Origin of the sequence: Candidatus Thiothrix phosphatis, from assembly GCF_035668035.1 — a bacterium.
GTDB lineage: Bacteria > Pseudomonadota > Gammaproteobacteria > Thiotrichales > Thiotrichaceae > Thiothrix > Thiothrix phosphatis.
Genome location: NZ_JAYMYJ010000114.1, coordinates 1 through 57,671 on the forward strand (window position 1 = coordinate 1; position 57,671 = coordinate 57,671).

Sequence of the window (57,671 nt, forward strand, 5' to 3'; positions counted from 1 at the left end):
AAAACTATTGAATTTATTTGTTAATCAATAAGTTAATATTTTGGAATAATGTCTAGTATAATCGAGTTTTCCAAACGACTGGCTATTAAATTAATTGCAGATATATATAATGACTTTTCACCATCACTTAAATCTCTAAGAGACAATAAATCACTATTTATCCCATAAAATATGGCATTAAAACCATCGCCTTTCACATCTACAGATTTCAACTTTGAATTAATAATAATGCCATCAAAAGAGCTGTTAAATTTATCAATGGCATCCTGCATCCTTTCCTTTGGGGGCTTTTCACTTTCTCTTTCAAATTGCGTTACGATAATATAAATCATTTTTTCAATTCTTGAAAAAATGTCAGTATATTTACCTTCAACAACACCAATAATCCACCCAAACTTAAAATAAACAATTTTCTTTGGTGACTTTATAAATTGTTCTCTCTTTTCTTTATCAGCGAAATTAGACAGTTCTGGCAAACACCAAAACGATGTATAGCAATCTGTTCTCTTTGTTTCATAATGCAAGAGATCACCTGATTCTCTATAAATAGTAGATTTTTCCACTTCTTCATTTAAAGAAATCGAAATTCTATCTCCATCCAGAATCTTTATATCATGCCGATTAACACTAGAATTAACAGGCATAAGTTGGTTGGTCTGCACGCGCTCATCTGTACTGTTTATAAGATTTAAAATTGTGGTTTTACCACCACCATTCACTCCAGCAATGACGTTGATAACATTACCCGTTTCGGGGTCAGCGGTTTCACCGCCCGGTGGCTGAAAATGAATTTCGATGTCTTCCAATACACGGAATTTGTCGATTTTAATCTTTTCAATATACATACAATTCAGCCTTCACAGTTTGGGTTGGCGGCGGCGCGGAATCATCGCAGGTTGGGCAGGCTCATAGGCTTTCAAGCCCTGATCACCCGTCAGGATTTCCACAGCATAGCCCGCCTTATGGTAATACTCGGCAACGTCCTTGATGGTAGCGTCACCTATTGACAATTTTTGGGCTGCTTGCGCAGGCCAACTTTCGGATAAAGCACGTAAGTTGTCAGCCTGCCACAAATCGGCTTGTTCGGTAAATGCCGCCCACGGTGAACAGGCATCCGCAGCTAAACGCAAGCAATCCGCCAGCTTGGTAGCGAGGCTGAAACGATCACCCGCCACTTGTGCGATATGGTTGCCTGTTTCAATCAACGTGGCGACGGGCAACACAAAGGTGCTGTGTTTCGCCTGTTCCGCCAGTAACAATGTATCAATGCGGGCATAAGTCCAGCGGTCTTCCCGTGTCCCCGCTTCTTCTTTGCCCGGTACTTGTAACCAGCAACACAATACCGATGTATCCAGAATCAGTACCTGCCTACCCATGAGCTGACTCCAGCGACTTTTCGATCAAACCTTGCGTGGAGAGTTTGCCGACAGTGCCTTGCGCAAGTAGTTTGGGAAGTTGTTCGATGTCTTCCAGCAGGGTTAATTTGCTTGCGCCTGTTTCCGGGTCACGGTAGGCAACGGTGACGAAAGGCACCATTTCCGTCCCCATGGCATCCAGCAGTGCTGGGTTATGGGTCGTGACCAACACATCAATATTGCGTTGTTTACTAATGGTTTGCAAAGCTTCCAGCAATAGTTTGGCGCGTGAAGGATGCAAACCATTATCCACTTCATCAATCGCTAACAAACTACCTTCGGGCAAGGTCAGTAAAGCCGTCAAGATAGCGAGGAAACGCAGTGTACCATCCGACATCGCCCGTGCATCGACAGTAAATATCTCGCCAGAATCCGCCCAACGTTCATCACAATACAGCATGGCGTCTTTACCAAGTTTTCCCACCTTCTCGGCATAAACGCGGTGAATATCCCGGTCAGGTAAGCGGCTAGCGTATTGGGTCAGTGTATTTTCGATTTCTTTTTGGCGCTTGGCCGGTAATGCCGCCAACACACCTGCAATGTTACCAGCATTGCTATCTAACCTGTCTGACAGTTCAGTGTAATGCATCATTGCATCAGGTACAGGCTGCAAGATAAAAATATTTTGTAGTGATTTATTAATTTGGCTTTCAACAAGCCCAGGATTATCCCCTATGTGTTTCAAAGGAAAAAACTCATGTAACACATAATCCTTTACGGAGTAATGAACATCACATTCGTACCTGACATGATTTTCCACGGTCACGATATGAAAGCCAAAAGAGGCATTAGGCCTTTTAGCTGCCCATTCCAGCCCCCCCCTGATAGAACCGAAGGCATCCTTAGCTTTCACACCTGATGCAATCCGTTGCAGGAACTGAAGCGCATCCAGCACATTCGATTTTCCGCTGGCATTCGTACCGATGAGGATAGTCAACGGGTCGATATACAACGTTGCTTCGCCAAAACTTTTCCAGTTTTCCAGACGCAGTTCGGTAATCATTGCCCACTTCCCTCCGCTTGCAACTCGGTATATTTCTTTGCTGAACCTTTGGACAACGCCACCGGGTATTTCTGGCGGTTCTGCTCCAGCTTGCTGCGCACCGCCTGCTCCAGGTCAATGTCCAAATCCCGGCACAGATAGGTCAGGTAAACCGCCACATCAGCGATTTCATCCCGCAAACGCGGCAACACTTCCTGCGTCGCCTCGCCGCGCGGATCGTGCCACTGGAACAGCTCCAGCACTTCGCTGGCTTCCAGCGACAGGGAAATGGCGAGGTTGCGCGGGGTGTGGAACTGCTCCCAGTCGCGTTCGGCGCGAAAGCGCATCAATTCATCAATCAACTCAGCGGGCAGCATGGCATTATCCAGTTAAAACCAGAAACCATTATAATGCCTGCAACACGCACTGACAGAATAGAAGGAAACGAACCGTGCTGAAGTTTTTACCTGGCATTTTGCTGCTGCAAACCCTCACCGTGGCACTGGTGCTGCTGGCACCCGAAGACATTCAAACCTGGGGCTGGCTGCGGCTGGCAACGCCCATCATCATTATCGGCGTGGTGACAGCCGCTTGGTTTGGCGGCATCGCCGCCAACCACCACAAGGACACCATCAGCCGCCTGCAGGAAAACCACGCACGCGAACGCGAGAACCTGCGCGTCAACGCCGAGCGCGCCAAAACCCGGCTGGTCAAACAGGCGCACAAGGACACCATCCAGGAAGTCCGCCGCACCTCCACCCAGGCCAACATCAAGGTGGGGATGGCGTTTGCAGGCATGGCGGGCTTGGGCGGCATGCTGCTGCTGACACAGTTCCTGACGCTGGGGCTGCTGACGCTGGCGACCGCTGGCGGCGCAGTAGGCGGCTACATCTTGCGCATCCGCCAGGAAAAAGGCAAACCGCTGCTGCCCCGCAACGAAGCCGCCCCACCCCGGATGCTTAATTCAACGGCGGCCAAGGCCAAATAGTCAACGCCCGCTGAACAGGATGACGCCCCACTGGCTGGGGTCGTCAGGCGCACTTTTGTCTTGCGCCATCCAGGCAATCCGGCCATCACGGGTGCCGCCATCATCGTCATCATTAATGACGACATTGGCGCTGACCCGGTCGGCGATTTTCGGCTGCATCCCCAACGCCCGCCACGGAATCCAGGCTTCCAGCCAATAACCGTCGTACACCGCCCGCATGTCGAAGCGGATGCTTTGCAATGCCTCCTGTGAGAGGGGTGCGGAATGTTCCCCCAATGTGACCTGGCCACGGTCGCAGGCAAATATCAGCTGGTAATCATTCTTCCCGTCCAGATGCGGCGAACGGCTATTGTCGGTATCGATCATGAACATGACGGAATCATCATCCTGCGGATTTTCCGAATCCCAGACCCGTTTGCTGTCGTAAACCCGCACCGTCAGGAACAGGGAATCCTTGTCCCATTTGCCCTGCCACTTGCCGAACAGGTTGCGCTTGTCCCAGACCTTGCCCTCCAGCAGCAAATCCAGGGTGCGGGGATTTTCCAGGAAAAACACCCGTTCCGGGTCGGTGGCAGGCCGCCAGACGATCACCGGGTCTTCCGGATTGCGCGGGGCAGCAGCCAGCGGGTTATTGGCGGGTTTGGAGGGCGTCTGCACCACCCGCCATTGCCGTTGCTGGGCGATGTAAGCCATCACGGCGGCGTATTTGGGAGCCTGTCCGCGCGGCTGGCGGATAGACTCCTTCAGCCCCCAACAACCGAACCACTGGCAAGGGCGTGGGGCGGAAAACAGCATCAGCAACTTGCCGCCCGCCTGCCCCCAGCCATCCAGGAATTCGGTATACAGCGCGCCCATGCGCGGGTCGCGGTTGGCGGCGAACAGCAACGGGTTGGGATGCTGGTCTGGTTTGCGGGTCGCCCAATCCACCAGCCCCTGGCCACCTTCGTAACCCAGCAGATCCACGCCGAATTCCCGCGCCAGCGCCGCATGTTTGTGCACGCCCTCCAACACCTCGGGCAAGGAGCGGTAGGAATCCTGTTCCGTGGTCAGGCGAAAAATGTCGTCCACCGTTTCGGCTTCACGAAAACCCTTGATATTGCCGCCGAAATACGGCGCAATCGCCAGCGCGTCCACATCCTTGTAAGTGTCGTCGTAACTGAGCACCTTTTCCGCGAAATCCGGGCGCGTATCCCAGCCGCCCAGCACCCGCACGAAACGCTCCAGGCCGCCGAACGCCTGTTCCCAGATAGCGAAAACCTGCCGGGCGCGGATGGTGTAATACTCATAGCCGACTTCCGCGGCGTTCAACCCCAACCCCAGTTCGATCCCCTTTTTTTGCATGTATTCGCCATGCGTGAACGTGGCGTTCCAGATTTCGTTGGAATATTCCAGGTAAATGCGCAAGTCCGGGTCAAGGTGGTCACGCACGTAAGTGGCGTATTCACGCACATACTCATCATCGGCGGCGTGGGGAATATTGAACCAGACATCCTTATGCAAACGGTTGGCCAGCTCGACCATGATTTCCAGCGGCGCGCCCCGTGAGCCATAAGTCCCACCCCAAGTCGCCTTGTCCAGGTGCTGCCGGTCTGCCCAATGCGCCACCGGATTGCGGGTGATCCCGGACATGGGCATGAAACGGATCGCCCGGAAATCCTTCATGAAATCCAAATAATCGGGGTTGAACAGGATACTGGCATAGTTATCCGTAAACGGCAGGTATGCGCCATCCGCCGCTGCACAGCCGCTGGCGTCATCCACCCGTTTGAACGGATTGTGCTGGCAAACGCCGCCCGGCGGCAGGATGCGGATATTGCGTAGATAATTGTCAGGATTGCTGCGGGTAATGACCAGACTGGCGTCCAACCGGCCATTCGCCCCAGCATCCAGTTTAATCATGTCGCGCCCCGGCGAGCGGCTAACCAGCACGGCATCATTGCCATAGCGCAGTTCGCCATCGCCGTCGTACAGCACGGTATACTCGCCTGCCGGGATGGTGTCGGGCGGAAGTTCACCCAGAAAACGGGTTCCTGCCTCGCCGCCATTGAGGTTGGTTGGCCAGCCGTTGGCGTCATAGGCCACCTTGTCCGCTTTCAAGTGCAGGATATTTTCCTGAAACGGGCTGGCGGCGCGGAACAGGTCAACAAACGGGACGCTGCCGTCGTTGTAACTGATTTCATTGGTGTTGATGCCGAGCAGGGTCTCCTGCCGGGGTGCTGACGATTGTGACTGGCCGGTTGGCGGCGGCTGGAACCGTTGCGGCTTGCGCCATTCGTGGTAGAGATACAGCCCCGCTTGCAGCAGGAACAGCAACAGGGCGAGGATCAACAGAATGTTAAGGATTTTTCGCGGCATCCCTTATTCCAGATCATTTTGCGGGATCGGGCGACACCTGCCTGACTGGTGCAAAACTGCGCCGATGGATCGGCGTCGCCCCATGCTCCCGCAACGCTGCCAAATGTTTGGCGGTGCCATACCCTTTATGGCTGGCAAAACCGTACTGCGGATACAGCGCATCCAGCGCCACCAGCTCCGCATCCCGCGCCACTTTCGCCAGAATGGAGGCCGCGCTGATTTCCGCCACCGTAGCGTCCCCGCCGACAATCGCTTCCATCCGATATGACAATTGCGGGCAACGGTTGCCGTCAATCCTCACCAGGTCGGGCTGGATGCTTAAACCCTCCAGCGCCCGCTGCATGGCGAGAAACGTAGCTTGCAGGATGTTGATCCGGTCGATTTCCTCCACTTCCGCCCGCCCGAGGCTCCAGGCCAACGCTTTGGCGCGGATTTCCACCGCCAGTTGCTCACGGCGTCTGGCGGTCAGCTTTTTGGAATCATCCAGGCTGCGGATAGGTTTCATTGGGTCAAGGATGACGGCGGCCGCCACCACCGCACCCGCCAGCGGACCGCGCCCGACCTCATCCACCCCGGCGACCAGCATCAGGCTTTCCTTAACACGAACACCGATGCAGGCGGAATGTTCATCAGCACAGTCCCTACCCGCTCAATCCGGAAGCCTTCCTTCTGCAACCGTTCAAACAGGCGCACCTGCCGCACAAATGGCGTATAGCTCATCTGCACGATAGTGGAGCCGCTATTGAGCGCGCCGCGAAATTGTTCGACCAGCCGTTCGGAATAAAACGGCCCAGTCACCGGCATGCAGGACACAACTAGGCACTCCGCCAAACCACTGCTGCTGTCGTCCATCGGTAGGGTGAAAAAATCCTTGGGCAGCAGCGGGACATGCGCGCCAAAACGTTCATGGAACTGACGCACAAACGCCGGATGCTTTTCTATAAACACAAACGGGATGCTGGCCTGGATGAAATACTGCGCCACCACGCCACTGCCGGTGCCGACAAAAACACCCCGCCCGTAGTCCTGGAAAAAGCCCGCCGCTACGGTGAACATTTTCGCCCCGAACTGGTTGCTGGAACTGATCACGGAACCCGTGTGTTTAAGCTTGGTAAGATAAGCCATGGCGTTTTAGTCTTGCTCCTGCGTCTGTAACTGAAAATGCCTAAGGATAACACTGGCCGCGCAGTGGCTCGCATCCTTGCGCAGTTCCCCGTGTAATTCACGAAAGCGTTGCAATATGTACGTGCGGCGCTGTTCCGGCAGGGTAAACAATTGTTCCAGCGCCTGAGCCAGATTGTCCGGCGTAATCGCCTCCTGCAGGAATTCGGGCACGAGTGTCTCATTCGCCAGATTGTTCGGCAAGGTGACAAAGCGGACTTTCAGCAACTTAAAGGTGCGGATAATCCAAGCTGTCAACGGTGCGACCCGGTAAGCCGCCACCATCAGCCTTCCCGCCAGCATGCCTTCCAGCACCGCAGTGCCGGATGCCATCAGGATGTAATCCGCCGCTTGCATCAGCAGGCGCGACTGGCCATCCAACACAGTCAAAGGCAAATCCGGTGCCGCCTGCCGCTGGATATTCTCCAGTTCGGCGCGCAACGCCGGATTGATGGCTGGCGTGACGAACAGCAAATCCGCATGCCTCTGCCGCAATTGCCCAGCAGCCTGCAAAAAGTCGGCAGTCAGGCGGCGGATTTCCCCCTGGCGGCTGCCAGGCAAAATGGCGAGAATGCGCTTGTCCTGTGGAAGCCCAAGCTGTTCCCGCGCTGAATTCCGGCTGGCGTCGAATTTCACCTCATCCGCCAACGGATGTCCAACAAATTCGGCAGTAATCCCATGCTGACGGTAGAAAGCGACCTCAAACGGGAACAAGGTCAACATCAGGTCAATATTGCCCTGCATTTTGCGCACGCGCTTCGCCCGCCACGCCCACACGGACGGGCTGACGTAATGTGTGGTTGGAATTCCGGCGGCATGCAGTTTTGCCGCCAGCGGCAGGTTGAAATCAGGCGCATCCACGCCGATAAACAGGTCTGGCGGATCAAGCCGCCAGCGTTCAAACAAGTGTTTGCGGATGGAAAGCAGTTCCGGCAGGTGGGACAGCACCTCCACCAGCCCCATGACAGAAAGCTTGTCCATGGGAAACAGGCTGTGGCAGCCTGCGGCCTGCATCTCAGGGCCTGCGACGCCCTCAAAGCGGAGATTGGGGCATTGCGCACGCAAAGCCAGGATCAGGCGCGCCGCCAGCAAGTCCCCCGATGCTTCCCCGGCAATGATGGCAATCCGTCGCATGTGTTAACGGATTAGCCCCCGTTGGCTGTTCCGGCAAAAATCCAGCAGCAACTGAATGTCGGCATGTCCGCCATAATCGTGCTCAATTTTGGCCAGCGCTTCCTGTGTGGTCAGGTTTTGACGGTAGAGGACGCGATGGGCGTCCTTGATGCGATGGATGGCGTCCGACGCAAAGCCGCGCCTTTTCAAGCCCTCCAGATTGATGCTGTGCGGTTCGGCAGGCGCACCGGAAACCATGGCATACGGGGGCACGTCCTTGCTGATGGCGGAGCCCATGCCGGTAAAGGCGTGTTCACCGACCACGCAGAACTGATGCACCAGGGTGAAGCCCCCCAGAATGACCCAGTCGCGGATTTCCACATGCCCCGCCAGTGTTGCGCTATTGGCGAAAATGGTGTTGTTGCCGATGATGCAGTCATGGGCGATATGCACGTAGGCCATGATCCAGTTGTCATCGCCGATAACGGTTTTGCCCTTGTCCTGCACCGTTCCGCGATTAATGGTGCAGCACTCACGAATGACATTGCGGTCGCCAATGACCAGCTCGGTAGGCTCCCCCTGATATTTCTTGTCCTGCGGCGCAGCGCCAACGGAGGCGAACTGGTAAACCTGGTTGTCTTCCCCTATCCGGGTCGGCCCGTCGATGACCACATGCGGGCCAATCCGTGAGCCTTTGCCGATCGAGACGTCCGCCCCGATAATGCTGAAAGCGCCAACTTCGACCCCTTCGGCCAATTGCGCCGCAGGATGGATGACCGCCGTTGGATGGATCAGGTTATTCAAACAACATCCTCTTTTTTTGCCGCGCACATGAGTTCCGCCGACACTGCCAGCTTGCCGTCCACCCGCGCCTCAGCATTGAACACCCACATGATGCCCTTGCGCTTGATCAGCTCCACGTGCATTTCCAGTTGATCACCGGGCACCACCGCCTGCTTGAAACGGGCCTTGTCCACCGCCACCAGCAAATACAGCGTGTCCCTCTGCGGTTCTTCACCCATGGTGCGGAAACCCAGCAAACCCGTGGCCTGTGCCATTGCCTCGATGATCAGCACACCCGGCATGATCGGCTGGTTGGGAAAATGCCCGTTGAAAAACGGTTCATTGGTCGTAACATTCTTGATCGCCTTCAGATACTTGCCAGCTTCAAACTCCAGTACGCGATCCACCAACAGGAACGGGTAACGGTGTGGAAGATAGTTTTTGATGTCGTTAACGTTCATCATGCCCATAGCGGCTTAATTACTCCCTTTGTCTTGCAAAACCGCCAGTTGCCTTTCCAACTCCTGCAGGCGGCGCGCTAGTTTATCTAACTGGTTAAAACGCACGGCGTTCTTACGCCAGACAGCATTGTCCACCACGGTGGTGCCGGAAGAATATACCCCCGGTTTGGTAAGCGAATGGGAAACCAGGCTGGTGCCCGTCACCACCACATTATCAGTAATGTCCAAATGCCCAGCAATCGCCGACATGCCGCCAATTTGGCAATAACGGCCAATCCGGACGCTGCCTGCCACAGCGGTGCAAGCCGCCATCGCAGTATGTTCGCCAATTTGCACGTTATGGGCGATTTGCAGCAAATTGTCCAGCTTGACGCCATCGCCAATAATGGTTGAGCCCATTGCTGCGCGGTCAATGCAGGTGTTGGCACCAATTTCGACATCGTTGCCGACCACAACATTGCCAACTTGGGGAATCTTGAACCAAGCCTTGCCATCAGGGGCAAAACCGAAACCATCCGCACCCAGCACCGCCCCAGCATGGATAATGCAGCGCTTGCCAATTTCCGTACCAGGGTACAGCGTCACATTGGGATACAAACGGCTGTTTTCACCAATCCGGCAATCCCGGCCAATGACGCAGCCAGCCTCAATGATGACGCCGGAGGCAATCCGCGTTCCCGACTCAATCACGACCTTGGCACCAATGCTGCACAAGCCTGCCAATTCGGCATCTTCAGCAATCACAGCAGAAGGGTGGATCCCGGCATTTGGAGGCGGCGATGAATGCAGCAAGGTGACAGCTTTGGCGTAAGCAAGGTAAGGGTTCTGGTTGACCAGACAATCACCCCGATAGGTTTCCGCCAGATCGGGGGGCAGAATCAGCGCGCTGGCGTGTGAAGTTTCAAGGAAATGGCGGTATTTGGCGCTACGGACGTAACTAAGCTCACCAGCCTGCGCCTTCTCGATCGAAACCACGGCGTGCAGGCGCAATTCCGCATTGCCTTGCAGGCGGGAGCCTGTGTAATCAGCCAACGCCTGTAGGGAATGACCTTCATCCATGTTTTTATTCCTTTTTCTCGGCATCCGCAGGAACAGTGGCCGACTGCTGCTGGAATTTTGCTTCCAGATGCTGCATCACCTTCGCGGTGATGTCGATCCTGATGCTGGCAACAATATAGTTGGTTTCACGCAAGACAATGTCAATCTGCTCACGTTCACGCACTTCGCCTATCGCCTGGACAATTGTGTTTTGCAGGTCATCCAGGGCCTGGTCTCGGGCGGCGCGGACCTCCTCCCGATAATCCTCCATTTCGCGCGAATATTTGCGTTGGCGATCGCGCAATTCGCGTTCACGCTTTACCCGCTCCTCTTCCGAAACCGCATCGGACAGCGATTTCAATTCTTCTTCCAACTGCACAATGGTTTTTTCTTCGGTCTTGAGCTTTTCATCGCGTGGCACAAAATCCGCTTTCAGCTTGGCGGTGGCGGCTTTCGATTGGGGTGACTCACTCATTAAGGTAGAAAAATTAACCACCGCAATCCGCACTGGAGCCGTTGCATCATCCGCAACCGCAGGCCCCAACATGACCAGCAGCAACATGCCCATTGCAGGCCATTGGCCGTAACATCTGATCAAGCTGAAAATTCGTTTCATCATGAAGTTAGAAAGATGCCCCGATACTGAATTGCACCTTTTGCTCCTTGTCGCCGTCTTTGGAATTCAGGGGTTTGGCGTAACTGATTTCAAACGGGCCGATCGGCGATAACCAAGTGGCCCCGACGCCCGCTGAATAACGTATCTCATCCGCCTTGAAATCCCCGCTGTTCTTGAAGACGTTGCCGCCATCCACAAATGTGCTCATCTTCAGATTCTTGGCGTCGTCCATAAATGGTGCCGGGAACTGGAGTTCAGCCGTGCCGGTGACGGTGAAATCCCCTCCGATTGGGTCGTCCTTTTCATCGCGCGCGCCCAAACTGTTCTGCTCGAAACCACGCACGCTATTGATGCCGCCTGCATAGTATTTGTCAAAGAATGGCACTTCATCCAACTTGCCGGAAGCATTGCCGCCGCCTACCCTGCCCTTGACCGCAAACGTAATGTCATCGTTCACCGGCGTGTAAATGGCACCGTCATAGCTCAGTTTCTGGTATTGCAGATCGCTGCCGGGGGCGTTGGCTTGCAAAGAAACACGATGGCGCTGGCCTTCGGTTGGGAAAATGGTGCGGTTCCGGGTGTCATGCACATAACTGACGGTGACGGGAACCTGTGTGTACTGGTCGCCATTGGTGGCGACAAAATCCTTGATGCGTTGCGCCGGGTCAGAACCCATCACCACCTCACGTTTTTCCGCCCCCACACTGGCGTAAATGGAGTCGTGCTCACTGATCGGCACCGTATAGTTGACGTTGCCGCCATAACGGTTGGTGGCATAGTTGGCAATGTCTTCCTGGCTGGCATCATATTTCTTGTAATAGGTGCTGAAGCCACGGCTGACGCCATCCGGGGTGTAATAAGGGTTGGTGTAACTGATGCTGTAGTCCTTGTTCACCTTGCTGTTGTCAACATTGACATCCAGTTGCTTGCCCGTCCCCATGAAATTGTCTTGGTTCAGGTTGATGTTGAACAACACGCCCTGAGACTGGGAATAACCTGCACCAACCCGGAACTGGTTGGAGGAACGCTCCTTGACCGTCACAATCAGGTCAATTTGGTCATCGGTGCCCGCGACAGGTTCGGCTTCAATGCTGGCGTCCTCAACATAGGGCAAGCGCTCAAGCCGGGTCTTGGAACGCTCCACCTGTTCCTTGGAAAACCAGGAACTTTCCATCTGGCGCAGTTCGCGACGGTACACTTCGTCCCGGGTGCGGTTGTTGCCGCGGATATCGATCCGGCGCACGTAGGTGCGTTTGCCCTGATCCACGCCCAAGGTGATGCCAACCTGTTTGTTGGCTTCATCGAATTCCGGGGTCGCCGTGATCTTGGTAAAGGCATAACCTTGTGCCCCCAGTTTGCTGGCCAGATTTTTACGGGTTTCCTCCAGCGCCTTCTGCGAGAAGACATCGCCCTTGTGAATCTTGACCGCCTCGGCCAACTGCGGCTGCGACAAGCCAGGGTTGCCCGCCACGCTGACATTGCCGATCCGGTACTGCTCGCCCTCATGCACGCCGACCGTCAGGTAGATGTCCTTTTTATCCGGCGTCATCGAGACATCGGCAGAAGTGATTTCAAAGTTGATGTAGCCACGGTCACGGTAGAAGGAGGTCAGCGAATCCAAATCCCCAATCAGCTTTTCGCGTGAATACTTGTCGCTACTGCTGAAAAACGGGATTGAAAACCCGCCACTCGGGCCGGATTCCAGCTGTTTCAGCAAAACCGCCTCAGGGAAGGCTTGGTTGCCGACAATCCTGACTTTTTGGATCCGCGCAACATTGCCTTCGTTGATGGTGATATTGACGGCAACCCGGCTGCGCGGAAGGGTGTCAACGGTGGTTTTTATGTCAACCGCGTAATACCCCATGCCCTGATATTGTTCCTGCAACTCCTTTTGGATGGTGACCAACGCCGCCTTGTCCAGCGTATCACCCTTGCTGATATTGCTCAGCTTCAGGACTTCCAGCAATTTATCGGTCGGAATTTTATGGTTGCCCTTGATATTGATTTCACCAATGGCAGGGCGCTCAACCACCGTCACCACCAGCACATCACCACGGCGGCCAAGTTGCACATCATCAAACAATCCGGTCTGGAACAAAGCGCGGATGGCCTCAGCCGATTGCCGGTCATCAAACGGTTCGCCGACACGGGCAGGCAGGTAATTCAGCACCGTACCCGCAGCGACCCGTTCCAAGCCATTCACCTCAATATCGCGCACCACAAACGCAGCCGCCAACACAGTATGGGAAACAGCCAGCAAGCAGCCCAGAGCAGAAAGTCCAAGTATGTGTTTTTTCATAATTAATTTAATAACCGTGTGAAATCGTTATACAAGGCAAGCATCATCAATCCGGCAATGATCGCCATCCCTACGCGGAAGCCGACAGCTTCCGTTTCTGCTGAAACAGGGCTGCCTTTTATTAGTTCAATCAAGTAATACAGCAAATGCCCCCCATCCAGCATAGGGATGGGCAAAAGGTTCAACACACCGAGGCTGACGCTGACAATCGCCAGAAACCCCAGGTAATAGGTCAGGCCGATGGAGGCTGACAGACCGGCAAATTGGGCAATCGTCACCGGCCCACTGATATTTTTCAAATTAACTTCGCCGGTGAGCATACGCCCCATCAGTTTTAAAGTCACCACCGACATCTGCCAGGTTTTGGCCGCGCCACGCCAGATGGATTCCACCGGGCCAAACGACTCGATAAAATAGACTTTGTCCAGCAAGGCTTTTGGTGGGCTTTCCAACTGTGCGCCAATGGTGGCGGTTTTGGCACCTGTTTGCGGATTGATGCTTGGCGTCACGGTTGTCGCCAACTGCTGGCCAGCCCGCTCAATTTGCAGGGTGACAGGTTCTTTGGCATGGGACTGGATGTACATAATAAAATCACGGCCGCCAGCCGGTTTGACATCATTCATGCGCAGAATTTTGTCTTTCGCCTGTAACCCTGCCTGCGCCGCCGGAGTGTCCGGCAAAACCCCATGCACCACCACATCATAAGGCGGCAACCAAGGATTAATGCCGACTTTGTCCAACGTGCCGGATTCCTCCTTGAACAGGAGCACATTTTGCAAATCCAAATGACGCTGAACTTGTGCGCCATCCGGCGTGTTGACATTGAACAGCAATTGCGGGGATTTCAGGTATTCCTCCACCAGCAACATGCGCATGTCTTCCCAAGAGGGGGTTTCAACGCCATTGATGGCGGTCACCAGATCGCCAGGCTGGAAACCGGCCTGGGCAGCAGGCGAACCTTTGCTGACATCAACATAGGGGCGCATGGCGTCTTGGCCAACCATAAACACCAGCGCATAAACCACCACCGCCAGCAGAAAATTGGCGACAGGCCCAGCCACCACGATCGCCGCCCGCTTCCACAACGGTTGCCGGTTGAATGCACGCGGCAGTTCCTCAGCGGGAATGACATAGCCCTCTTCGCATTCGCGCTCGTCCAGCATCTTGACGTAACCGCCGAAAGGCAAAGCCGACAATACATATTCCACCTTGTCGGCGTCACGGGAAATGCGCCGCAACAAGGGCCTACCGAAACCGATGGAAAAACGCAGCACCTTGACGCCAAGCCTGCGGGCGACCCAGAAATGGCCGAATTCATGCACTGTCACCAGCACACCTATCGCCACCAAAAATGCAGGAATAATAATCAGCAAGTTCATGTCAGTGTATTTTCTTGTTTTTTATCCAGAATAGTGAACGCGCGCGGCTTTCCTCATCCTGAACAAGTATGTCATCAAGCGTCATTGGCGTGCCTGCCGAAGCCTGCCGCATGACCTCACGTACCAGCAAGGGAATGTCAGTAAAACCGATCTCCCTTCCCAAGAATGCTTTTACCGCCTCTTCATTGGCGGCGTTCAATGCAATCGTGGCGTAACCGCCGCGCCCATGTGCCTCGTAGGCCAATGGCAAGCATGGAAAACGCCCCACATCCGGGCGCTCGAAATCCAGGCGCGCGGTAGCGAACAAATCCAGAGGAGCCACCCCGGAAACCAACCGTTCCGGCCAGCCAAGCGCATAAGCAATCGGGGTGCGCATGTCCGGATTGCCCAATTGGGCCAATACCGAACCATCATTATAGGACACCATGGAATGGATAGTGCTTTGCGGATGCACCACCACTTCCACCCGCTCCGCTGGCAACCCAAACAACCAACAAGCTTCGATCACCTCCAACCCTTTGTTCATCAAGGTGGCGGAATCAACAGAAATTTTTTGCCCCATTGACCAATTCGGATGCGCCACCGCCTGTTCCGGGGTCACGCCCACCAGATCGCTGGCCGCCCAGCTGCGGAAAGGCCCGCCAGAAGCTGTCAGTAAAATTTTTTCCACGCCATTCTTGCCGTCTGCGGGCAGGCATTGGAAAACGGCGTTGTGTTCACTGTCAATTGGCAGCAGCTCCGCGCCATGTTCATGCACGGCATCAATGAACAATTGCCCGGACATGACCAGCGCTTCCTTGTTCGCCAGCATGACCCGCTTGCCCGCCCGCGCCGCCGCCAATGTCGGCACCAAACCAGCCGCACCGACAATCGCCGCCATGACGTAATCGGCTTCCGGACAACTGGCAACCGTTTCCAGCGCTGCCGTCCCCGCCAGCACCACAACCTCACTTCCTGCCGCCCGTAAGCGCTTCGCCAGCGTTTCTGCCGCCGCTGCGTCAACCATGACCGCATAACGTGGCTGGAACTTCAGGCACTGCGCATACAAGCGTTCGACATTATGATTGGCGGTTAGTGCGACAACATGAAAACGTTCCGGATGACGCGCCAGCACATCCAGCGTGCTGACGCCGATGCTGCCGGTCGCGCCCAAAATGGCGATGCCCTTGGAAGTCATAGATGCCCCAACCCCAGCAATCCCAGCGCAAACAGGGGCGCTGCGGCCAACAGCCCATCAACACGGTCAAGGATGCCACCATGCCCTGGCAGGATCTGGCCGCTGTCCTTGACCCCCGCCTCACGCTTCAGCAAACTTTCAAACAGGTCGCCCGCCACGGACATCAACACCACAAACATGGACAGCACGACAAACCACACCTCTTTACCTGCGGGAAGATTTAGCCAGAACAACCCCAGCACGGCCCATACCGCCGTCGCTAGCACCGCACCTGATACGCCCTCTTTGGTTTTCCCCGGACTTAAATCCGGCGCCAGCTTGTGCCTGCCGAACCTGCGCCCGGCAAAGAACGCCGCCGTGTCGGCAATGGCGACCAACATGATCAAATAAATGACGTAGGAATAGTGCATGATGTGCAATTGCATCAGGGCATACCAAGCAGGCAGCAGCACGAAAATGCCGGAAAGACGCATGGCGAGGGCGTGCTTCTTGTAAAACCCGGCATTATGCGGATAAATTTTCAGCGCAACCAACACCGCCAGCCATACGGGGACACTGACAGCCAGCACCAATACAGGCACCGGCTTAATGAACACCAATGGAATGGAAGCCAGCAAGATCATCATGGCTCCCGCCATGCGCTTTTCCGGCAGATAACAACCTGTCAGCCCGGCCCACTCCCAAGCACCCAGCCCCACGATAAAAACCAGGGAAAACAGCCCAAACAAATCGGTGGGCAGGAAGCAGATGCCAGCAAACACCAACAAGATCAGCACCAGCCCTGTAATAATCCGCTGTTTAAGCATGTTGCCCTCCCGCTATCTGTTCACCTGTCATGCCGAAACGCCGTTGCCGTTGGGCAAAATCCCTAAAGGCTTCATGCAGGCATTTTTCATCGAATTCCGGCCATAATACATCCGTGAAATACAATTCCGCATACGCCAGTTGCCACATCAGGAAATTACTGATGCGTTTTTCCCCGCCCGTGCGGATAAACAGATCTGGATCAGGCAATCCCCCCGTGACCAGCAAGCGGCCAAACGCATCCTCATCCAGCATATCCGCCGCCATGCCATCCGCCGTAACGTCCCTAATGGCTTTGCGCACTGCCTGAAGGACATCCCAGCGTCCGCCATAATTGGCGGCGATCAGCAAGGTCATGCCATTGCACGTAGCTGTCATGGCCTCAACCTGCTGGATTTTTTCCTGTAAACTGGTAGGGAACCCACTAGTGTCGCCAATAAAACGCATCCTGACATTGTGCCGAAATAAAGCGACAGATTCGCGCTCTAGCGCAGACATGAACAGCGACATCAGGCCGCTGACTTCATCCTCAGGGCGCTTCCAGTTTTCGCTGCTGAAAGCAAATAAGGTCAGGCATTCCACGCCAGCGTTACTGCACGCGCGAATCACCTTGCGGGCAGACTCCACGCCCCGGTGATGCCCCATCAGACGGGGCAGGAAACGGGCTTTCGCCCAACGTCCATTCCCGTCCATTACAATGGCGACATGCCGGGGCACAGCGTCATCTTGTGTTGTCGTTGTCATTCGAGCCCCATCCATTGCCACGGCTGCCCCCGATGGGACGCCGCAGCCATCATACTTCCATCAGTTCCTTTTCTTTCTTTTCCAGCACCCCTTCAACTTCCTTGATATAGCGGTCAGTCAGTTTCTGAATATCTTCCTCCGCACGACGCGCTTCGTCCTCGGAGATTTCCTTATCTTTCAACAAAGACTTGAAGTCGGAGTTGGCGTCACGGCGGATATTGCGGATGGCGACACGCGCGCTTTCCGCCTCACCCTTGACCACCTTGACAAAATCGCGGCGCCGCTCCTCCGTCAATGCAGGCAACGGCACCCGGAGAATGTTGCCGTCATTGGTTGGGTTCAAGCCAAGATTGGAGGTAAGAATAGCCTTTTCGATCTTGTTGAGCATTGGCTTCTCCCACGGCGTCACCTTCAAGGTGCGGGCATCTTCCACACCGACATTGGCGACCTGGCCGATAGGCGTTTCCGTACCGTAATAATCAACCGTCACTTGATCCAACAGGCTGGGATGCGCCCGTCCCGTGCGGACTTTCGCCAAATCGTGTTTCAGGGCTTCGATGCTCTTCTGCATCCGTTGATCCGCATCTTGTTTGATTTCTTCAATCATCGACTAAACCTCAACCAAAGTTCCAACAGGCTCGCCGCAGACAACCGCAGCAAGCGCCCCCGGCGCGAACATGTCAAATACACCGAGAGGAAGTTTGTTATCGCGGCACATGACCATGGCCGTCAGATCCATCACACCCAGCTGACGCTGGATCGCGTCATCGAAGGATAACCGATCGAAGCGTTTCGCCGCAGGATTTTTTTTCGGATCAGCATCATAAATGCCATCCACCTTGGTTGCCTTCAGCAACAAATCGCATTGCAATTCCACTGCGCGCAAACTCGCGGCGGTGTCAGTGGTGAAAAACGGGTTGCCTGTGCCTGCCGCACAAATAACCACATTGCCGGACTCCAGATAACGGCGGGCCTGATGGGCGGAATAACGTTCGCCGACTTGGTCAATGCCCAATGCCGTCAGCACCCGGCAGGAGCCCCCCAGTTTTTCAAGCGCGTCCTGCATTGCAAGGGAGTTCATCACGGTGGCCAGCATACCCATCTGGTCGCCGCGCACCCGATCCATGCCCTTTTCCGCCAACCCCGCGCCACGGAACAGGTTGCCGCCGCCAATGACAATGGCGACCTCCACCCCGGAACGTTGCACCTCCAGCGCCTCGCCCGCCACACGGTAAAGAATCTCAGGATCAATGCCGGAATCCTGGCTGCCCAACAAAGCTTCGCCACTCAGCTTGAGAAGGATGCGGCGGAAACGGGTTGCAGAAGGGATATTGGTTGTCATACATGCGCCTGCCAGTCAATAAAATCGATGCATTTATACAGGGGACAGAAAAAAGGGGCAACCTGTGCCCCTCTTTTTGCAAAAGACCCTAAAGCCTTATTCAATTGCCTGCCGCAGCCGCCTGTGCAGCCACTTCGTCGGCAAAGTTTTCCTGTTTCTTTTCGATGCCTTCGCCCACTTCCAGACGCACAAACTGGCTGACGGTAGCGCTTTTGGACGCCAGCAGGTCGCCAACAGTCTGATCCGGGTTCATGATAAACGGCTGGCCAACCAAGGTGATCTCACCCAGGAATTTTTTCATGCGCCCTGCCACCATCTTTTCTGCAATCTCACGCGGCTTGCCGCTTTGCATGGCGATGTCGATCTGGATCTCGCGCTCACGCTCAACCACTTCAGCCGGTACGCCGGACTCATCCACGCACACCGGACGGCTGGCGGCAATATGCATGGCCACATGCTTGCCAGTTTCACCCTCACCGCCGTTCATGCAGACGACAACGCCAATCTTGGCACCGTGCTGGTAAACAGAAATCTGCCCATCGCCCGCATCCACCAATTCAAAACGGCGCACCTGGATGTTTTCACCAATTTTTGCGATCAGAGCCGTGCGGCTTTCTTCCACTGTCTGGCCGTTCGGCAGCTTCAGCGCGGACAGGGCGGCAACGTCCGCTGGCTGATTGGCCAGGGTGGCTTCACCAACCGCATTGGCGAATTCGACAAAATTGCTGTCGTTGGCCACGAAGTCGGTTTCACTGTTGATTTCAACAATCGCAGCTTTTTGCGCATTAGCGGAAACGGCGACGACCACACGGCCTTCCGCCGCAATACGGCCAGCTTTTTTATCGGCTTTGGCGGCACCGGATTTGCGCATCAGGTCGATGGCGGCTTCCATGTCACCATTGGTTTCAGTCAGGGCTTTTTTGCATTCCATCATGCCTGCGCCTGTGCGTTCGCGCAGTTCCTTAACCATTGCAGCACTAATTGCCATTAGAATAACTCCTTGGAATCTTTACTCAGGGGCCTTGGCTTATTCGCCAGCCTCGTCAGTGGTTGACTCTTCTACAGCAGCAGCATCTTCAGCTGCTACGGCAATTTCAGCTTCTGGTGAAATCGCCGCCGCCACATGGCCTTCATTGACAGCGTCAGATGCGGCTGAAACGTACAGTTGGATGGCGCGGATGGCGTCATCGTTGCCTGGAATCACGTAATCAATGCCTTCCAGGGAGTTGTTGGTGTCAACGACGCCAATGACCGGAATGCCCAGTTTGTTTGCTTCCTGTACGGCGATTTTTTCATAGCCGACATCAATCACGAAAACCGCGTCAGGCAGGCCGCGCATATCCTTGATGCCGCCCAAGCTGCGCTCCAGCTTTTCGGTTTCGCGGGTCAGCATCAGGACTTCTTTCTTGTTGAGTTTCTGGAAAGTGCCGTCTTCAGCCATTTTTTCCAGATCCTTCAAACGGCGGATGGATTGCTTGACCGTCTTGAAGTTGGTCAGCATCCCACCCAACCAGCGATGGTTGACATAAGGCATTTTGCAGCCAGCCGCCGCATCCTGCACCGCTTCACGCGCAGAACGCTTGGTGCCGACGAACAAGATTTTGCCGCCTTTCGCCGCCAGCTTGCCAATGAAATTGGTTGCGTCATTAAACATCGGCAACGTCTGCTCGAGGTTAATGATGTGAATTTTGTTGCGCTCACCAAAAATGAACTGGCCCATTTTAGGGTTCCAGTAACGGGTTTGGTGGCCGAAATGGACGCCTGCTTCCAGCATCTGGCGCATGGTGACTTTAGGCATGGTATGCTCCTGTATCGGGTTATGCCTCCATACATCCCGCCTGCGCAACCTGTTTTTCGGTCAGGCACCCTGCGCGACGTGTCGATGTATGTGTGGATTTAAAAAATGTAAAACTATTTGCGGAAAACGCGGGCGCTTTATACCATGAAACGCTTTTGAGTGCTACCGGGAAGAGCGAATAATGGCAAAAGCAGAAAGAGACCAGAGCATAACAATCAAAACGGCGGAAGAAATCGCCAAAATGCGGGTAGCGTGCCAACTGGCGGCGGAAGTTTTGGAAATGATCGCCCCCCACGTAAAGCCGGGCGTCACCACGGGCGAACTGGATCAGATTTGCCACGATTATATTGTCAATGTGCAACAGGCCATTCCTGCGCCCTTGCATTATGGCGAGCCACCCTTTCCCAAATCCATCTGCACCTCCGTCAACCATGTCATTTGCCACGGCATTCCGGGCGACAAGAAACTCAAGGAAGGCGATGCCCTCAATATTGACATCACGGTCATCAAGGATGGCTACCACGGCGACACCAGCAAAATGTTCCATGCCGGGGAACCGACCGTGGCGGGCAAGCGCCTGAGCGCCATCACCCAGCAATGCCTGTACCTCGGCATCCTGGAAGTCCGCCCCGGCGCGCCACTGGGCAACATCGGCAAAGTCATCCAGAAATACGCCCACGCCAACCGCTACACGGTGGTGGAAGAGTTCTGCGGGCACGGCGTCGGCAGCCGTTTCCATGAACCGCCGCAAATCCTGCATTATTACAGCAAGGACAGCGACAAAATCCTGATGCAGCCGGGCATGATTTTCACCATCGAACCCATGATCAACCAAGGCAAACGCCACCTGAAAATCCTCCCGGACCAATGGACAGCCGTCACCAAGGACCACAAGCTGTCGGCGCAGTGGGAACACACCATCCTGGTGACGGATGACGGCTTTGAAATCCTTACCCTGCGCGCCGAAGAAGCAGGCTGGCGCTCCACCTTATGATACCGAACAATCCCCTGCTGGAAGTTTACAACGACCTGCTCGAGCGCAACGACTTGCAGGTTGCGGACTACTCCCAGGCCATCCGCGAGGCGCGCAAACGGCTGGGCGCGGAATTCCATGCCGGGCAGGACATCCGCACCCTGCTTTACCAACATACCCAGTTCATTGATGCCCTGTTGCAGCATTTATGGAACCTCAATGACATTTCCCGGCAACAGCGGGCGACCCTAGTCGCGGTCGGCGGCTATGGCAGGCAGGAACTGCACCCGGCCTCCGACATCGACGTGATGATCCTGCTGACCACCGCGCCCAGCGAAACCTGCCGCGAACACCTGTCCGCCTTCATCACCTTGCTGTGGGATATTGGCCTGGATGTCGGCCACAGTGTGCGCACGTTGGAAGAATGCGTGGAAACCGCCTGCGGCGACCTGACCGTCATCACCAACCTGATCGAGGCCCGCTTTCTGGGCGGGAACGAAACCCTGTTCTTCGCCCTGCGCAACGCCACCAACCCGGCCAGCATGTGGAACAGCCGCGAGTACTTCCAGGCCAAACTGGAAGAATTGCAGAAACGCCACCAAAAATACGGTGACACCTCCCATCGCGTCGAACCCAACCTGAAGGATGGGCGCGGCGGCCTGCGCGACATCCAGACCATCAGCTGGGTCACGCAACGCGAATACGGCACGTTTTCCCTACAGGAGCTGTACGAAAACCACCTGTTGGAGCACGACGAATATGAAACCCTGCGTGAAGGCCGCCTGTTCCTGTGGCGCATCCGCTTCGTCCTGCACGAACTGGCCGGGCGCAAGGAAGACCGCCTGCTGTTCGACTACCAACGCAGCCTGGCGCACACCTTCGGCTACACCGACGACACCCACAATGTGGGCGTGGAAGCCTTCATGCAGCGCTACTACCGCACCATCACCGAGTTGGAGCGCCTCACCGACATGCTGATGGGGATTTTCCGCGAGCGCATCCTGACCCTGCACCCGCCGCCGCCGGAAATGCTGGGCGAGTGGTACCAGAAACGCGGCAACCTGATTTCAGTGCTTTCGCCGGATGTATTCGTGCTGTACCCGACCGCGCTGCTGGAAATCTTCCTGCTGCTGCAAATGACGCCGGGCGTCAACGGGCTGACCTCCGGCACCATCCGCCTGATCCGCCGTAACCTGCACCGCATTGATGCCAGCTTCCGGCAGCAGGCCCGCCACCGGCAACTGTTCATGCAGATCCTGCGACAGCCCAAAGGCATCACCTTCGTCATGCGCCTGATGAACCGTTACGGCATCCTGGCGGCATACATCCCGGTCTTCGCCAATATCGTCGGGCGCATGCAATACGACCTGTTCCACATGTACACGGTGGACGAGCACACCCTGTACGTGGTGCGCAACCTGCGCCGCTACAGCACCTCCCTCGGCGCACAGGAGCTGCCGCTATGCGCCGAAGTGTTCAAGACCTTGCGCAACCCAGAATTGCTGTATCTGGCCGGGCTGTTCCACGACATCGCCAAAGGGCGGCGCGGCGACCACTCCGAACTTGGGGCTGCCGACGCCTACAGTTTCTGCCGCGAACACAGCCTCAACCTGCATGACGCTTCACTGGTCAGCTGGCTGGTGCGCAACCACCTGCTGATGAGCATGACCGCGCAGCGCAAGGACATCAGCGACCCGGATGTCATCTTCGAATTTGCCGGGCATGTGGCCTCGCAAAGCCGCCTCGACTGCCTGTTCCTGTTGACGGTGGCGGATATCCGCGGCACCAACCCCAAACTGTGGAACGGCTGGAAACAGGCGTTGCTGCACGAGCTTTACCATTCCACCCGCCGGGTCTTGCAGAACCGCACCCTGCACTCACGCGAAAGCGCCCTGCTGATCGAGGAAAAACGCCGCGCCGCGCTGGAGCAACTGGTGCAGGAAGACTTCACGGAAGCAGAATGCCTCAACCTGTGGGGGCAATTTGGAACCGATTACCACCTTCAGCACTCTGTGGAAACGGTGCTCTGGCATACCCGCCATATCCTCACCGAAGCGCCGCGCAAACCGACCCTGATCCATATCCGCCACACCGTCTCGCGCAGCAGCAATGTTCTGTTCGTCTACACCAAAGACCGGGATGACCTGTTCTCGCGGGTGGTTTCCTCCCTGGAGCAGCTCAACCTCAATGTCGTGCAAGCGCGCTTTGTCTCCACCACCACCAGCTTCAACCTGTACACCCTGCATATCCTGGGGCCGGACAACCAGCTCATCATCAGCGACATTGACCAACAGCACATCATCGACACGCTGGCGGAAAACCTCGCCAGGGAAAAGCCGCGCCACGCTGTCCACCGCACACCGCGCATCCTGCGCAATTTTGATGTGCCGACGCGTGTTTCCTTCAACCAGCAGCCAGAAAAAAACCTGACATTGCTGGAAATCAACGCCGGTGATATGCCAGGGCTACTTTCGCGGATGGGGAACGCAATGGACAAGCTCGGCATCCGCGTGCATAACGCCCGCATCAACACGTTGGGGGAACAAGCGCAGGATATTTTCTATGTCACAACGCGCGACGGCACCATGATTACCCAAGAGGCGCAACAGAAGCATATCCGGAAAGTGCTGGAGCAGACGTTGAAAGGGGGATAGAACCAAAAAAGCCAGCATCGATTGACCTATAAGAAATCATCGAAGTTGGCTCCCTTGCCCATTTGGCTTACTGGAAAATACCCATCAGCCTGCCAGCCGCACCTGCTGATAATCATCGCCCTGCATTTCGTTCAAGCGGCTCAACGCCCGCTGGAACTCAAATTTCAGCTTGTGCCCCTGATACAGGTTTTCCAACGCAATGGTGGTGGAAAAAATGAACTGGACATTGCGGTCATACAGCTCATCAATCAGATTGAGGAAGCGCCGCGCTGCCTCCTCATGCTCTTCGGTCAGCACATGCAAGCCAGACAGCATAATATAGTTAAAGCGTTCCGCCAGCTCAATGTAGTCGCGGGTGGAGCGCGCCGTTTCGCATAAGGAGCTGAAATCAAACCAGACAATATTTTCCGACAGGCGATGGGTCGGCAGGTTACGGCCCTGCACTTCGATGTCTTGGCCGACTTCCACCGCGCCAGTCGCCAGCTCCGCGAAGCACTTTTCCAGTTCGTGCTCCACCAGGATGGCATCATCGTCTTCCAGAAAGCTGTCATGGCTGATTTTCTTCAGCATGCGGTAATCGATCTTATTGTCCAGCTCGACCACATGGGTATGTCTTTTCAGCAGCGCAATAGCAGGTAGAAAACGTTCACGCTGCAAGCCGTTCAGGTACAGGTCGTCCGGAATCCGGTTGGAGGTCGTCACCAGGGTGACGCCATTTTTGAACATGGCGTCCAGCAAACCGTGCAGCAGCATGGCGTCGACAATATCCATCACATGGAATTCGTCGATACAGAGCAGGCGCACTTCCCGCCCCAGTTGCGCCGCCAGCGTATCCAGCGGGTTACGGTGATTGGCCAGCTTTTTCAGCTCTTCGTGAATGAAGAACATGAAATGGTGATAATGCATGCGCCGTTTTTCCGCCAGCGGGATGCGCGAATAGAACATGTCCATCAGCCAAGTCTTGCCGCGCCCGACGCCGCCCCACAGGTAGGCGCCGCGCACCGGCTCAATGACGTCCCGCCGTTTGGAAAAAACACCCAGCAGCCCGCGTGAAGGGGGCGCTTCACGCGGTTTGAGCAACTCATTCCAGACTTCCTGCAAAACCTTGATGCCTTCCAGTTGGGCGGGATCCTGCTTGATCTCGCCTTCCCGCACGGCATCCTGATAATGCTTCATTAACGGCATAACGTTCCCTTACCTTCACGATTCAGCAATAATACCCAGGGCCGCATTCACCAGCGCCTGCTGTTGGGCGGCGTGAACCTTGGAGCTGCCTACCGCTGGCGAAGCGGAAGCCGGGCGGCTAGCCACTTCCAGGTGCGCCATGGAACCCAGCACCGCCCGTAGCGACGGCTGGATGCTCAACCATGCGCCCTGGTTCAGCGGCTCTTCCTGGCACCAAACATGCTCCTCAGCGTTTGGATAGTGTCTAAGAATCGTGCACATATCCACTTCCGGGAACGGGTACAGCTGCTCAATCCGCACAATGGCGACATGTTCCAAAGCAGCCTTACGGCGCGCCTCCAGCAGGTCGTAATAAACCTTGCCGCTGCACATGACCAGACGGGTCACTTTTTCCGCTTCGAGTGGGTCGATTTCGCTAATGATGTTTTGGAAACCACGCTCAGTCAGATCCTCAAGGGTGTTCACCGCCATCGGGTGGCGCAGCAAGCTTTTCGGCGTCATCACGATCAGTGGCGTGCGGTAATCACGCAACATCTGACGGCGCAACATGTGGAACGCCTGGGCTGGCGTGCTGGGCACACACACCTGCATGTTGTTCTGGGCGCAAAGCTGCAAATACCGTTCCAAACGCGCGGAAGAGTGCTCCGGCCCCTGCCCTTCAAAACCGTGTGGCAGCAACATGACCAGACCGCACAAACGGCCCCATTTCTGTTCGCCTGAACTGATGAACTGGTCAATGACTACCTGCGCGCAGTTGGCGAAGTCGCCGAATTGCGCTTCCCAAATGGTCAGGGTGTTGGCTTCCGTAGTGGCATAGCCGTATTCGAACCCCAACACTGCTTCTTCGGACAGCAGTGAATCGATGACCACAAATGGCAGTTGAGCCGGGGACAGGTTTTTCAGTGGCACATAGGTTTCGCCCGTTTCCTGTTCATGGAAAACCGCATGGCGATGGAAGAAGGTGCCACGGCCGCAATCTTCACCAGACAAGCGTATTGGGAAGCCTTCTTCAACCAAGGTGGCGTAAGCCAAATTTTCGCAGAAACCCCAGTCCATCGGCTGCTCACCGGCAGCCATTCTCTTCCGGTCAGTGACGATGCGGGCGACACGGGAGTTAAGTTTGAAACCTTCCGGCACAATGGTGAGCTTTTCACCCAGACGTTGAATGGTTTCTTCATCAATAGTGGTGTCGACCGGCATATCCCAGGAACCGTCGACATAGCGTTTCCAGTTGACCGGATGCGGGTTTTGGACTTCGTCCTTGCCCAACAGGTGCGGGACAGTCGGGATGCCATCCGTCAACTGCTGGCGGCAGCGCTGCACCAGCATTTTGGCGTCTTCTTCCGTAATGATCCCTTCCGCCGCTAGCTTTTGCGCATAACGCTCGCGGGTGGTCGGCAGGGAGCGAATCTTGCGGTACATGACCGGCTGGGTTGCGGACGGCTCATCGGCCTCATTGTGGCCATGACGGCGATAGCAGACCAGATCGATGACCACGTCTTTCTTGAAGTGGTTGCGATAATCCAGCGCCAGTTGCGTCACCATCACCACGGCCTCCGGATCGTCGCCATTAACGTGGAAGACCGGGGAGTCGACCATCTTGGCGATGTCGGTGCAGTAATAGGTGGAGCGCGCATCAATCGAGGCGCTGGTGGTGAAGCCCACCTGGTTATTGATGACAATGTGCATGGTGCCGTGGGTGCGGTAACCACGGGTGTCAGCCATCTGCATCATTTCCATATTGACGCCCTGACCAGCGAAAGCGGCGTCGCCATGCAGCACCACCGGCACGATTTTTTCGTAGCCGTTTTCAGCCCAGCGGTCTTGACGGGCGCGCACGGCACCTTCCACCACCGGGCCGACAATTTCCAGATGCGACGGATTGAACGCCATCGCCACATGCACTGGGCCACCCTCCGTTTTCAGGTCGGAGGCGTAACCCATGTGGTATTTGACGTCGCCCGTGCGGCCGGTGTCGGCGTACTTGCCCTCGAACTCGCTGAACAGCATGGCGGGCGACTTGCCCAAGATGTTGACCAGCACGTTCAGACGGCCACGGTGCGCCATGCCGATAACCATTTCCACCGCACCCTTTTTACCGGCGTGCAGGATCATGGAGTTCAGCATCGGAATCAGGCTTTCACCACCTTCCAGCGAGAAACGCTTCTGCCCGACATAGTTGGTGTGCAGGTAGCGCTCCAGGCCTTCCGCCACTGTCAGGCGATCCAGGATGTCAATTTTTTCTTCCTTGTTGAAGGAAGGCGTGGCGCGGATGGACTCCAGGCGCTGCTGAATCCAACGCTTCTGTTCGGTGCTGGTGGTATGCATGTATTGCGCGCCAATAGAGCCACAGTAGGTGGCCTCCAGCAGGGAAATGATGTCACGCAGCTTCATCTGGTCAGCGGTGAACAAGGAGCCTGTATTAAACGCAACATCCAAATCTTGTTCGGTCAAGGAGTGGTATTCGAGCGTCAACTCTTTAACAAAGCGGGGGGCATTCTCGTCCAACGGGTTGGTGCGGGCATGGAAATGCCCTTGAACGCGGTAGGCGTTAATCAACTGCAACACTTTGACCTGTTTGCGCTCATGCTCCAGATCTACGGAGCCGCCTGAACTTGCCGCCACAAATGCCTGAGGCTTGGCCGCGTAAGCGCGAAAATAGTCCTTAACCTGCGAATGGCGGGCATCACGTCCATGGCCGTTGACCTGCGGCAGCTCATCGAAATACTGCTGCCAGCTTGCCGGAACGGAATCTGGTTCTTCTAGGTAACGCTCGTACATCTCCTCCAAATAGATAACGCTGTTACCGTCAAGTTGTGTGTCCGCATTCCAGGCCGCTGCCTGACCGTCTCCTTTATTCATGTCTCCAACCTGCATTGATGGTAAATATCCAATATTCAGACTTGACGCAGTGCAACAAAATAGTGCATTGTCGACACTTTGGCGTCCGGCAGTGCATTACAAGCTGTCAACTGGGTCAAACCCCGTCATTTTTTCATTATAGTGTCGACATTATAACTCCAAAGTGTCAACAATGTCAGGATGTTTTACTTGAAAAAACGCTCTTTCGCGGTATTATTGTCAACATAAACTACAAGATGTCGACAAAACGAGGAGCACCATGGCCTTTTCTAGTGCATGCAAACTACAGGATCCGGTGACGATCGCGGACAAGTTGTTCCTTGATTTACGGCGCGCCATTTTGGTGGGTGAAATTCCTGCCGGAAAAAAGATCAGCGAGCCAGAATTGGCCGCTTCCTATGGCGTCAGCAGGGGTTCCTTGCGGGAAGCTATCGGCAAACTGGAAAATTGTAATTTGGTGACGCGCAAGCCCAATATTGGGGCGCGTATTATTGGTTTCTCCACACCACAGTTGATAGAGATTTATCAGATTCGCGAGGCGATGGAAGGCATGGCTGCACGATTGGCGGCTGAAAACATGTCCGAGGAAGAAATCGACCGCCTCAATGCCATTCTGGAGCGCCACAAGCTGGAAATCGAACAACATCAAGGCTATTCCCAGGAAGATGTTGACCTTGATTTCCACTTCAGCATTATCCAGGGCAGCAAGAACATACGCCTGATCCGTATGCTGTGTCAGGACTTGTACGATTTGGTGCGGTTTTACCGCTTCCGTCTCAAGTCCGGCTTCCATCGCAGCGAACAGGCGTTTCACGAGCACAACCTGGTCGTGTCGGCCATTGAGCGGCGCGACGGGGAAATGGCGGAGACTTTGATGCGTCACCATATCCGTGCTTCGCGGGATTACGCCCGCAAGATGCTGGAGGCGACCGTGGCGCAAAATGAAGGCTGAATCGGAACCAGGAATTGTCCACCAATAGGGAGCATCCATGAAGAACGCGAGCAACCGACCACTCTCACCACATTTGCAGATATACAAACTACCGCTAACCGGCATCCTGTCGATCACGCATCGCGCCACCGGCGTTGTGTTGGCGATCGGCACCCTGCTGGTAACGTATTGGTTGGCGGCCATTGCAGGAGGCGAGGAGTCATTCAACAGCGCCAACGCCATTCTTGGCTCTTGGTTTGGCAAACTGGTGCTGTTTGGTTGGACTTGGGCGCTGTTCTATCACCTGTCTAACGGTGTCCGCCATTTGTTATGGGACATCGGCTTTGGTTTCGACATCCCAACCGCCAACCTGACCAGCAAGATTGTCGTAGGCGCTTCGTTCGTCCTGACCATCCTGTTATGGATTATTGCCTGATCCCCTGCCTGAGGAATTTGCACGACATGAGTATACTGACACCTTTCAAACGAGCCAGCGGCCTCGGCAGCACCAGTGATGGCGTCAAGCACTGGTGGATGCAGCGCATGACCGCTGTCGCACTGGTTCCCCTGTCATTATGGGTAGCCTTCGCAATTGCTTCCCATGCAGGTGAAGATTACGCCACTGTGGCCGCTTGGTTCGCACAACCCTTCACCACCACCATGCTGATCCTGTTTGTGTTCACCGCATTCCTGCATGCCAGCCAGGGGCTGACCGTGGTGATCGAGGATTACATTCATCATGACGGCGTCAAGGTTACCGCCTTGGTCGGCGTGAAGCTGGTTCTGGTATTGCTGGGAACCAGCAGCGCCCTGAGCATTTTACATACCGCATTTGCAGGCTGATTGAGGGAGCAAACAACCAATGTCCGAATATAAAATCGAACACCATACCTATGACGTGGTTGTCGTAGGCGCTGGCGGCGCGGGCTTGCGCGCCACTTTCGGCATGGCCGTCAAAGGCCTGTCCACCGCCTGCATCACCAAAGTGTTCCCTACCCGCAGCCATACGGTGGCTGCGCAAGGCGGCATGTCCGCCGCCCTTGGCAATATGGGCCCCGACAAATGGCAATGGCACATGTACGACACCGTCAAGGGTTCTGATTGGCTGGGCGACCAGGATGCGATCGAATACATGTGCCGTGAAGCGATTCCTGCGGTGATTGAGCTGGAACATCAGGGTGTGCCGTTTTCCCGCACAGACGATGGCCGCATTTACCAACGCCCATTTGGCGGCATGACCACCGAATTCGGCAAGGGCATCGCCCAGCGCACTTGCGCAGCCGCTGACCGCACGGGGCATGCGATCCTGCACACCCTGTACCAACAGTCGTTGCGTCACAATGCAGTATTTTTCATCGAACATTTCGCCACCGACCTGATCATGGATGAGGACGGCGTTTGCCGTGGCGTCATGGCGTGGGATCTGGCGAATGGCGTGCTGCGCCTGTTCCGTGCCCAGCAAGTGGTGCTGGCGACCGGCGGCTATGGGCGTGCCTATTTCTCCGCGACATCCGCCCATACCTGCACCGGCGACGGCAATGGCATGGTGGCGCGCGCAGGCCTGCCCTTGCAGGATATGGAGTTCACCCAGTTCCACCCGACCGGCATCTACGGCTCAGGCTGCCTGATCACCGAAGGGGTTCGCGGCGAAGGTGGCTACCTGACCAACTCGCAGGGCGAGCGCTTCATGGAGCGTTATGCGCCGAACGCCAAGGATCTGGCTTCGCGTGACGTGGTGAGCCGCGCCATGACGGTGGAAATCAACGAAGGCCGTGGGGTTGGCCCACAGAAAGACCATATCCACATCCATTTGGAACACTTGGGCGCGGAAGTTATCCATGAACGTCTGCCAGGCATTGCCGAAAGCGCGAAAATTTTCGCCGGTGTCGATGTCACCAAGGAACCGATTCCAGTATTGCCAACTGTCCACTACAACATGGGCGGCATCCCGACCAATTATCACGGTGAAGTTGTCACCCTGAAAAACGGCGACCCTGACAGCGTGGTTCCCGGCCTGATGGCGATTGGTGAATGCGCCTGCGTCTCCGTCCACGGAGCCAATCGCCTGGGTTCCAACTCCCTGCTCGACATCGTGGTGTTTGGCCGTGCAGCCGCCAACCGTTGCGCCGAAACCCTGACACCAAACGCCGTGCAGCGCAGCCTGCCGGAGTCCGGCGTACAAAAAGCGATGGATCGATTCAAACGCATCCATCAGGCCAACGGCGGCCAGAGCACAGCGCAAATCCGCGACGATATGCAGCGCACGATGCAGAAACACGCAGCGGTATTCCGCACTGGCGACTCCATGAAAGAAGGCGTGGAGAAAATGAACAGCATTTATGCCAGCTTCCAGGATGTCAACGTCAGCGACCGCGGTTTGGTGTGGAACTCCGATTTGATGGAAACCTTCGAACTGGCCAACCTGCTGGATTGCGCCCAGACCTCCATCAACTGTGCGCTGAACCGTGAAGAAAGCCGTGGCGCCCACGCCCGCGAAGACTTCCCTGAACGCAACGACGAAACCTGGATGAAGCACTCTGTTGCGTGGCTGGATGGAAGCGGCAAGGTCACTATCGATTACCGCCCTGTCCACACCTACACGCTGACGGATGAAGTTGAATACATCGCACCGAAGAAACGTGTTTATTAAGGAGCTCGCATAGCCATGGCTGAATTTAAGTTACCTGCCAACTCGGTCATCAAGGAAGGTAAAACCTGGCCTGCGCCTGCGGGCGCCACCCGAGTCAAGAACTTCCGAATCTACCGTTACGACCCGGACAACGGTGAAAATCCGCGCTGGGACACGTACCAGATCGACCTTGGCCAATGCGGCCCAATGGTGCTGGATGCGCTGCTGAAAATCAAAAACGAGATTGACCCATCCCTGACTTTCCGCCGCTCTTGCCGGGAAGGGATCTGTGGCTCCTGTGCCATGAACATTGGCGGCGCCAACACCTTGGCGTGCATCAAGGCGATTGAGGCATTCGATGGCGACATCCAGATCAGTCCACTGCCACATATGGCCGTGGTCAAGGATTTGGTGCCTGACCTGACCCATTTCTATGCACAGTACGCCTCCATCAAACCGTGGATGCAAACCAAGACCCCTGCCCCACCTGACCGTGAGCAACTGCAATCGCCGGAAGACCGCAAAAAACTGGACGGGCTATACGAGTGCATCCTATGCGCCAGTTGCTCCACCTCCTGCCCCAGTTATTGGTGGAACAGCGACCGTTACCTTGGCCCTGCCGTGCTGTTGCAGGCCTACCGCTGGGTGGTTGACAGCCGTGATGAGGCAACAGGCGAACGTCTCGATAACCTCGAAGACCCATTCCGCCTATACCGTTGCCACACCATCATGAACTGCACCAACACTTGCCCGAAAGGCCTGAACCCCGCCAAGGCCATTGCAGAACTGAAGAAAAAAATGATCGAAAGGCGCTAAGACCGAACAGGAAGGAGGGCATGGCACACGCCACACCCTCCTTCCTTCTTAGAAAAATGGACACACAGCACCATGAGCGAACTCTCCCGTTTAAAAATGCGTTGCAGACGCGGCATGAAGGAATTGGATGTAGTATTCCAACATTATTTGGAGGCTTACTACCCTAGCGCCAGCCAAGAAGATATCCAACGGCTGGATGAGCTGCTGGATATGCAGGATCCATTGCTGTTTGGGATGGTGTTGGGGCTTGACCCTGTGCCAGACAGATACCTCAGCCTGGTTGAAAAACTGAGACGGACGCATGACTGAGCAGATGGAGAAAGAGCGGATGGTGCGCCTGCGCTGGGCTTGCCGCCGCACCTTGCAAGTGCTGGATCGGCCATTGGGTGACTTTCTGCGTGATTGTTACCACGAGCTTAATATGGGGGAGCAGTTTGCGTTCGAACGCCTCCTGAACTCCAGGGATCAAGAAATCCTCGACTGGTTAATCGGCAACCGAGAGCCGCAGGATACTGGAATTTGCAGTATCATTGTCAAAATACGCAACCACAATGACAAGACCAGTAGAGGAGCCAACCATGCCTGACCTACACGACCTTTCCCCCAAACAGGCCTATGCTCTCTTGCAGGAAACGCCATGCAGCATCCTGATCGACATCCGTTCCTCCATGGAATTCCTGTTCGTCGGCCACCCGGTTGGAGCATCGCATATCGCCTGGATCGATGAGCCGGACTGGACTGAAAACCCTGAGTTTGTTCCCGAAACCCAGCGCTTGCTGGAAGCCCGTTTCAAGGAATGCGATCCCCGGCAAGACGCCACGGTAGTGCTGATCTGCCGTAGCGGCAAACGTTCGCGTGAAGCCGCCACCGCCCTGTTGCAAGCTGGTTTCCAGAATGTCATGCACATCGACGAAGGCTTTGAAGGCGAACGGGATGAACACCACCACCGTGGCACATTGGGCGGATGGCGTTTCCACGGCTTGCCTTGGGAACAGTGCTGAAAGCACCTTCACTAAACCAACCTATTTTTTCATTACACTGATTTAATATTTCAATTATCGGAAAGTCCACACCACCCATGCTATTTTTAGCTTGTTATGATCAGATTGTAATTCATGGTGCCCCATACTATAAAAAGTATGTTTCATGAATTACCCAACACTGACTCAAAAAAGGAGTTTCCCCTCACATGAAAACAAAATCATTATTGGTGCTGCTGCTGGCTGGCATCTGGGGTGTCGGCAGCTGGTGGTGGTATACATGCAAGGTTAAAGGTTTTTGTGGCGCAGAAACCAACTCTACGCAAGTCGCAGCTGGCGCTGTAGGTGCCGCCGCCCTTTCCAGCTCAGGAACCGTTATCGACAATAATGGCGATAATGGCGGCAAAAACTCCCTAGACCAAGCGGGGATGCCATCCTCATCTGGCATGACTGACGCTGACAAAGCCGCCGCTGAACAACAGGCCAAGGCTGACGCCGACAAGGACGCCGCTGAACAACAGGCCAAGGCTGACGCCGACAAAGCCGCCGCTGAACAACAGGCCAAAGCTGACGCCGACAAGGCTGACGCTGAACAACAGGCCAAGGCTGACGCTGACAAGGCCGCCGCTGAACAACAGGCCAAAGCTGACGCCGACAAAGCCGCCGTTGAACAACAGGCCAAAGCTGACGCCGACAAGGCTGACGCTGAACAACAGGCCAAGGCTGACGCCGACAAGGCCGCCGCTGAACAACAAGCCAAGGCTGACGCCGACAAGGCCGCCGCTGAACAACAGGCCAAGGCTGACGCCGACAAAGTCACCATTGAAACCAGCAGCAATACTGGGAATGACGGCATTGGCCCAGCGACACTGCACTTTCCGACCGGATCCAGCAACCCTGAATTGGCTGATGACACCAAGGCCTACTTTGAAAAAGCAGCCAAATTTCTCCAGGACAACAGCGGCGCTAAAATAAGCATTGTTGGGCATACCGACAACAAAGGTGATGCTGCCAAAAACAAGATATTGGGGCTGAAACGCGCCGATATACTACGTGACATGCTGGTTAAACTGGGAGCCCCAAAAGATCGGGTCAACACTTCATCCGAAGGCTCTAATAAACCCATTGCTGATAACAACACCGAAGCCGGGCGCCAGAAAAACCGCCGTGTTGAAATCACACCAACCAAGTAACTGATTGGAGTTGTATGCATGTTTAAAGACATTACAAGCCGTTCTGACATGACCAGCGCCAGTCTGGATGTCATCATTATGCTAGGAATTGCTTTTCTTCTGGGATTTCTGTTCTGTTATTTCCGCAACCGTTCCGGTCATGAGGAGTAAGCAATGAGCCAAACCAACCCTGACTACACCTTTGGCATCGCCAGTTTCGAAATCATTCTATTGCTGTTGGCCTCCTTCCTGCTGGGCATGTTGCTATGCTGGCTGTTGCGCAAGATGGGCTTGTGCTGCACAGCGCGGATGGCGAATGGCAGGGACTCTTCTCCCACCACGCTGGAAGGTGGGCGCAGACCGCGTGAATTCCCCGGCGGAAGCACTGGCGGAGGCTACACTGCGGATATCAACACCTTGTTGCGTCATCGGGAAGGCGCTGTTGAACCGCCGCCTCACCAACAACCTGCGGCTACTGGCGCTTCAGCCGAAGTTGCGGCAACCGCTGCGTCCGTCGCATCCATTGCCAGTATTGGCGGCGGACACAAGGACGACCTGAAAAAGCTGGAAGGAATTGGCCCAAAAATTGAACAAGTGCTTAACGCCGTCGGCATCCAGAACTTTGCACAATTAGCTGCAATGACGCCTGAACAGATCAAACCCATTCTGGACACCGCTGGAGGTCAGTTTAAAATGCACGACCCCAAAAGCTGGCCCTATCAGGCAGAGCTGGCCGCCAAAGGCGATTGGGAAAGACTGCGCGAATACCAGAATCTGTTGATAAGCGGCAAGGAATAATAATTCCCAACCACAAAAAAACCGGCAATTTGCCGGTTTTTTTGTGCATGCCTGACATCACTCAGGCTCAAATGCACTGCGCAGATACTGAATCATGGAAACCAGCGTCAAAAGTGTCGCGATCGCCAAGGCTGCCACGCCCAATTCCCGCATCGGCAGCACACCGAACAAATCCTGATTATAAAGTAAAAAGATCAGCGCAATGATCTGCGCCGTAGTTTTCAGCTTGCCGATAAACGCCACCGCCACCTTGGACCGCGTGCCGGATTCTGCCATCCATTCACGCAAGGCGGAAATCACAATTTCCCGGCCAATAATGATGGCGGCCGCCAGCGTCATCCAGATGCTGGTTTCGCGCTCCACCAGTAGGATCAGGGCAACCGCCACGATCAGCTTGTCGGCGACCGGATCCAGGAATGCGCCGAAACGGGATTCCTGCTGCCACAGGCGCGCCAGATAGCCATCCGCCCAATCGGTCAGCCCGGCCAACCCGAACACGGTGGCGGCCGCCAACGGTGCCCATGCCCTGTCCAGATAGAATAGGAACACCAGCAACGGAATGAATGCAATCCGTAACCATGTCAGCAATACCGGCAGGTTGAACACCATATCAACTCTCTTCCCCGTTAAAGAAATCATAAATCCTGCGCGCCAGCGTCAGGCTAACACCAGGCGCTTTGGCTAATTCTTCGGCGCTGGCGCGCTCAATAGCCTTGAGACCACCAAATTGCTTCAACAATACCTGCCTCCGTTTGGCACCCAACCCTTCGATCTGTTCCAACGGCGACTGGGTACGTGCTTTCTGACGCCGGGCGCGATGCCCGGTAATGGCGAAACGATGGGCCTCATCACGGATTTGCTGGATCAGATGCAACGCAGCGGAATATTCCGGCAGCGCCAGACGGCCAGCCCCTTGTTCAATGATGAGCGTTTCCAGGCCCGGCTTGCGGCCTTCGCCCTTGGCGACCCCCACAACCTCAACGCCTGCAACCTGCAATTCGCGCAACACATCCAGCGCCTGAGCCACCTGCCCTTTGCCACCATCAATGAAAAGAATATCAGGTAGCTTGCCATCCTGTTCAACCGCGCGCCGAAACCGGCGGGTCAGCGCCTGATGCATGGCCGCATAATCATCGCCCGGCTGGATGCCTTCGATATTATAGCGGCGGTATTCGGATTTGAGAGGCCCATTCATATCGAACACCACGCAAGACGCGACGGTCGCCTCCCCCATGATGTGGCTGATGTCGAAACATTCCATCCGGCCCGGCGGCTCATCCAGCCCCAGCGCATCCTGCAACGCAAACAGGCGTTGCTGCATCCCAGATTTGGACAGCAACTGCATCTGCAACGCCTGCTCCGCATTACGCTGCGCCAGTTCCACCCATTTGCTGCGTTCGCCACGCTGCGGCTGGCGGATCACCACCTTGCGCCCTTGTTTGAGGGTGAGCATGTCGGCCAGCACATCCGCATCATCTGGTGTTTCCGACACCAGGATTTCGCCCGGCGCGTCATGGTTGAGGTAATATTGCGCCAGAAAAGACCCCAGGATTTCCCCCGGGTTCACATCCCCATCCGGCAGGCTGGGAAAAAAATTACGGTTGCCAAGGTTATTGCCGTTGCGCACGGTGAAGACCTGCACGCTGGCGACGCCGGATTTCACCTCCACCGCCACCACATCCACATTGCCGTTACCGCCGCTGACATATTGCTGCTGGGAAATCTGCCTCAAGCTCTCGATCAGGTCGCGGAATTCAGCGGCTTTTTCGAAATTGAGCATGGCGGAGGCGGCTTCCATTTTCTGCACCAGTTCATCGATCACTTCCTGGGTGCGGCCTTGCAGGAACTGGATGGCATGGCGGACGCTTTGCGCATAATCCTCCTTGCTGACCAAACCGACGCAGGGGCCGCTGCAACGCTTGATCTGGTATTCCAGACAGGGGCGCGAACGGTTGGCGAAATAACTGTCCTCACACTGCCGCACCTTGAACAGCTTTTTCATCAGGTGCAACGTCTGCCGCACCGCGCCGACACTGGGATACGGTCCGAAATACTGCCCCGGCGGCTTGCGCGACCCGCGATAAAACTGGATGCGCGGAGACTCCTGCTGGGTGGAAATATGGATATAGGGGTAGCCTTTGCCGTCTTTCAGCAGGATGTTGTAGCGGGGGGAATGCCGCTTGATCAAGTTGCTTTCCAGCAACAAGGCTTCCGCTTCAGTATTGGTGATGGCGATCTCCACATTGCGGATCTGCCGTACCATGGCGAAGATGCGCGAGTTGGCGACCGTGCCACGAAAGTAGCTGGAAAGCCGGTTTTTCAAATCCTTGGCCTTGCCCACATACAGGACTTTGCCATCTCCGCCCAGCATGCGGTACACGCCCGGCTTGTGCGGAACTGTCTTGAGAAAATCCTTGGGGTCAAAGCTGGGTTGGTCGTCTTGCATATGCGGCTATTTTGCCACACAACATCCGTGCTTGCCTGACATGCGGAAAAAAACCGATGCCCTGCATAAAAATTATCGGCATGACTCTCGCGCCAAGCCTATAGTAAAAATAGTAAAAGATGCTGTTACTCACCATTCACACTATTGGGGCGAAAACATGAACACGGAAAAATACATCATCTTGCGTAGCCGGGAAATTTCAGCACCTAACCCTGGCAACATCGGCATGCGGGGAGCAGGCGTCACCACCTTCGGCCAGCCCAAACCGGAAATCAAACTGGAAGAAGCCGACCTTACCAAAGGCGAGCGCAATGACCTGCGCCGCGACCCGCGCACCCGCGCCATCGCCATGCCGATGCCGCTGCGGCTGATCACGCCAGTCAGCGCCAGCGCGGTTCCCGCCGACGCTACACCTGCGCCGGAAACCTGGGGGGTCAAGGCCGTGCGCGCTCCCGAATCGCCGTTCGACGGCTCCGGCGTTACCGTCGCGGTGCTGGACACCGGCATTGACCCTAACCATCCGGCCTTCGTCAACGTCAAATTGACACAACAAAACTTCACGACGGAAGACCCCAACGACCTGCATGGCCACGGCACCCACTGCGCAGGCACCATTTTCGGCGCCGACATCAACGGAACCCGCATCGGCATCGCCCGCAAAGTCGACCGCGCCCTGATCGGCAAGGTGCTGGGCGAAGGCGGCGGCAGTTCCGCCACACTGGCCAAAGCCATCCAATGGGCCTTGCAGGAAGGCGCGCATGTCATTTCCATGTCGCTGGGAATTGACTTCCCCGGCTATGTCGACTGGCTGGTGAAGCAAAATGGCATGGACATCAATCCCGCCACCTCCATGGCGCTGGAGGAATACCGCGCCAACGTCAACCTGTTTACCGAGCTGGCGGGTTATGTCAAAGCGTTCGGCGCTCTCGGGCAGGGAGCCATCATCGTCGCCGCTTCCGGCAATGAGAGCAAACGCCCCACCTACGAAATTTCCGTCGCCCCGCCCGCCGCTGGCACTGGCATTATTGCCGTCGGCGCGCTGGGCCAGTCCGACACAGGGCTGGTGGTCGCCAGCTTTTCCAATAACCAGGCGGACATCGCCGCTCCTGGCGTCGATATCCAATCAGCCGAAGCAGGCAATACCGGGCTAGTCAGCATGAGCGGCACCAGCATGGCGACCCCGCACGCCACTGGGGTCGCCGCACTGTGGGCGCAGCGCCAGTTGCAGATGACTGGGCGGGTGGAAAACCAGAGCCTGATGGCACAACTGGTCGCCAGCGGCACCTATTCCGCACTCGTGGCTGGCAGCGAGGAAGATGACGTTGGCACCGGCATCGTACAAGCGCCACTAAACTAGGCCAACAGAATGCGTAGGGGTGGACATAGTGGGCCGTGGGCTTTCATCTTGCGCTGGAATCAGGCAAACTCAAGTTGAGAGTTGTTACAGTAAGCTAGGCTTGATCACTACCGCTGCTCCCTGTCTTCGGAGAGAAGGCTGTGGAGCTTCCCCCCAATACTATTTCTAACAGGGTGACACTGCATGACTACCAAATGGGTATTCTCCTATCACGAAGGCGACGGCAAAAACAAACAATTACTGGGCGGCAAAGGTGCAAACCTGTGCGAAATCACCCAGATTGGCCTCAATGTTCCCCCTGGCTTCGTCATTACCACCGAAGCCTGCCTGAATTATCTCGACCAACCGGAAGGCAAACTGCCCGATGGCGTCATGCAACAGGTTCACGAGCAAATGGCCGCCCTGGAACAGGCCACGGGCAAGCAGTTCGGCAGCGCCAGCAACCCCCTGCTGGTGTCGGTGCGTTCCGGCTCCGCCATGTCCATGCCGGGGATGATGGACACCATCCTCAACCTTGGCCTCAATGCCCAGACACTGGAAGGGCTGGTCACCCAGACCCGCAATGAACGCTTTGGCTATGACTCCTTCCGCCGCTTCATCCAACTGTTCGGCAAAGTCGCGCTGGGCGTGCCGGATGAACTGTTCGATGCGCAGTTTGATGCCGTGAAAAAGGACGTGGGCGTGGAAGCCGACATTGGCCTGCAAGCCGCCGACCTCAAGGAAATCAGCCAGCGCTTCCTCAGCGTGGTGCGCAATTACACCGGCAAACCGTTCCCCGAAGACCCTTACGAGCAGCTGGAAATCGCCATCAAGGCGGTGTTCAACAGTTGGATGGGCAAACGCGCGGTCGACTACCGGCGCGAATTCCAGATCACCCCGGAAATGGCCAACGGCACCGCCGTCAACGTCGTCACCATGGTGTTCGGCAACATGGGCAACGACTGCGCCACTGGCGTCGGCTTCACCCGCAACCCTGGCACCGGCGAAAACCTGCTGTATGGCGAATACCTAACCAATGCGCAAGGCGAAGACGTGGTGGCGGGCATCCGCACCCCCAAGCCCTTGCAGGACATGGCGCAGGAAATGCCCACCCTGCACACCCAACTGCTGGACTTGCGCAGCCGCTTGGAGCGCCATTACCGTGAAGTCCAGGATTTCGAATTCACCATCGAAAAAGGCGTGCTCTACTGCCTGCAAACCCGCAACGGCAAGATGAACGCCAGCGCCATGGTGCGCACCTCGGTGGAAATGGTGCGCGAACACCTGATCAGCGAAGAGGAAGCCTTGCTGCGCATCAACCCGCAACATCTGGAGCAGATGCTGTACCCACGGCTTGACCCGTCCTTCAAAGGCGAACCGCTGGCCGCTGGCCTGCCAGCATCCCCTGGTGCTGCCAGTGGCCAAGCGGTGTTTGATGCAGACCGCGCCGAACAACTCGGCAAGCAAGGCATCAAAGTCATCCTGGTGCGGGAAGAGACCAAACCGGAAGACATCCACGGTTTCTTCGCCTCACAAGGCATCCTCACCAGCCGGGGCGGCAAGACCTCGCACGCCGCCGTGGTGGCGCGTGGCATGGGCAAGCCTTGTGTGGCGGGTGCGGAAGGCATCAATGTTGACGTGCAGTTACGCAAAGCCTTTGTTGGCGGCACCGTCATCAAGGAAGGCGACGTCATTACCCTCGACGGCACCCGTGGCAATATCTACCTCGGTGCCGTGCCCAAGGTGGAGGCTGATTTCTCCGATGAACTCGTCACCCTGCTGGGTTGGGCGGACAAGGCGGCGCGCCTTAAAGTCATGGCCAACGCCGATACGCCGAACGACGCCGCGCGCGCCCTCAAATACGGTGCCATGGGCATTGGCCTGTGCCGCACGGAACGCATGTTCAACGCCGTGGAGCGCCTGCCGATCGTGATCGACATGATCGTGGCCGACACCGCCGACCAGCGTCAGGCCGCGCTCGACAAACTGTTGCCAATCCAGCGTGCCGACTTCAAGGATTTGTTCAAAACCATGTCGCCGCGCCCGGTCACCGTGCGCCTGCTGGACCCGCCGATTCACGAGTTCCTGCCCTCTGAACAGCAACTGGTCGACGAACTGGAGCAATTGCGCCACCTGCGCCTGTCCGTGCAAGGCATGGAAGTGCTGGTGGAAACCGCCAAGCTACTGGCGGGCAGCAAAGGCGAAACCTTGCCCTCCAGCGTGCATGAGATGGGTGACACCCGGCTGGTTGACACTGTCATCACCCGCAAGGAGCAAATCCTGAAAAAAGTGCGGGCGCTGCGCGAAGTCAACCCAATGCTGGGGCATCGCGGCGTGCGTCTGGGCATCACCTTCCCGGAAATCTACACCATGCAGATTCGCGCCGTGCTGGAGGCAGCCGCCGATTGCGTCAAGGCGGGCATCCCGGTTGCGCCGGAAATCATGGTGCCGCAGGTCTGCACCGTGCAGGAACTCAAACATGTCAGACGCTTGGTGCAATCCGTCCATCAACAGGTCGAAGCCACTTTCGGCGTCAAGGTCAACTACCAGTTCGGCAGCATGATGGAGGTGGTGCGCGCCTGCATGCGGGCTGAAAGCCTGGCGGAAGAAGCACAGTTCTTCTCCTTCGGCACCAATGACCTGACCCAGGCCAGCTTCTCGTTCTCCCGTGAGGACGCTGAAAACAAGTTCCTGCCGATGTACAACGACCGTGGCATCTTGCAGGACAATCCATTCGAAGTGCTGGATGTGAAAGGCGTCGGGCGTTTGATGAAACTGGCGGTGGAATGGGGCCGCAGCGAACACCCGAACCTCAAGGTCGGCATCTGTGGCGAACATGGCGGGCATCCGGCCTCCATCCGCTTCTGCGATGAAATCGGCCTGAACTACGTGTCCTGCTCCGGGCCACGGGTGCCGATTGCACGGCTGGCGGCGGCGCATGCGCAGATACTGCTGGGGAAAAAAGGCAATGCAAAAGGATAAAGCGGCGTAATCCGGCAAAACCAGAGGGCAGGTCTTAACCTGCCCTCAACTGGTTCAGTAAATTAGCGAGAACATCTTGTTCCGGTATTTCTTCACCAATGGATTTTTCGCCCCAATCAGTTCAAAAGCGTTGAGCAAACCTTTTTTGCCCGCCCCCTCCTGAAAGTTGCTGTCCTTTTTATGGACGGTGAAATACAGCTCCAACCCGCCTTCAATGTCATCCATCGCAATGCGGATTTTCGCCAGTTCCAGCATGGTGGCGAGGTCATCAGGATTTTCAGCCAACCGTTGTTCGAGAGCCGACGTGTCGACCCCGACAACCTGCGCCTGCAATTTGGCCTTTTTGGCTTCGGCCAGCAACTGGCTGAGGATTTCATCTTCAACCGCATCAGGTGGCACCTTTTGCAGCAGGGTTTCGGCTTCTTCCGCCCGGTTCTGCTGGATCAGCATCCCCGCCAGTTCAATCACCGCTTCGTAAAAATCAGGCTCATGCTGCACCACCTGCTCCATCAGCTGGGTAGCGCCTTCCAAATCGCCTGTTTCGTACATCTGCAAGGCTTGCTGGCGGTACGGTTCAGTCTTGCGCACCCGGTGGCGGTCGATGATCTTGCGGATGGCGCTTTCCGGCTGTGCGCCCATGAACTCATCCACGATGCGCCCGCCCTTGATCACCTTGACGGTTGGCAGGTTGCGCACGCCGAACTGCGCCGCCAGTTGCTGATGCTGGTCGGTATTGACCTTGACCAGGATGAAGCCGCCTTGATATTCGTCAGCCAGTTTCGCCAGCATCGGCATCAGTGTCTTGCACGGCTGGCACCAGTCGGCCCAGAAATCCACCAGCACCGGAGCCCTGTAGGAGTTTTCCAGCACCAGTTGTTGAAAATTCTGCGGGTTCGCTTCAAAGATGTAGGGGGAATCGGCCATTTCTTGAGTCCTTCGTCGATTACGTTTTATGGGCAACACAATAAGGGCGCAAAGCCAAAATGCAAGCTCAGGATTGAGGCGGTCATCCGCTGGCCGCCTCGAAGGGTTCCTGAAGGGGCAAGCCTACTTTTTCTTTGCTTCCGGCTTTTTGTCCGCCGGGGCGTCGCCCTGCGCGGGCTCTTGCCCTTCCGGCATCTTGCCGTCCTGCACGTCCTGCTGGATTTGCTGCAATTGCTTGAGCATTTCGACCGTTTCACGCGGCACGTCGTCGCTTTCTTCCAGTAACTGGATCACTTCCGGCGTCAACCCTTCCTGATTGATTTTCTGCATCAGGTCTTCCGGTATGCCCATATTGGGGTCGCCGCCCTCCATGCCAGCCGCTGAACCTTGCGGAATGACCAGTTTCGCCAGTTCGGAGAAACTCATCTGTTTGCCGTTGAGCGTGGCTTTGTCACCGGCCAGCTCCAGATCGCTCTTAAGCTTGTCGCCTTCCACTTTGACCAGCCCCTGTTGTTCATAAGGCGTCACCAGCATGTCGAAACCCGCTGGCAAGATGCTTTTGTCGGCGTCCAGGGTAATCTTGCCCTTCAGCATTTTCCCCCATTCATCCGGGCCGAAACTGGCCATCTCCATCAACTTGGGCGCGCCCTGACCCGCATAGGTCAGGTCAACATCGGCATTCAGCTTGCCTTTGGCGCTTTCCGCCAGCAGTGTGCTGCGCAAGTGGCTTTTGCCGGTTTTCAGCACCTTGCCGAATGCGACTTCCATCACCTGCTCCGCCGTTTGGTTGATCTTGTCCATCAACTCCTGCTGTTTCTGCTGGCCTTCCGGGGTTTCCATTGCATCGGCGTTCCAGTTCATCTGGCTTTGATGGCTCTCCATATCAGCCTGTAGCTTGCCCAGTTCTTCCAGCCCGGCGACATCCAACCCCTGCACGTCCAGGGTGTAGTCCAGTTTGTTGAGCGCGTCTTCCACGCCCTGGATATTGCCGACCTGCGCCGCGACCTTGCCCGCCAGTTCGTTGTCCTTCACATCACTGCTGGTCTGCATGGCCAAGTCAAAGCTGGTCGGCACTGTCGTGCCTTCCGCCAGGATGGAAACGCCCGGCATCTTGATGTCAAAATTGCCCAGCGCCTGCCCGCCAACCATGCCAGTAATGTCGCCATCCAACTGTATGGATGGGAAACTGACGTGGGAGGCATTGTCCTTGATTTCCACTTTGCCGCCCCGGATTGCGATATCCCCGGTCATTTCTGGCGTCATCGAGCCGTGCAAGTTAATGGCCTCAGTCATGATGGTCGAGCCGTTATCCACCTTGATGGGGTTGATGGTGAAGTCGTAGCCAGTGTTGCCACCGAAACCGATGACCGTATGCCCTTCCAGCGGCTGCTTGCCTTCAAAGGCGGTCATCAGCCACTGGCGCTTTTCCTGATCCAGCGAGTCCATGTTCAGACGGGTGTCGATCCGGGCGGAGCCAAACTGTGCCAGACTGCCGCCGCCAAAAAACACCGGCCCGTTCTGAATGTCGTTGATGAATTTCACTTCACCAATCATTTCATTTAACGGCGGCGCATCAAACGTCACTTTGGTGACGGCTTTGGAGCTTAACAAGCCTTTTTCATAGCTGACCAATTCCTGATGCGCGCCGTTGTGGGCGGTGGCCTGATTTTGCTGGTCAATGAACTGTTTAAGCGAGGTTTCCGTCTGCTGGCCGACATACCAAGTGACCCCACCCCATGCCGCCAGCAATACGACCGGGATGGACAATAATAATTTGTTCATGAGGAGAAACTCCTGAATGGTTTCATGCCAATGTTATTTTGAAAATAAGCGCCAAGGTGACGCAGTGTAACAGAAATCAGCGTCTTAACGCCCCAGCATTTGTTTAAATGACATTCCCGTCAAACGTAATGTGGCGAAATAACTGCCCAGCGCCAGCACGATCAGGCCAACCAGCCACAGCACTTTTTCCCAGACCAGCGCAGTCCGCCACCAGCCGTCCGCAGGCGACGCCAACCACAGCAATGAACCCATGACAGCGCACGCCAGAGCAATTTGCGTCAGAAACTTGCCCCACCCCTTTTCCGGGTCAAAAATCTGCTGTTTATGCAAGTGGTAAAACAGCAGGCCAGCATTCACATAGCCCGCCAGTGCCGTCGCCAGCGCCAGCCCCGCATGCGCCCCTGGCTTGCCGGACAGATACCACGGCAACACAATCAGCACGTTCAGCGCCATATTGGAAAAGATCGAAATGACGCCGATCTTGACCGGCGTTTTGGTGTCCTGCCGCGAATAAAAGCCGGGAGCCAGCACTTTCACCAGGATGAACCCGCTCAAACCAAACGAATAGGTGGTGAGGCTTAGGGCTGACATTTGCACATCCCGCCATTCATACGCCCCGTGCATCATCACCGCCGCCAGGATCGGCTTCGCCAGCAGCATCAGGCCCAGCGTGGCGGGAATGGAAACCAGCAGCCCCAGCCGCAACGCCCAGTCCATGGTCTGGCGGAATTGCGCCGCATCCGCTTTCGCATGGTCGCTGGACAACTTGGGCAGGATCACAGTCCCCAACGCCACACCGACAATCGCCAGCGGCAGCTCCACGAAGCGGTCGGAATAATACAGCCAGGTGATGCTGCCCACCGCCAGAAAGGACGCCAGCAGGGTGTTGATCAGCAGGTTCAGTTGCGCAATCGAGGAGCCGAACAAGGTCGGGGCCATCAACCGCATGATACGGCTGACGCCCTGATGCCCACGGCGGATGCGGAAACGCGGCAACAACCCCAGCCGCGCCAGCGTCGGCAACTGGAACAGCAGTTGCGCCACCCCGGCGAAAAACACCCCCCAGGCCAGCGCCAGGATCGGCTGTTCGAAATACGGCGCGCCCCAGATGGCCGCCGCGATCATCACCACATTCAGCAACGCGGGCGTCAGCGCCGGGATGGCGAACTTGTGGAAGGTGTTGAGAATCCCGCTGACAAACGCCGTCAGTGAAATGAACAGGATGTAGGGGAAGGTGATGCGCAGCATTTCCACCGCCAGTTCCGGGCGCGCGTCCGGCTTGGCGTCAAACCCCGGCGCAAAGATCCACATCACCACCGGCGCGGCCACCACGCCGACCACCGTGATCACCAGCAAGACCAGCCCCAGGTAGCCCGCGACATGATCCAGCAAATCCTTGAGGGTTTCCCGCCCCTGCTGTTCCTTGTATTCCGACAGCACCGGCACGAACGCCAGCGAAAACGCGCCCTCAGCGAACAGGCGGCGCAGCAGGTTGGGGATGCGGAAGGCGACATAGAACGCATCGGTGGCCCCATCCACCGGGAAATAGCGGGCGACGATCATGTCGCGCAGCAAACCCAGCACACGGGAAATCATGGTCATGGCGCTGATGGTCGCGCCGGAACGCAGCAAGCGGCTCATACAATTGGCTTTTCACCTTTGGGTCAAAGCCGCAGATTCTGCATGAATCAGGTGCAAAGGTCATGCAGGAAATAAGGATTTACCCTCACATTTTCCCCAGCGAAGAATGCCCGAACAGCACCTGACCGACGTAGCGCGCCCCACCTTTGGTCAAATGCCTGCCATCATAGGAAATCAGTTGCAGGTCGCCGGTGAACAGCGGGCAACTGGCGTCGTCCCCACACAGCAACGCATGAGGGTCAATGAATTCGACCGCCGTGCCAGCCAATTGCTGCGCCAAGGCTGCGTTGATGGTTTTGGCTTCCGCAACGTTGACTTCATTTTCCAGGGTTTTCAGCTCGCTGTCCGGCATCCGCAGGTATTGCCGTAGCGAAATTTTGCCGAAAAACTTATTCCCGACCACCACGGCCTTCTGCTGCGGCTTCAAACCCAGCCGGGCGATCGTCCCAGGCAATGCCTGCGCGACTTCCGGTTTCCAGCGCGACGCAAAAATAATGACATCTGCCTGCCGTATCTGCCCTTGAGCCTGCTCCAGGCTGTCAGCCCGCCCAGAATCGGCGCAAAACGCCTTGTCCCTGGCAGCGATCAGCCCAGCGCCGCCGTCCCCCATGATGGTCTGGCAGTCGTAGGGTATGTAACGCAACCGCACCTGGTAATTTTGCAGGTAGCCGTTTTCCTCCACCGCATTGAGGAAATCACAGCCATAACTGTCGCCAATGATCAGCACCTTCTTTTGCTGGACGCTGCTGTCAAAAGGTTTGCCCTTCAAGTCGCGGCAGCGGGAAAACGCATATTCACCGCCGTGTCTGGCTTCCTCCAGCAATTGCCCACGCCCTGCCGGAGTGGCGGACGCGACGTCTGCGGCTAACAGGATGAGTGATGTGACAAGCCCTATCAAAGTATGGCGAAGCATGGCGGGTTCCTTAATTGTTAACCAAAAGTTGCACAGGCGCGCCTGCATACTATAGGACAGGTTCAACCGTTAGGGCATTCAAACCTTGCTGGCTGCATAGATCGAACGTATTAGTCAGGGCATCACCCCCTACGCAACAATGGCCATCATGCAAATCCTGCTCTACAACGAACTTGACCCCGGCAACATCAATGGATTCGCCAAATGGCGCAGTTTCATGGAAGCCGATGACCTCAAATCAGCGGATGTCAAAAAGATCGGTGACAACCTCTACCGCGCCCGCCTCAACCGCAGCGACCGGCTGTTGCTGTCGTTCTACCGCCACGGCGGCGAACGCTACGCCTTGGTGCTGGAGTACCTGAAAAACCACGATTACGCCGGTTCACGCTTCCTGCGCCACGGCGTGGCCGTGGATGAAGACAAAATCCCACCGCTTGAGGAAGCGCCGGAAGACCTGCCTGCCCTGGCCTATGTCAATACGGAGCATGGGCGTTTCAACCTGCTGGACAAAGTGATTTCCTTTGACGAAAACCAGCAGGCCGTCTTTGCGCTGCAACCGCCATTGGTGATCATTGGCTCCGCAGGCAGCGGCAAAACCGCCCTGACCCTGGAAAAGCTCAAAGCCTGCCGTGGCGATGTGCTGTACGTGACGCTGTCGTCCTATCTGGTGAAAAACTCCCGCGACCTGTATTACGCCCATCAGTACGAAAACCCGCACCAGCAGGTGGACTTCCTGTCGTTTGAGGAATTTCTGGAAAGCATCCAAGAGCCAAACGGCAGGCCCGTCAGTTTCCACGACTTCGCCGCCTGGTTTGGCCGTTTGCCGCGTCTGGCCATCAAGGACGCGCACAAACTGTTCGAAGAGTTCCATGGGGTGCTGACCGGCCCTTCGGTCGAGGCCGCCTACCTGCAACGGGAGGAATACCTCAACCTCGGCGTCAGGCAATCGATTTTCCCGGCGGAAGAACGCCCGGTAGTGTATGACATTTTCACCCGCTATCTGGCCTTCCTACAGGAGCAACGCCTGTATGACAGCAATATCCTCAGCCATCAGTACCTGAAGAAACTCAGCCCGCGCTATGATTTTGTGGTGGTGGACGAAGTGCAGGATTTCACCAATATCCAGCTCTACCTGATCCTTCAGGCGCTGCGGAACCCCAGCGGCTTTGTGCTGTGCGGCGACTCCAACCAGATCGTCCACCCCAATTTCTTTTCCTGGAGCAAACTCAAAAGCCTGTTCTTTACCCATGGCGAATTGCAGGCGGACACCGGCCTGATCTGCATCCTGCACACCAATTACCGCAATTCGCCGCCAGTGACGGCGCTCGCCAACCGCATACTGCTGCTGAAAAACGCCCGCTTCGGCTCCATCGACCGGGAAAGCAATTATTTGGTGCGCAGCAACGGCCATGTGCAGGGCGAAGTGCTGTTTCTGCAAGACCGCGACACGATCCGCCGCGAACTCGACGCCAAAACCCGCGCCTCCACCCGCTTTGCCGTGGTGGTCATGCACGCGGAACAAAAGTCCGCCGCACGGCGGCATTTCAACACCCCGTTGGTGTTTTCAATCCAGGAAGCCAAGGGGCTGGAATACGACAATATCATCCTCTACAACTTCCTCAGCGATGAAGAACGGCGTTTCCGTGAGATCAGCACCGGCGTCAGTCATGAAAACCTGCAACAAGGGCTGCGCTATGCCCGCGCCAAGGACAAAACCGACAGGTCGCTGGAAATATACAAGTTCTACATCAACGCGCTGTACGTCGCCCTGACCCGCGCGGTGCGCAACTTGTACTGGATTGAAACGAACCCCAAACAACGCCTGCTGGATTTGCTGGATCTGCGCGACCCGCTGGATACGCTCAATCTCGACAGCCAGGATTCCAGCCTGGAGGAATGGCGGCTGGAAGCCCATAAGCTGGAATTGCAAGGCAAGCAGGAACAGGCGGAACGCATCCGCCATGAAATCCTGCAACAGCAAACCCCGGACTGGACGGCCTACAGCGGCTCGACCCTTGACCAACTGCACCAACAGGCCCTCCAGCAAGGCGACAAAAAAGCCCGCCTCACCCTGTTTGAGTACGCGCTGGCATACGAAGACCATCATGTCCTGCGTGAATTGCTGCTGGTCGGATTCAAGCCTGCGCGCCATCCCGCCAACGGCCTCAAGCAGCTACAGCAAAAATACTACCTGCCCTACATGGCTAAAAACCCGCTGATTTTGCGCAACCAGACCAAGCATTTCGGCGTGGATTTCCGCAACCCCTTCAACCAGACGCCGCTGATGGTGGCGGCCTGGCTGGGCAACGTCCCGCTGGTGGAGGAACTGGCGGGACTCGCCGCCAATACCCGGCTGGTGGACAATAACGGTTTCAACGCTTTCCAGATCGCCCTGCGGCAGGCCAGCAAGGATGAAAAATACGCCCGCCAGCACCTCGCCGGGATTTACCACCACCTGGAGCCAGACAGCCTCAGCATCCAGATCGATGGCAAGCTGCAAAAGCTGGACAACCGCCATATGGAGTTTTTCCTCCTCAACCTGATGATTGCGCTGTTCTACCGGGTGTTGCCGATGAAGGTGGTGGAACAAGGTGCCTATTCCAGCCAGGACATCGCTGACGCCATCGCCCATTTCCCGCCGGAAGCGCTGCCGCCGCCACGCAAACAGCGCGCATATATTTCCAGCGCCCTGGCCAGAAACGAGATGTACGGACATGACCGGTACAACCGCAAACTGTTCTACCGCCTCAAGCACGGGCATTACCTGTTCAACCCGACCCTGAGGCTGCGGGTGGAAGGCGAATGGGTGAATATCTACGACCTGCTGTGCCTCGACAAACTGGCTTACCGACCCGCCCATGACTGGTGTGATAGCCACGACCAAGAATCTTGGGATCATTGGCTGGATGTAGGCCGTAACCACATCAAGCAGCAGTTGCAGCAGGTGCGCGGCGCACTGTTGAACGATGCGCTGGCGCTGCTGAAAACCCTCTGTGAACAGGAGTTACGTAAAATTCAGGACAGCAATCAATCCTGATAAAACCGCTAAACCTTTTGACCCGCCATTTTCCGTAGTATTATTCCCGCCTTGCCGACATAAAGAGAACCTAACCACATGACTGCAAAATCCTTTCATCCACCTGTCCGCACCCTGATGGGGCCAGGGCCTTCCGATGTCAGCCCACGCGTGCTGGAAGCCATGGCGCGCCCCACCATCGGCCATCTTGACCCGGCGTTCGTCAGCATGATGGACGAGCTCAAGGCAATGCTGCAATACGCCTTCCAGACCCGTAATGAACTGACCATGCCGGTTTCCGCGCCGGGTTCGGCAGGGATGGAAACCTGTTTTGTCAATCTGGTGGAGCCGGGCGACAAGGTCATCGTCTGCCAGAACGGCGTGTTTGGCGGGCGTATGAAGGAAAATGTCGAACGTTGCGGCGCCACACCAATCATGGTGATGGATGACTGGGGCAAGCCGGTTGACCCCAACAAACTGGAAGACGCCCTCATCACCCATCCTGACGCCAGGACTGTGGCTTTCGTCCAGGCAGAAACCTCCACCGGCGCACAATCCGATGCGCAAACACTGGTCAAACTGGCGCACGACCATGACTGCCTGGCCATCGTCGATGCGGTCACTTCACTGGGTGGCTCCCCGCTCAAGGTTGACGCCTGGGAAATTGACGCGGTTTATTCCGGCTCCCAGAAATGCCTGTCCTGCGTCCCTGGCATAGCGCCGGTCAGCTTCGGCCCGCGCGCGGTCGAACGCATCCAAAACCGCAAGGGCAAGGTGCAAAGCTGGTTCATGGACATGAGCCTGGTGATGGGCTATTGGGGTGGTGGAGCCAAACGCGCCTACCACCATACCGCCCCCATCAACACCCTGTATGCATTCCATGAAGCACTGCTGATATTGCAGGAAGAAGGGCTGGAAAACGCCTGGGCGCGCCATGCCCACAACCATCTGGCATTAAGGGCTGGAATTGAGGCAATGGGTTTGCAGTTTGTGGTGGAGGAACCTTACCGCCTGCCACAACTCAACGCCATCGCTGTACCAGCAGGTGTGGATGAAACAGCCGTGCGTGCCGAACTGCTGAACCGCTACAACCTGGAAATCGGCGCTGGCCTGGGCGCACTGGCGGGGAAAATCTGGCGCATCGGCCTGATGGGTTTCGCCAGCAACCAGACGAACGTCCTCAACTGCCTGGGTGCGCTGGAAGCTGTGTTGTCCGATATGCAGGCACCGATCCAGCCCGGTACCGCTATTGCCGCCGCCAAGAGCGTCTTTGGCGCGGGCTGACCCCATCAATGAAGCAAGCTGACGGGAGTTATTCCCCGTCAGTGCTTCATACTGCCGCCCACAGGAGCCAGTTTGGCGGCAGGGGCGACAGATGGCTTCGGCAAGGAATTCGTCTGCACTTCCTGCCGCAACACATCCAGGTATTCCAGCGTCGCAAAGCCATCTGCTGGAAAACCGGCGTCAAGCTGCCAACGGCGCAAGGCGGAGCGGGTGTTGGGGCCAATCCTGCCATCCACGCCTTCCGTGCTGTAACCGGCGACTGTCAACAGTTCCTGCAGCTCCGATTTCTGGGTGAGGCTCAACGGCTGTTCGTCGTGCGGCCAAGAGGCCACCAGCGGCCCCGCCCCCCGGATACGGTCACCCAAATACCCGACTGCCAACGCATAATTTTCGGCATTGTTGTATTTCAGGATCACGCTGAAATTGTGGAACGCCAGAAACGCCGGGCCGCGATACCCCGCAGGCAGGAATATATACGCAGGATCAGGGTCCATGACTGGCGCACCATCCGCCCCCGTCACCCGCGCATCCTGTCCCCACGCATTGGCGGGCAGCCAGAAATCAGGATCAGCGCGCGACCAGTCGAAGCCGGTGGGCAGGCGCACTTCCCTGCCCCAAAGCTTGCCGCGTTCCCAGCCAGAATGCGCCAGATAATTGGCGGTGGAAGCCAGCGCATCAGGAATGCTGCCAACCAGGTCGCGTTTGCCATCGCCATCGAAATCGACCGCGAACTCCTCAAAGGTGGTGGGAATGAACTGGGTATGGCCAATCGCACCAGCCCACGAACCTTGCATCGACACCAGCGACATATCACCTTCGTCCAAAATCCGCAGCGCCGACAGCAATTGCGCTTGCCAGAAATTACGCCGGTCTTCACTACCGGCATAGGCCAGGGTCGCCAGTGACTGGATGATGTTGTAACCGCCGGTATTCTTGCCGTAATTGCTCTCCACGCCCCATACCGCCAACAAATATTCAGGCTGGACGCCAAATTGCTGATAAATGCGCTCCAACAATGGTGCCTGCTCGTCCAGCAATTTCTGTCCGCGTGCAATGCGCTCATCCGAAACTGCGGTTTCCAGATATTCCCATATCGGCTTGCTGAACTCAGGCTGATGCGCTTCCAGACGCAGCACCTTTTTATCCGGCGACAAGCCACGCAAAGCCCTCGCGGCGGTTTCCGCGCTAATTCCCTGGGTTACCGCAAGATGGCTGAAGCGATCCTTCCATGCCTCAAACTCCCGATCCGGCACCAGCGTATAGCCAAACAGAACCGACGCCAGCAGGATACTGATCAGGAGCCAATGCAACCACCTACGGTTCATTCGCCGTTCCACACTCTATAAATCATCGGGATATAATAGCAGAGTTATTAAAAAGCACCTCATAACAAGCCTCTTGTCAGTCATTATTAAAAAGGATGCATTATGTACAAAGCGGTATTTCTTGACCTGGACAGCACCAGTCGCGGCGACCTCGACCTCAGCCGCCTGCAAGCTGTCTGCGGCGAATTGCGCGCCTGTGGCCATACCCGCCCCGATGAACGACTGCGCAATATCGGTGACGCCAATATCGTGATCAGCAACAAGGTGGAGCTGGATGCGCCACTGCTGCGCGCACTGGCCGGGCAGCTCAAACTGGTGTGCATCGCGGCGACCGGCTCCAACAATGTCGACCTGGAAACAGCCAAAGAACTGGGCATTCCCGTCACCAATATCCGCGATTACGCCAGCCAGTCGGTTGCAGAGCATGTCATGGCGCTGATTTTCGCCCTGCGCCGCCAGTTACCGGCCTGGCGGACTGCCCTGCAACACGGTGATTGGAGCCGCAGCCAACATTTTTGCTTGCTGGACTACCCAATGGCGGAAATCGCGGGCAGCAACCTGACCCTCATCGGCTACGGCATCTTGGGCAAGGCGGTCGCGCAGATGGCGCAAGCTGTTGGCATGCACATCATCATTGCCGAACACCCAGGCCAACCGCCCCGGGCAGGACGCACCCCGTTTGCAGAAGCGCTGGCGCAGGCCGACGCCCTCAGCCTGCATTGCCCGCTGACGCCGGACACCCGTAACCTGATCAATGCCGAACGCCTGCAATGGCTAAAGCCGGACTGCCTCCTGATCAACACCGCCCGTGGCGGCATTGTGGATGAAACCGCCCTGTTGGAAGCGTTGCAGGCTGGCAGGCTGGGCGGCGCAGGCATTGACGTATTGGCACAGGAACCACCCAGCGAAAACTCCCCGCTGCTGCGCGCCGCCTTACCTAACCTGATCGTCACGCCTCACGTCGCCTGGGCCAGCCGCACAGCAAGGCAAACACTAATCAACCAGCTTGCGGAAGTCATCACCAGCTGGCGGCAGGGGGGAACCATGAACAGGCTGGCCTAATCTTTTTTCTTGGCAGGGCGCGCAAACGGGCTGACATTGCCGGGCGCGCCACCGTTTTCGAGGGAATGGATCTTGCTGACGCCGGGATGCTCCACTTCGTCAATACGGATCACTGAATGGATAGGGATGAAACTGCGTTTGACCGACTCGAATTCGTTCTTGAGACGCTCTTCGCCCGGGTCAATCACCACGGTGCTTTGGGTGCCAAAAACCAGTTCTTCCACCACGACAAAACCATACAGGTCGGATTCGTAAACCTGCTTGGCGAAAATTTCATAGACCTTATCCTGATTGACAAAGGAAATGCGGTAGATACGGTCGCTGCTCAAAGGTTGTGGCCTCAGAAAAATTGGCTAGTTGTAGCAAAAAATAAGAATGAAGTCACTGACTGGCGAAGAGATCGCCTCAAGGAGTAGCCCCCGCAATGGCTGCGTTCCTGAAAAAGGGCGCGGCCAGCGCGCCCCTATCATGTTTTAGGCTTTATGGATGCGGGCGTCGATGATCTTTTTCCACTGCGCAGGGCCAGTGGTATGGACGGATTCACCCTGGCTGTCAACCGCCACTGTCACCGGCATGTCCTTGACCTCGAATTCGTAGATCGCTTCCATACCCAGTTCCGGGAACGCCAGCACTTGTGCATGGGTGATCGCCTTGGACACCAGATAAGCCGCACCGCCCACCGCCATCAGGTAGACCGCGCCGAACTCCTTGATGGCCTCAATCGCCGTCGGGCCGCGCTCGGATTTGCCGATCATGCCCAGCAGGCCGGTTTCAGCCAGAATCTGGCGGGTGAATTTGTCCATGCGGGTGGACGTGGTCGGGCCTGCGGGGCCCACCACCTCATCACGCACCGGATCAACCGGGCCGACGTAGTAGATGAAGCGCCCTTTCAGGTCAACCGGCAATTTTTCGCCCTTGTTGAGCATGTCGACCATGCGCTTGTGGGCGGCATCGCGCCCGGTCAGCATCTTGCCGGACAGCAGCACAGTTTCGCCCGGCTTGAGCTTGCGCACCTCTTCCGGCGTGATCGTGTCGAGATTGATACGGGTGGCCTGCGCACCGCCAGCCAGCGAAATTTCCGGCCAATTGGCGATGTCTGGCGGGGTTTGCAGCGCCGGGCCTGAGCCATCCAGCACAAAGTGGGTATGGCGGGTCGCCGCACAGTTGGGAATCATGCAGACCGGCAACGAGGCGGCGTGGGTGGGGTAATCCTTGATCTTTACATCCAGCACCGTGGTGAGGCCGCCCAAACCTTGCGCGCCCAACCCCAGGTTATTGACTTTTTCGTACAGTTCCAGACGCAGCTCCTCAATGCGGTTCTGCGGGCCGCGCGCCATCAGCTCCTGGATGTCGACCGGCTCCATCAGCACTTCCTTGGCCAATACCGCCGCCTTTTCCGCCGTGCCGCCGATACCGATGCCGAGCATGCCCGGCGGGCACCAGCCAGCGCCCATGGTGGGGACGGTTTTCAACACCCAGTCGACAATGCTGTCGGAAGGGTTGAGCATGGCCATCTTGGACTTGTTTTCAGAACCACCACCCTTGGCCGCCACATCGAAGCTCACCTTGTCGCCGGGAACGATTTCATAGTGGATGACCGCCGGGGTGTTGTCGCGGGTGTTCTTGCGCGCGCCAGCCGGGTCGGCGAGGATGGAGGCGCGCAGCACATTGTCCGGTTGCAGATAGGCGCGGCGCACACCTTCGTTGATCATGTCGGTCAGGCTCATGTCGCCTTCCCACTGCACGTTCATGCCGACCTTGACGAACACGGTGACAATGCCTGTGTCCTGACAAATCGGGCGGTGACCTTCGGCGCACATGCGCGAGTTCACCAGAATTTGAGCGATAGAATCTTTCGCTGCCGGAGACTCCTCCCGTTGCCACGCCTTATGCATGGCCTCTATGAAGTCGACCGGATGGTAATAGGATATGAATTGCAGCGCATCGGCTACGCTGGCGATCAGGTCATCCTGCTTGATGATGCTCATGGACTTCTACTCCCTTGGTGGTGTACTCAAACTGTGTGCGGAGTATGTTCTGGTTGTGGCGCATCATCGTATGTGAAATCGGGAGTGGAATCCAGCGCCAATCTAGTGGCTGTGCTGGAGGTAGGCTTTGGCAAAGCGTTTGCCCAGTTCGATCTGGCCAGCGGCGTTGAAATGGATGCCGTCATTCAGTTTGCCCAGCCCATCGGTGGCCACCATCACGGCTTTAGGCAACTGGGATTGCGCGGCCTGCTGCTGATCCCGCACTGAGGCAATGGAGTCCGTGTGTTGAGGATGCTCCAGACTGATCTGGCCGTAGATGAACAGGCTGTCGGGGGACTGCAAATCCTTGCGCAGACTGGTCACCAAGGTGCTGAAACGGCTGCCGTACTGGCTGGCGACGCTGGCGCTGCTTTGCGCGTCGCTTTCACCCTGCATCCACAGGATCGCGTCCACTTTCTCTGTGGCTTTCTCCCCGGTGGCGAAACCGACCTGCCGCAGCAACGCCTTATACAGCCCCTGCCCCGGTTGCCATTGCTGGATCAGGCTGCCGGACGCCGCTTGCTTGACCAAAATGAAATGGTCGTTGGGGAAAGCGCGCGCCACCTCATGGGCGAAACTGACTTCGGGGCCGAACCAGGCGAATTTCGCCAACGGGTGTTCGCGCCCCTGGTAGAAAAACGTGACGTTGGCCGGGGTGCTTTTATAGTCCGCAGGCAATTCATGCACTTTGCCGCGCCCCATCATGTTGGACTGCCCGGCCAGGATGACCAGCCGGTCTTTTGCCCAAATTGCAGGCGTCTGCAAGAGCAGCAGAAGAGCCGCCAACTGAACCAAGAATAAGCGCATGTTCAATATCCAGCTTGTTTTGTCAGGGTGAGACTCTAGCATATATACTGCCGTCTATCCTGTTTAACCCCCCAGCCCAACCTGAGAAGATCATGCGCGTTCTTGGTATTGAAACATCCTGCGACGAAACCGGCGTAGCCATTTATGACACCACACACGGGCTGTTGGCGCACCGCCTGTTCAGCCAGATAGCGATGCACGCCGAATACGGTGGCGTAGTGCCGGAACTGGCTTCGCGCGACCATATCCGCCGCGTGTTGCCGCTGCTGCGCGAAACGCTGGCGGACGCCGGTTTGAGCCTGTCCGCGATTGACGGCATTGCCTACACCGCAGGGCCGGGGCTGATCGGGGCGCTGATGACGGGCGCATCGATTGCACGCTCCCTGGCATGGGGGCTGAACATTCCGGCGGTGGGCGTGCACCACATGGAAGGGCATCTGCTCGCGCCAATGCTGGAGGAAAACCCGCCACAATTGCCGTTCGTGGCCCTGCTGGTGTCGGGCGGGCACACCCTGCTGGTGGATGTGCCGCGAATCGGCGAATACCGCATCCTGGGCGAAAGCGTGGATGACGCCGCTGGGGAAGCGTTTGACAAGACCGCCAAGCTGATGGGGCTGGGTTACCCTGGCGGGCCATTGCTGGCGAAACTGGCGGAACAGGGGCGCGCGGGC

53 protein-coding genes (1 of these 53 running past the window's edge) are annotated in these 57,671 nt (G+C 56.5%); 20 read left to right on the plus strand and 33 right to left on the minus strand.

Annotated elements, in window-relative coordinates:
- Positions 1–32: 32 nt before the first annotated feature.
- Genes VSS37_RS12705 through VSS37_RS12720 form a run of 4 tightly spaced genes read right to left on the minus strand, consistent with a single transcriptional unit; the run spans position 33 to position 2,774 of the window.
- Positions 33–845 carry an AAA family ATPase gene (locus VSS37_RS12705; RefSeq protein ID WP_324695779.1) on the minus strand — a complete coding sequence of 271 codons (813 nt, stop codon included), beginning with the start codon at positions 843–845 and terminating at the stop codon, positions 33–35.
- Between the two features lie 12 nt (positions 846–857).
- On the minus strand, positions 858–1,376 hold the full coding sequence (locus tag VSS37_RS12710; RefSeq protein WP_324695780.1) for a hypothetical protein: 519 nt from the start codon (positions 1,374–1,376) through the stop codon (positions 858–860).
- Positions 1,369–2,418, minus strand: coding sequence for an AAA family ATPase (locus VSS37_RS12715; RefSeq protein ID WP_324695781.1), 1,050 nt, complete (start codon positions 2,416–2,418; stop codon positions 1,369–1,371). The genes VSS37_RS12710 and VSS37_RS12715 overlap by 8 nt, the downstream gene beginning before the upstream one ends.
- Positions 2,415–2,774 (minus strand): nucleotide pyrophosphohydrolase, encoded by a 360-nt coding sequence (locus VSS37_RS12720; protein ID WP_324695783.1) that lies wholly within the window; start codon positions 2,772–2,774, stop codon positions 2,415–2,417. The genes VSS37_RS12715 and VSS37_RS12720 overlap by 4 nt, the downstream gene beginning before the upstream one ends.
- Before the next feature lie 74 nt (positions 2,775–2,848).
- Between VSS37_RS12720 and VSS37_RS12725 the strand changes: the two genes are divergently transcribed.
- Entirely contained in the window at positions 2,849–3,385 is a 537-nt protein-coding gene (locus VSS37_RS12725; protein ID WP_324695784.1) for a hypothetical protein, read from the plus strand.
- Here the strand turns inward: VSS37_RS12725 and VSS37_RS12730 are convergent, their stop codons facing one another.
- From VSS37_RS12730 to rpsB, 17 genes are all read right to left on the minus strand, one after another.
- Positions 3,386–5,740: a sugar-binding protein gene (locus tag VSS37_RS12730; RefSeq protein ID WP_324695786.1), complete on the minus strand. Its 2,355-nt coding sequence runs from the start codon at positions 5,738–5,740 to the stop codon at positions 3,386–3,388. It lies immediately after the preceding gene.
- A gap of 13 nt (positions 5,741–5,753) precedes the next feature.
- On the minus strand, positions 5,754–6,326 hold the full coding sequence (rnhB, locus tag VSS37_RS12735; protein ID WP_324695788.1) for a ribonuclease HII: 573 nt from the start codon (positions 6,324–6,326) through the stop codon (positions 5,754–5,756).
- Positions 6,326–6,865: a hypothetical protein gene (locus VSS37_RS12740; RefSeq protein WP_324695790.1), complete on the minus strand. Its 540-nt coding sequence runs from the start codon at positions 6,863–6,865 to the stop codon at positions 6,326–6,328. The genes rnhB and VSS37_RS12740 overlap by 1 nt, the downstream gene beginning before the upstream one ends.
- 6 nt (positions 6,866–6,871) lie before the next feature.
- Complete coding sequence (gene lpxB / locus VSS37_RS12745; RefSeq protein WP_324695792.1) at positions 6,872–8,035, minus strand: lipid-A-disaccharide synthase; 1,164 nt, start codon at positions 8,033–8,035, stop codon at positions 6,872–6,874.
- 3 nt (positions 8,036–8,038) lie between these two features.
- Complete coding sequence (gene lpxA, locus VSS37_RS12750) at positions 8,039–8,818, minus strand: acyl-ACP--UDP-N-acetylglucosamine O-acyltransferase (protein ID WP_375339145.1); 780 nt, start codon at positions 8,816–8,818, stop codon at positions 8,039–8,041.
- Positions 8,815–9,267 (minus strand): 3-hydroxyacyl-ACP dehydratase FabZ, encoded by a 453-nt coding sequence (fabZ, locus tag VSS37_RS12755; RefSeq protein WP_445971487.1) that lies wholly within the window; start codon positions 9,265–9,267, stop codon positions 8,815–8,817. The genes lpxA and fabZ overlap by 4 nt, the downstream gene beginning before the upstream one ends.
- Before the next feature lie 6 nt (positions 9,268–9,273).
- Complete coding sequence (lpxD, locus tag VSS37_RS12760) at positions 9,274–10,317, minus strand: UDP-3-O-(3-hydroxymyristoyl)glucosamine N-acyltransferase (protein ID WP_324695795.1); 1,044 nt, start codon at positions 10,315–10,317, stop codon at positions 9,274–9,276.
- A 4-nt stretch (positions 10,318–10,321) separates the two neighbouring features.
- Positions 10,322–10,915 (minus strand): OmpH/Skp family outer membrane protein, encoded by a 594-nt coding sequence (locus tag VSS37_RS12765; protein WP_324695797.1) that lies wholly within the window; start codon positions 10,913–10,915, stop codon positions 10,322–10,324.
- Positions 10,916–10,919: 4 nt separating this feature from the next.
- Positions 10,920–13,211, minus strand: coding sequence for an outer membrane protein assembly factor BamA (bamA, locus tag VSS37_RS12770; RefSeq protein WP_324695798.1), 2,292 nt, complete (start codon positions 13,209–13,211; stop codon positions 10,920–10,922).
- 2 nt (positions 13,212–13,213) lie between these two features.
- Positions 13,214–14,590 (minus strand): RIP metalloprotease RseP, encoded by a 1,377-nt coding sequence (gene rseP, locus VSS37_RS12775; protein ID WP_324695799.1) that lies wholly within the window; start codon positions 14,588–14,590, stop codon positions 13,214–13,216.
- A 1-nt stretch (position 14,591) separates the two neighbouring features.
- Positions 14,592–15,767 carry a 1-deoxy-D-xylulose-5-phosphate reductoisomerase gene (gene ispC / locus VSS37_RS12780; protein ID WP_324695801.1) on the minus strand — a complete coding sequence of 392 codons (1,176 nt, stop codon included), beginning with the start codon at positions 15,765–15,767 and terminating at the stop codon, positions 14,592–14,594.
- Positions 15,764–16,573: a phosphatidate cytidylyltransferase gene (locus tag VSS37_RS12785; RefSeq protein ID WP_324695802.1), complete on the minus strand. Its 810-nt coding sequence runs from the start codon at positions 16,571–16,573 to the stop codon at positions 15,764–15,766. Before VSS37_RS12785 ends, ispC begins: the two co-directional genes overlap by 4 nt.
- Positions 16,566–17,315 (minus strand): undecaprenyl pyrophosphate synthase, encoded by a 750-nt coding sequence (gene uppS, locus VSS37_RS12790; protein ID WP_324695804.1) that lies wholly within the window; start codon positions 17,313–17,315, stop codon positions 16,566–16,568. The genes VSS37_RS12785 and uppS overlap by 8 nt, the downstream gene beginning before the upstream one ends.
- A 49-nt stretch (positions 17,316–17,364) precedes the next feature.
- The gene (gene frr / locus VSS37_RS12795) at positions 17,365–17,922 is read right to left on the minus strand and encodes a ribosome recycling factor (RefSeq protein WP_324695805.1); all 558 of its coding nucleotides are present in this window, start codon (positions 17,920–17,922) and stop codon (positions 17,365–17,367) included.
- Positions 17,923–17,925: 3 nt separating this feature from the next.
- Positions 17,926–18,657 carry a UMP kinase gene (gene pyrH, locus VSS37_RS12800; RefSeq protein ID WP_324695807.1) on the minus strand — a complete coding sequence of 244 codons (732 nt, stop codon included), beginning with the start codon at positions 18,655–18,657 and terminating at the stop codon, positions 17,926–17,928.
- Between the two features lie 100 nt (positions 18,658–18,757).
- Positions 18,758–19,645, minus strand: coding sequence for a translation elongation factor Ts (gene tsf, locus VSS37_RS12805; protein WP_324695809.1), 888 nt, complete (start codon positions 19,643–19,645; stop codon positions 18,758–18,760).
- Positions 19,646–19,684: 39 nt separating this feature from the next.
- On the minus strand, positions 19,685–20,455 hold the full coding sequence (gene rpsB / locus VSS37_RS12810; protein WP_324695810.1) for a 30S ribosomal protein S2: 771 nt from the start codon (positions 20,453–20,455) through the stop codon (positions 19,685–19,687).
- A gap of 181 nt (positions 20,456–20,636) precedes the next feature.
- Between rpsB and map the strand changes: the two genes are divergently transcribed.
- Together map and glnD are read left to right on the plus strand one after the other, a co-directional pair.
- Positions 20,637–21,449, plus strand: a complete 813-nt coding sequence (gene map / locus VSS37_RS12815; protein ID WP_324695812.1) for a type I methionyl aminopeptidase — start codon at positions 20,637–20,639, stop codon at positions 21,447–21,449.
- Complete coding sequence (gene glnD, locus VSS37_RS12820) at positions 21,446–24,082, plus strand: [protein-PII] uridylyltransferase (RefSeq protein WP_324695814.1); 2,637 nt, start codon at positions 21,446–21,448, stop codon at positions 24,080–24,082. The genes map and glnD overlap by 4 nt, the downstream gene beginning before the upstream one ends.
- 84 nt (positions 24,083–24,166) lie before the next feature.
- On the opposite strand, the gene zapE is transcribed toward glnD, so the two are convergent.
- Complete coding sequence (gene zapE / locus VSS37_RS12825) at positions 24,167–25,267, minus strand: cell division protein ZapE (protein WP_324695816.1); 1,101 nt, start codon at positions 25,265–25,267, stop codon at positions 24,167–24,169.
- 15 nt (positions 25,268–25,282) lie between these two features.
- Positions 25,283–28,129, minus strand: a complete 2,847-nt coding sequence (locus tag VSS37_RS12830; RefSeq protein ID WP_324695818.1) for a 2-oxoglutarate dehydrogenase E1 component — start codon at positions 28,127–28,129, stop codon at positions 25,283–25,285.
- Between the two features lie 259 nt (positions 28,130–28,388).
- Here VSS37_RS12830 and VSS37_RS12835 point away from each other — a divergent pair, with 259 nt between their 5' ends.
- The 11 genes from VSS37_RS12835 to VSS37_RS12885 all read left to right on the plus strand — a co-directional run bounded on the left by VSS37_RS12835 (position 28,389) and on the right by VSS37_RS12885 (position 35,455).
- Complete coding sequence (locus VSS37_RS12835) at positions 28,389–29,081, plus strand: GntR family transcriptional regulator (RefSeq protein WP_324695819.1); 693 nt, start codon at positions 28,389–28,391, stop codon at positions 29,079–29,081.
- A 37-nt stretch (positions 29,082–29,118) separates the two neighbouring features.
- Positions 29,119–29,496 carry a succinate dehydrogenase, cytochrome b556 subunit gene (sdhC, locus tag VSS37_RS12840; protein ID WP_324695821.1) on the plus strand — a complete coding sequence of 126 codons (378 nt, stop codon included), beginning with the start codon at positions 29,119–29,121 and terminating at the stop codon, positions 29,494–29,496.
- A gap of 26 nt (positions 29,497–29,522) precedes the next feature.
- Positions 29,523–29,903 carry a succinate dehydrogenase, hydrophobic membrane anchor protein gene (sdhD, locus tag VSS37_RS12845; protein ID WP_324695823.1) on the plus strand — a complete coding sequence of 127 codons (381 nt, stop codon included), beginning with the start codon at positions 29,523–29,525 and terminating at the stop codon, positions 29,901–29,903.
- Positions 29,904–29,922: 19 nt separating this feature from the next.
- Entirely contained in the window at positions 29,923–31,710 is a 1,788-nt protein-coding gene (sdhA, locus tag VSS37_RS12850) for a succinate dehydrogenase flavoprotein subunit (protein WP_324695824.1), read from the plus strand.
- Between the two features lie 15 nt (positions 31,711–31,725).
- Complete coding sequence (locus VSS37_RS12855; protein ID WP_324695825.1) at positions 31,726–32,505, plus strand: succinate dehydrogenase iron-sulfur subunit; 780 nt, start codon at positions 31,726–31,728, stop codon at positions 32,503–32,505.
- Positions 32,506–32,577: 72 nt separating this feature from the next.
- A complete protein-coding gene (locus VSS37_RS12860; RefSeq protein ID WP_324695826.1) occupies positions 32,578–32,814 on the plus strand; it encodes an FAD assembly factor SdhE in 237 nt (78 codons plus the stop codon).
- Positions 32,807–33,091, plus strand: coding sequence for an FAD assembly factor SdhE (locus VSS37_RS12865; RefSeq protein ID WP_324695828.1), 285 nt, complete (start codon positions 32,807–32,809; stop codon positions 33,089–33,091). The genes VSS37_RS12860 and VSS37_RS12865 overlap by 8 nt, the downstream gene beginning before the upstream one ends.
- Positions 33,084–33,506: a rhodanese-like domain-containing protein gene (locus tag VSS37_RS12870; protein ID WP_324695830.1), complete on the plus strand. Its 423-nt coding sequence runs from the start codon at positions 33,084–33,086 to the stop codon at positions 33,504–33,506. Before VSS37_RS12865 ends, VSS37_RS12870 begins: the two co-directional genes overlap by 8 nt.
- A gap of 188 nt (positions 33,507–33,694) precedes the next feature.
- Positions 33,695–34,678 carry an OmpA family protein gene (locus VSS37_RS12875; RefSeq protein WP_324695832.1) on the plus strand — a complete coding sequence of 328 codons (984 nt, stop codon included), beginning with the start codon at positions 33,695–33,697 and terminating at the stop codon, positions 34,676–34,678.
- An 18-nt stretch (positions 34,679–34,696) separates the two neighbouring features.
- Complete coding sequence (locus VSS37_RS12880; protein WP_324695833.1) at positions 34,697–34,828, plus strand: hypothetical protein; 132 nt, start codon at positions 34,697–34,699, stop codon at positions 34,826–34,828.
- Between the two features lie 3 nt (positions 34,829–34,831).
- Positions 34,832–35,455: a helix-hairpin-helix domain-containing protein gene (locus VSS37_RS12885; protein ID WP_324695834.1), complete on the plus strand. Its 624-nt coding sequence runs from the start codon at positions 34,832–34,834 to the stop codon at positions 35,453–35,455.
- A 57-nt stretch (positions 35,456–35,512) separates the two neighbouring features.
- Here the strand turns inward: VSS37_RS12885 and pgsA are convergent, their stop codons facing one another.
- Both pgsA and uvrC read right to left on the minus strand, forming a co-directional pair.
- On the minus strand, positions 35,513–36,064 hold the full coding sequence (pgsA, locus tag VSS37_RS12890; RefSeq protein WP_324695836.1) for a CDP-diacylglycerol--glycerol-3-phosphate 3-phosphatidyltransferase: 552 nt from the start codon (positions 36,062–36,064) through the stop codon (positions 35,513–35,515).
- 1 nt (position 36,065) lies between these two features.
- Positions 36,066–37,901, minus strand: coding sequence for an excinuclease ABC subunit UvrC (uvrC, locus tag VSS37_RS12895; RefSeq protein ID WP_324695838.1), 1,836 nt, complete (start codon positions 37,899–37,901; stop codon positions 36,066–36,068).
- 157 nt (positions 37,902–38,058) lie between these two features.
- Between uvrC and VSS37_RS12900 the strand changes: the two genes are divergently transcribed.
- On the plus strand, positions 38,059–39,258 hold the full coding sequence (locus VSS37_RS12900; RefSeq protein ID WP_324695840.1) for a S8 family peptidase: 1,200 nt from the start codon (positions 38,059–38,061) through the stop codon (positions 39,256–39,258).
- A 183-nt stretch (positions 39,259–39,441) separates the two neighbouring features.
- Entirely contained in the window at positions 39,442–42,219 is a 2,778-nt protein-coding gene (gene ppdK / locus VSS37_RS12905) for a pyruvate, phosphate dikinase (protein ID WP_324695842.1), read from the plus strand.
- A 54-nt stretch (positions 42,220–42,273) separates the two neighbouring features.
- Here ppdK and trxA read toward each other — a convergent pair whose 3' ends face one another.
- From trxA to VSS37_RS12925, 4 genes are all read right to left on the minus strand, one after another.
- Complete coding sequence (trxA, locus tag VSS37_RS12910; RefSeq protein ID WP_324695843.1) at positions 42,274–43,143, minus strand: thioredoxin; 870 nt, start codon at positions 43,141–43,143, stop codon at positions 42,274–42,276.
- Positions 43,144–43,266: 123 nt separating this feature from the next.
- Positions 43,267–44,925, minus strand: a complete 1,659-nt coding sequence (locus tag VSS37_RS12915; RefSeq protein WP_324695845.1) for a YdgA family protein — start codon at positions 44,923–44,925, stop codon at positions 43,267–43,269.
- A gap of 84 nt (positions 44,926–45,009) precedes the next feature.
- The gene (gene murJ / locus VSS37_RS12920; RefSeq protein WP_324695847.1) at positions 45,010–46,566 is read right to left on the minus strand and encodes a murein biosynthesis integral membrane protein MurJ; all 1,557 of its coding nucleotides are present in this window, start codon (positions 46,564–46,566) and stop codon (positions 45,010–45,012) included.
- A gap of 85 nt (positions 46,567–46,651) precedes the next feature.
- Positions 46,652–47,479: an SGNH hydrolase domain-containing protein gene (locus VSS37_RS12925; RefSeq protein ID WP_324695849.1), complete on the minus strand. Its 828-nt coding sequence runs from the start codon at positions 47,477–47,479 to the stop codon at positions 46,652–46,654.
- A gap of 148 nt (positions 47,480–47,627) precedes the next feature.
- Between VSS37_RS12925 and VSS37_RS12930 the strand changes: the two genes are divergently transcribed.
- Both VSS37_RS12930 and VSS37_RS12935 read left to right on the plus strand, forming a co-directional pair.
- The gene (locus VSS37_RS12930) at positions 47,628–50,516 is read left to right on the plus strand and encodes a UvrD-helicase domain-containing protein (RefSeq protein WP_324695851.1); all 2,889 of its coding nucleotides are present in this window, start codon (positions 47,628–47,630) and stop codon (positions 50,514–50,516) included.
- A 78-nt stretch (positions 50,517–50,594) separates the two neighbouring features.
- A complete protein-coding gene (locus tag VSS37_RS12935) occupies positions 50,595–51,779 on the plus strand; it encodes a pyridoxal-phosphate-dependent aminotransferase family protein (protein ID WP_324695852.1) in 1,185 nt (394 codons plus the stop codon).
- Between the two features lie 38 nt (positions 51,780–51,817).
- On the opposite strand, the gene VSS37_RS12940 is transcribed toward VSS37_RS12935, so the two are convergent.
- Positions 51,818–53,104 (minus strand): lytic murein transglycosylase, encoded by a 1,287-nt coding sequence (locus tag VSS37_RS12940; protein ID WP_324695854.1) that lies wholly within the window; start codon positions 53,102–53,104, stop codon positions 51,818–51,820.
- Between the two features lie 102 nt (positions 53,105–53,206).
- On the opposite strand from VSS37_RS12940, the gene VSS37_RS12945 reads away from it, so the two are divergent.
- Positions 53,207–54,166 carry a D-2-hydroxyacid dehydrogenase gene (locus tag VSS37_RS12945; RefSeq protein WP_324695856.1) on the plus strand — a complete coding sequence of 320 codons (960 nt, stop codon included), beginning with the start codon at positions 53,207–53,209 and terminating at the stop codon, positions 54,164–54,166.
- Here the strand turns inward: VSS37_RS12945 and VSS37_RS12950 are convergent.
- From VSS37_RS12950 to VSS37_RS12960, 3 genes are all read right to left on the minus strand, one after another.
- Positions 54,163–54,495, minus strand: coding sequence for a DUF1820 family protein (locus tag VSS37_RS12950; RefSeq protein ID WP_324695858.1), 333 nt, complete (start codon positions 54,493–54,495; stop codon positions 54,163–54,165). The two genes, VSS37_RS12945 and VSS37_RS12950, sit on opposite strands and share 4 nt — an antisense overlap.
- 144 nt (positions 54,496–54,639) lie before the next feature.
- Entirely contained in the window at positions 54,640–56,154 is a 1,515-nt protein-coding gene (locus VSS37_RS12955) for a fumarate hydratase (protein ID WP_324695861.1), read from the minus strand.
- Positions 56,155–56,256: 102 nt separating this feature from the next.
- Positions 56,257–57,000 carry a sialate O-acetylesterase gene (locus VSS37_RS12960; RefSeq protein ID WP_324695862.1) on the minus strand — a complete coding sequence of 248 codons (744 nt, stop codon included), beginning with the start codon at positions 56,998–57,000 and terminating at the stop codon, positions 56,257–56,259.
- Positions 57,001–57,092: 92 nt separating this feature from the next.
- On the opposite strand from VSS37_RS12960, the gene tsaD reads away from it, so the two are divergent.
- A protein-coding gene (gene tsaD, locus VSS37_RS12965) for a tRNA (adenosine(37)-N6)-threonylcarbamoyltransferase complex transferase subunit TsaD (protein ID WP_324695863.1) crosses the window boundary here: on the plus strand, positions 57,093–57,671 show its 5' portion. It continues 435 nt past the right edge of the window; 579 of the gene's 1,014 nt are visible here — the first part of the coding sequence; it begins with the start codon at positions 57,093–57,095; the stop codon falls past the right edge of the window.

Excerpts from the sequence above, each read along its gene's own strand:
- VSS37_RS12705 (WP_324695779.1), bottom strand. The coding sequence starts at position 845 with ATGTATATTGAAAAGATTAAAATCGACAAATTCCGTGTATTGGAAGAC.
- VSS37_RS12710 (WP_324695780.1), bottom strand. The coding sequence starts at position 1,376 with ATGGGTAGGCAGGTACTGATTCTGGATACATCGGTATTGTGTTGCTGG.
- VSS37_RS12715 (WP_324695781.1), bottom strand. The coding sequence starts at position 2,418 with ATGATTACCGAACTGCGTCTGGAAAACTGGAAAAGTTTTGGCGAAGCA.
- VSS37_RS12720 (WP_324695783.1), bottom strand. The coding sequence starts at position 2,774 with ATGCTGCCCGCTGAGTTGATTGATGAATTGATGCGCTTTCGCGCCGAA.
- VSS37_RS12730 (WP_324695786.1), bottom strand. The coding sequence starts at position 5,740 with ATGCCGCGAAAAATCCTTAACATTCTGTTGATCCTCGCCCTGTTGCTG.
- rnhB (WP_324695788.1), bottom strand. The coding sequence starts at position 6,326 with ATGCTGGTCGCCGGGGTGGATGAGGTCGGGCGCGGTCCGCTGGCGGGT.
- VSS37_RS12740 (WP_324695790.1), bottom strand. The coding sequence starts at position 6,865 with ATGGCTTATCTTACCAAGCTTAAACACACGGGTTCCGTGATCAGTTCC.
- lpxB (WP_324695792.1), bottom strand. The coding sequence starts at position 8,035 with ATGCGACGGATTGCCATCATTGCCGGGGAAGCATCGGGGGACTTGCTG.
- fabZ (WP_445971487.1), bottom strand. The coding sequence starts at position 9,267 with ATGGGCATGATGAACGTTAACGACATCAAAAACTATCTTCCACACCGT.
- lpxD (WP_324695795.1), bottom strand. The coding sequence starts at position 10,317 with ATGGATGAAGGTCATTCCCTACAGGCGTTGGCTGATTACACAGGCTCC.
- VSS37_RS12765 (WP_324695797.1), bottom strand. The coding sequence starts at position 10,915 with ATGATGAAACGAATTTTCAGCTTGATCAGATGTTACGGCCAATGGCCT.
- bamA (WP_324695798.1), bottom strand. The coding sequence starts at position 13,211 with ATGAAAAAACACATACTTGGACTTTCTGCTCTGGGCTGCTTGCTGGCT.
- rseP (WP_324695799.1), bottom strand. The coding sequence starts at position 14,590 with ATGAACTTGCTGATTATTATTCCTGCATTTTTGGTGGCGATAGGTGTG.
- ispC (WP_324695801.1), bottom strand. The coding sequence starts at position 15,767 with ATGACTTCCAAGGGCATCGCCATTTTGGGCGCGACCGGCAGCATCGGC.
- VSS37_RS12785 (WP_324695802.1), bottom strand. The coding sequence starts at position 16,573 with ATGCTTAAACAGCGGATTATTACAGGGCTGGTGCTGATCTTGTTGGTG.
- uppS (WP_324695804.1), bottom strand. The coding sequence starts at position 17,315 with ATGACAACGACAACACAAGATGACGCTGTGCCCCGGCATGTCGCCATT.
- frr (WP_324695805.1), bottom strand. The coding sequence starts at position 17,922 with ATGATTGAAGAAATCAAACAAGATGCGGATCAACGGATGCAGAAGAGC.
- pyrH (WP_324695807.1), bottom strand. The coding sequence starts at position 18,657 with ATGACAACCAATATCCCTTCTGCAACCCGTTTCCGCCGCATCCTTCTC.
- tsf (WP_324695809.1), bottom strand. The coding sequence starts at position 19,645 with ATGGCAATTAGTGCTGCAATGGTTAAGGAACTGCGCGAACGCACAGGC.
- rpsB (WP_324695810.1), bottom strand. The coding sequence starts at position 20,455 with ATGCCTAAAGTCACCATGCGCCAGATGCTGGAAGCAGGCGTCCATTTC.
- map (WP_324695812.1), top strand. The coding sequence starts at position 20,637 with ATGGCAAAAGCAGAAAGAGACCAGAGCATAACAATCAAAACGGCGGAA.
- glnD (WP_324695814.1), top strand. The coding sequence starts at position 21,446 with ATGATACCGAACAATCCCCTGCTGGAAGTTTACAACGACCTGCTCGAG.
- zapE (WP_324695816.1), bottom strand. The coding sequence starts at position 25,267 with ATGCCGTTAATGAAGCATTATCAGGATGCCGTGCGGGAAGGCGAGATC.
- VSS37_RS12830 (WP_324695818.1), bottom strand. The coding sequence starts at position 28,129 with ATGAATAAAGGAGACGGTCAGGCAGCGGCCTGGAATGCGGACACACAA.
- VSS37_RS12835 (WP_324695819.1), top strand. The coding sequence starts at position 28,389 with ATGGCCTTTTCTAGTGCATGCAAACTACAGGATCCGGTGACGATCGCG.
- sdhC (WP_324695821.1), top strand. The coding sequence starts at position 29,119 with ATGAAGAACGCGAGCAACCGACCACTCTCACCACATTTGCAGATATAC.
- sdhD (WP_324695823.1), top strand. The coding sequence starts at position 29,523 with ATGAGTATACTGACACCTTTCAAACGAGCCAGCGGCCTCGGCAGCACC.
- sdhA (WP_324695824.1), top strand. The coding sequence starts at position 29,923 with ATGTCCGAATATAAAATCGAACACCATACCTATGACGTGGTTGTCGTA.
- VSS37_RS12855 (WP_324695825.1), top strand. The coding sequence starts at position 31,726 with ATGGCTGAATTTAAGTTACCTGCCAACTCGGTCATCAAGGAAGGTAAA.
- VSS37_RS12860 (WP_324695826.1), top strand. The coding sequence starts at position 32,578 with ATGAGCGAACTCTCCCGTTTAAAAATGCGTTGCAGACGCGGCATGAAG.
- VSS37_RS12865 (WP_324695828.1), top strand. The coding sequence starts at position 32,807 with ATGACTGAGCAGATGGAGAAAGAGCGGATGGTGCGCCTGCGCTGGGCT.
- VSS37_RS12870 (WP_324695830.1), top strand. The coding sequence starts at position 33,084 with ATGCCTGACCTACACGACCTTTCCCCCAAACAGGCCTATGCTCTCTTG.
- VSS37_RS12875 (WP_324695832.1), top strand. The coding sequence starts at position 33,695 with ATGAAAACAAAATCATTATTGGTGCTGCTGCTGGCTGGCATCTGGGGT.
- VSS37_RS12880 (WP_324695833.1), top strand. The coding sequence starts at position 34,697 with ATGTTTAAAGACATTACAAGCCGTTCTGACATGACCAGCGCCAGTCTG.
- VSS37_RS12885 (WP_324695834.1), top strand. The coding sequence starts at position 34,832 with ATGAGCCAAACCAACCCTGACTACACCTTTGGCATCGCCAGTTTCGAA.
- pgsA (WP_324695836.1), bottom strand. The coding sequence starts at position 36,064 with ATGGTGTTCAACCTGCCGGTATTGCTGACATGGTTACGGATTGCATTC.
- uvrC (WP_324695838.1), bottom strand. The coding sequence starts at position 37,901 with ATGCAAGACGACCAACCCAGCTTTGACCCCAAGGATTTTCTCAAGACA.
- VSS37_RS12900 (WP_324695840.1), top strand. The coding sequence starts at position 38,059 with ATGAACACGGAAAAATACATCATCTTGCGTAGCCGGGAAATTTCAGCA.
- ppdK (WP_324695842.1), top strand. The coding sequence starts at position 39,442 with ATGACTACCAAATGGGTATTCTCCTATCACGAAGGCGACGGCAAAAAC.
- trxA (WP_324695843.1), bottom strand. The coding sequence starts at position 43,143 with ATGGCCGATTCCCCCTACATCTTTGAAGCGAACCCGCAGAATTTTCAA.
- VSS37_RS12915 (WP_324695845.1), bottom strand. The coding sequence starts at position 44,925 with ATGAACAAATTATTATTGTCCATCCCGGTCGTATTGCTGGCGGCATGG.
- murJ (WP_324695847.1), bottom strand. The coding sequence starts at position 46,566 with ATGAGCCGCTTGCTGCGTTCCGGCGCGACCATCAGCGCCATGACCATG.
- VSS37_RS12925 (WP_324695849.1), bottom strand. The coding sequence starts at position 47,479 with ATGCTTCGCCATACTTTGATAGGGCTTGTCACATCACTCATCCTGTTA.
- VSS37_RS12930 (WP_324695851.1), top strand. The coding sequence starts at position 47,628 with ATGCAAATCCTGCTCTACAACGAACTTGACCCCGGCAACATCAATGGA.
- VSS37_RS12935 (WP_324695852.1), top strand. The coding sequence starts at position 50,595 with ATGACTGCAAAATCCTTTCATCCACCTGTCCGCACCCTGATGGGGCCA.
- VSS37_RS12940 (WP_324695854.1), bottom strand. The coding sequence starts at position 53,104 with ATGAACCGTAGGTGGTTGCATTGGCTCCTGATCAGTATCCTGCTGGCG.
- VSS37_RS12945 (WP_324695856.1), top strand. The coding sequence starts at position 53,207 with ATGTACAAAGCGGTATTTCTTGACCTGGACAGCACCAGTCGCGGCGAC.
- VSS37_RS12955 (WP_324695861.1), bottom strand. The coding sequence starts at position 56,154 with ATGAGCATCATCAAGCAGGATGACCTGATCGCCAGCGTAGCCGATGCG.
- VSS37_RS12960 (WP_324695862.1), bottom strand. The coding sequence starts at position 57,000 with ATGCGCTTATTCTTGGTTCAGTTGGCGGCTCTTCTGCTGCTCTTGCAG.